Raw genomic sequence first — 57481 nt, 5'->3', positions numbered from 1 at the left:
ACTCGCCGGCGCCATGTTCAGCCGGCCCGATGCGGTCAAGGAAAAGAAGGACGGCAACGCCACGACCGACGTCGTGACGTTCACATCCAGTGACTCGGCCTTTCAGACCGGCATGTTCCGCTCCGGTCCGGCTCACGAGGAAGTAAAGGGTCCGGACGGATTCCCCTATACCGAGTTCCTGTACTTCATCTCGGGCGGCATGACGCTGACTTCCGCGGATGGCTCCGTCATGGTGGTCCACGCCGGTGAAGCGGTGACGCTTCCCAAGGGATGGACAGGAACCGTCGATACGAAGGGTTATACGAAGCTGTACGCGACGTATACTCCGGCCGATATCAAAAAGTAGCCGTGCCGCGTGTCCGATGCATCCGTGCGCGACACGGCCTTCCCAGCGGAGACACACCCATATGGCTGAATTGCCGGCAACGCATGTAGTCCACGGCTCCACGGGCACGGCCCGACCCGCAACGTTCGTGCTGATTCACGGCGCCTGGCACGGCGGCTGGTGCTGGCGGTTCGTCGCCGAGCGCTTGCGCGCGCACGGACATTCCGTGTTCGCGCCGACGCTCACGGGCCTCGGAGAGCGTCGTCACCTGATCGGCGCGGTGACGTCGCTCGACGTATCGATCGCCGATATCGAAAATTTGCTCGAAGCCGAAGAACTCGAGGACGTCGTGCTCGTAGGACACAGCTTCGGCGGCCTCGTCGCGTCCGGCGTGGCGGATCGCAAGCCGGGGGCGCTGCGCGCGCTCGTGTTTCTCGACAGCCTGCTGGTCGAGAGCGGCGAATCGGCCATGGATGTCCTGCCGCGCAACGTCGTGGAAGAACGCCTTGCGGCCGTGGCAGGGAGCGGTCAGAACGTCGCGATGCCGATACCCGCCAACCTGGCCGGCACCGGCATTCCGGAAGACCATCCGCTCGCCGGCTGGGTACGGCGGCGCCAGACGCCGCATCCGTTGTCCACCTACCTGTCGCCGCTGACGCTGCGCCATCCCCTCGGCAACGGCGTGCCCAGCACCTACGTTCACTGCGCGAATCCGTCGTACGAAACGCTGGCGCTGGTGCGCGAGCGAGTGCGCGCGCGGCCCGGCTGGCAGTTCGAAACCCTCGATACCGGACACGACGCGATGGTGCTCGATCCGGATCGGCTCGTGTCCCTGCTCGAACGGATCGCGGCAGAAACGGCCAGTCCGTGACGCGGCACGTCATCGCCTTATCTGCGCGCATCGAGCGATGACGCGATCACGTCGAGCGCGTCCGCCAGCATGCGCACCGCGGGTTCGCGCTCGCCTCGCCGCAACGCGATCACGCCGATCTCGCGCACGAACGATGGCGCATCGAGCGGCAACGTCCTGACGTCGAAACGGCCACGGCGATGCGTATGCGTCTGCGGCACCAGTGCGACGCCAATGCCCGCCTCGACCGCGCCCATGATGCCGTCGAGTTCGTCGAGTTCGAGGCTTTCGTTCACGGTGATGCGATTGCGCCGCAGGAACTGGTCGACGAGCCGCCCGCCGAACGAAGTCCGGTCGTAGCGGATGAACGGCTGGTGGCGCAACGCGTCGCGCCAGTCGGACTCCCGGCTCGCCGGCGGCAACGCGATCACGAAGGGCTCGGACAAGAGCGGCTGCCACATCAGTTCCGGCGGCAGCGCGAACGGCGGCTTGATCATCACCGCGAGGTCGAGGTCGCCGCCGCTCAGTTCGCCGAGCAGACTCAACGACACCCCGGGCACCACACGCACCCGCGCGTTTGGCACGCGCTCGCGCAGCAGCGCGAGGGCACGCGTGAGCAGCACGGGCTGCACCGACGCGATCGCGCCGACCCGCAGCATCGGCGCGGCCGTCTGCGCCGCGGGCCGGCTGACGAGCGAATCGAAGAGCCCGACGATCTCCTGCGCGACGCCAAGCGCGTGATGACCGGTGTCGTTGAGCGCGGCGGTGCGGCGGGAGCGCTCGAACAGCGGCGTGCCGAGTTCCTCTTCGAGCTTGTGCATCTGTGCGCTGACGGCCGATTGCGTGAGTCCCAGCCGCTCGCCCGCCGCCGAAAAAGTACCGGCCTGCGCAATCGCGATCAGGGTTCTGAGCTCTCGAATCATGCGCCGATTATAGATCGAAATAATCGATACTCAGGCCAAATATAATTCGCTTTTGATCGAAAAAATAGATCGTAGAATGGCGTTGCAGGCGGCGTTCAACGCGCTGCCCGCCCCCAACTCAGTCTTCGAAAAAGGATTCCCATGAGCACTCAAGCCGCGTCGATGCCGCCGTTCCATCTGGCGTTTCCCGTCCATAGCCTCGAGGCCGCACGCGAGTTCTACGGCACGCTGCTCGGCTGCCCGGAAGGCCGCAGTTCGCCGGACTGGGTCGACTTCAATTTCTACGGGCACCAGATCGTGGCGCACCTGTCGCCCGAAGAAGCCGGCCACCGCAACACGAGCGCGGTCGACGGCGACAACGTGCCGGTCCGCCATTTCGGCGCCGTGCTTTCGATGGAGCAGTGGCAAACGGCCGCCGACAGGCTGCGCGGCGCGGGCATCAAGTTCATCATCGAGCCGCATATCCGCTTCAAGGGCGAAGTCGGCGAACAGGCGACGATGTTCTTCCTCGATCCGTCGGGCAACGCGCTCGAATTCAAGGCGTTCGCCAACATGGCGTCGCTCTTTGCGAAGTAGCATGCGGGGCGCGGGCCTGGGCGTGCGGCTGGCGCGCCAGCCCTAGCGCTTGCGCGGACGCGCCGTCGTGCCGCGCACGATCAGGTCGGTCGGCACGATGTTCTGCGAACTCACCGGCCGCCCTTCGATGCGCGCGAGCAGATACTCGGCGCTGCGCGCGCCGATTTCGTCGGCGGCGAGACGCATGGTGGTGAGCGGCGGCGTCGTGAAGCTGGAGAACTCGATATCGTTGATGCCCGCGATCGACAGTTCGCCCGGCACGTCGATGCCCGCCTCGCGCGCCTCCGCGAGCGCGCCGATCGCGAGCAGATCGGTGCCGCAGATGACCGCCGTCGGGCGCTCCGGCCCCTGCATCAGCGCCTTCATCGCCATCTGCCCTTCGATGATCTTGTGCGGCATCTCGATCAGATGCTCGTGGCGCAGTTGCAGCCCGCGAGACTGCAGCGCCGAGCGCACGCCCACGATGCGGTCGGCCGCACGGTCGCTGTGCTGCGTCATCTGCGTGATCATGCCGAAGCGCACGTGCCCGAGGTCGAGCAGATACTCGGCGATGCGCCGGCCCACCGCCACGTTGTCGAAGCCGACATACGGATGATCGTGGTCGACGGTCCAGCCGTTGACGAGCGGAATCTTTTCCTTTTCGATCAGCTCATAGAGCGCCGGCGAATGGCTGCGCCCGACGAGCATCAACCCGGCGATGCCGTCCGCGATCAGCGCGCGCACCTGCTTCAGTTCGTCCTGCTGGTCGTAGTACGAACACGCGAGCAGCAACGTATAGCCCGCCTCACCGATGCGCTTTTGCAGCGCGAACACGCCAAGCGCGAAGTTCTGGTTTTCGAGCGACGGGATCACCGCGCCGATCGTCTTCGACCGCTGCGACGCGAGCGCACGCGCGGCGGCGTGCGGCGTGTAGCCGAGTTCCTGCGCGATGCCGCGCACGCGGTTCTGCAGGTCGACTGCCACCGTCGCGTTGCCATTCAACACGCGCGAAACGGTTGCGGTCGATACGCCCGCCGCGCGCGCGACGTCCATCACGGATACCGCATTCGACTTGCGACGCGGCGCTCTTTTCTTTGCCTCTGTGGTCAACGTGCACCCTGCCTGGTAGCGGGCGCTCGATCGCGCCCCTCATATGCCCGTACTATAGCGCGGCACTAAAACGCGGCATACAAGCAGTGGTGGCTGGCATCACCGGGCAGCTTCGTCCTAGTCGATCCGTTGCGGATCGCCGTCGAATTCCACGAGGCAGCCGAAGCCGCCGTGAAAGAGCGCTTCGCGCGCGTCTTCGGTCTGCCCCGTGGCCGCGATCTGCGCGGCATGCAGTTCGGCGTCGTCTTGCGGCGCATAGCCGAGCCGCCGCACGTTCGCGTTGTCCCAGCGATTGCGTGCGTTGCCCGACACGCCATACACGATCACGAAATGGTAGTCGGGCGTGTCGATGCAGCGCTTCGCCAGTTGCACCATGTCGCGGTGGCTGATCCACGTGAAGAGGTGCCGCGGCGCCGTCGGCGCATCGTCGGGACGGAACGAGCCGATCCGCATGCACGCAACCGACATGCCGTGCTTGTCCGCGTACATCCGGCCGAGCGCTTCGCCGAACACCTTGGATACGCCGTAGCGGCTGTCCGGCCTCGGCGCCACTGCATCGTCGATCATCCGGTCCCGCCGGTGAAATCCCACAGCGTGATTCGAGCTCGCGAACACGACGCGCTTCACCCCGGCCCGGCGCGCGGCTTCGAACACGTTGTAGCAGCCTTCGATGTTCATGTCGCGGATCTTCTCCCAGCTGTCTTCGTCCGGAATGCCCGCGAGATGCACCACGACGTCCACGCCCTCCATCGCGGGCACGAGGTCCGCGAGCCGCGTGATGTCCGCGCTCACGACCTCCTCGCCCTCGCCCGCGGGTGCCTGCGGCGCGATATCCGCAAGCCGCAGCTGATACTGGCCGCGCAGTCCGGCACGCAGCACCTTGCCGATATGGCCGGCCGCGCCGGTGATCAATACCCGTGTCATTCGATGTCTCCGTTCGGATTGGCCGGGGCGTGCGCCGCGGCCGCAAGAGAGCGCCGGTGATACGCGTCGAGATACGCGTCGCGTGACGGCACCAGATGTTCGCGGCATAGCGCGATCAGGCGGTCGCGATCACCGCGCCGCAGCGCGTCGATCATCTGATGATGCTCGGCGCGCGCCTTTTCGAGGTACTGCGGGAAAACGATCGACACGGAGCGGATCGCGTGCGTGCGCCGCTCGTACTCGTGAATCGCGTCGACGAGCACCTGATTACCCGACAGCGCAAAGAAAGCGCGGTGAAACGTCATGTTGACGCGGAACACGCGGCGCAGATCGCCCGCGTGCGCCGCTTCGTCGTGCAGGGTCTGAATCGCCGCGAGTTCGTCAAGCTTCGCGGCATCGACGGGAAACACGATGCGGCTCGCCGCGTCGGTTTCCAGCAGCTCGCGCAACGCGTACAACTCCGTCACCTCGCGCGCGGTGAACGACTTCACCAGCGCGCCCACATGCCGGCGCCGCTCGACGAGACCGCGGCGCTCCACCTCGGCCAGCACCTGGCGTGCGACGTGGCGCTTGAGGCTGAAGCGCTCGCAGAGGTCGTCTTCGACGAGCCGCTCGCGCGGATGCAGCATGCCGAGCACGATCTGTTCTTCGAGCTGGTCGGCGACGCGTCGCATCGTCTCGTCGGTGTTGCGGTCGCGGACCGCGGGTGCGCCCGCCTTCGCGAGCTTCGTCGCGTGCTGGGTCGCGTGCTTCGTCGCGTGCTTGGTCGTGACAGCGCCGCTCATAGGGGAAGCGCCCGCGAAGGAATGCAAACGGCGGTGTGTCGCGCACGGCGCGCGCCGCGCTGTGGCCGCCTCGTCAAGACTTGCCTCCCGGCACGGTGGCGACCATTTTCGCTGCTTTCAGGAAGTCGAAGTCGCAGCCTTCGTCGGCCTGAGTGATCGTCGTCAGAAAGAGCTTTCTGTAGCCACGCGCTTCGGGATCGGTTTCGCGCGGCGGCAGCGCGGCAAGGCGCGCGGCGATTTCCTCGTTGCTCAGCAGCAGTTCGATCGAACGCGCGGCGACGCTCAGGCGAATCCGGTCGCCCGTGCGGACGATCGCGAGCGGTCCGCCGATCGCCGCTTCCGGCGTGACGTGCAGCACGACGGTGCCCGCCGCCGTGCCGCTCATGCGGCCGTCGGAGATGCGCACCATGTCCTTCACGCCCTGCCGCCCGAGCTTGCGCGGAATCGGGATATAGCCCGCTTCGGGCATGCCCGGCGCGCCGACCGGCCCGATCTGCTTGAGCACGAGCACGTCGTGCGCCTCGACGTCGAGTTCCGGATCGTCGATGCGAAGCGCGAGGTCTTCCGCGTTCTCGAACACCACGGCGCGGCCCTCATGCTCCATCAACTGGGGATTGGCGGCCGACTGCTTGATGATGGCGCCGCCGGGCGCCAGGTTGCCGTGCAGCACGGCGATGCCGCCCTGCGGGAAGATCGGCTGGCTGAACGGCCGCACGACCTCCTGCGCGAAGCTCGACGGCGCCGCGTCGAGCTCTTCGCCGAGGGTTCGGCCAGTGACCGTCAGCGCATCGAGATGCAGCAGATCCTTCATCTCGCGCATCACGGTGGTGAGCCCGCCCGCGCGATGCAGATCCTCCATGTAGTGCTGCCCCGACGGCTTCAGATCGACCAGCACCGGCGTCTCGCGGGCGATCCGGTCGAGCGCGTCGAGATCGATCCTGATGCCCAGCCGGCCCGCGATCGCGGTCAGGTGAATGATGCCGTTCGTCGAACCGCCGATCGCGAGCAGCACGCGCAGCGCGTTTTCGATCGCCTTCGGCGTGAGGATTCTCGCGGGCGTCAGGTCCGCGCCGATCATCGCCACCGCCTGCGCACCGGTGCGCTCGGCAATGCGGATGCGGTCGGCGCTCACGGCTGGCGGCGACGCGCCGCCCGGCAGCATGATGCCCATCGCCTCGGCGATGCAGGCCATCGTGCTCGCGGTGCCCATCACCGAGCAGGTGCCGACGGTCGCCACCAGCTGGTTGTTCACCGCATCGATCTCGGCGGCGTCGATCTGGTCGCCGCGAAAGCTCGCCCAGAAACGGCGGCAGTCCGTGCATGCGCCCACGCGCTCGCCGCGATGCGAGCCTGTCAGCATGGCGCCCGTCACGAGCTGGATTGCCGGAACGTTGGCCGCGGCGGCGCCCATCAGTTGCGCCGGCACCGTCTTGTCGCAGCCGCCGATCAGCACCACGGCGTCCATCGGCTGCGCGCGGATCATCTCCTCCGTGTCCATCGACATGAGGTTGCGCAGATACATGCTGGTCGGATGAGAAAAGCTTTCCGCGATCGAGATGGTCGGGAACTCGACCGGCAGGCCGCCCGCGAGCATCACGCCGCGCTTGATCGCCTCGACCAGTTGCGGCGCGTTGCCGTGGCACGGGTTGTAGGCACTGCCCGTGTTCGCAATGGCGACGATCGGGCGCGACAGTGCGTCGTCCGTATAGCCTGCGCCCTTGATGAACGCCTTGCGCAAAAACAGCGAGAAGCCCTCGTCGCCGTAATTGGTCAGCCCTTTGCGCAACCCTTTGGACTTGCTGTCACCTGCCATCGTGTCATCCCAAGATTATCAATAATATTGACGATGATTCTATCGGGACTTATAGTGGCACGCAAGTAAGCGCTTTCTCAAAGCTTCATGACGTGCGCTGACAGCCGCCTTTCCGCTCCTTGTTCGAGGGATGTCCCGATGAAGAAACATGTCGTTGCCTATCGCAAGCTGCCCCCCGGCGTGATGCGAATGCTCGAAGCACGGTGTGACGTCACGTTGGCGGACGCCGACGCCGACCGCGCCGCCTTTCTGCACGCGCTCTCGCATGCGCACGGCGCGATCGGCAACAAGCTGAAGCTCTGCACCGAACTGCTCGACGGCGCGCCCAGGCTCGAAGCGGTCGCGACCGTGTCGGCGGGCTACGACGATTTCGACGTTGCCGGACTCACTCGCCGCGGCATCGTGCTGTGCAACACGCCCGACGAAGTCACGGAAACAACCGCGGATCTCGTGTTCGCGCTGATGCTCGCCGCCGCGCGCCGGATCGCGGAACTGGACGCATCGGCACGGCGCGGCGAATGGCGCGCATCGTCGGGGCCGGCGCAGTTCGGCGTCGATGTGCATCACAAGACGCTCGGCATCGTCGGGCTGGGCCGAATCGGCGCTGCCGTAGCGCGCCGCGCGGCGCACGGCTTCGGCATGAACGTGCTGTATTCGAACCGCTCGCGCAATGCGGCGGCCGAGGAGGCCTTCGGCGCACAGTGGCGGCCGCTGCCGGACCTGCTGTCCGAGGCCGACTTCGTGTGCCTGCTCGTGCCGCTCTCCGCCGCGACCACCCGGCTGATCGGCGCCGCCGAACTGCGGTTGATGAAGCCCGGCGCGATTCTCGTCAACTGCGCGCGCGGCCAGGTGCTCGACGAAGCCGCGCTGATCGACGCGTTGCGCGAACGCCGCATCCTCGGTGCCGGCCTCGACGTGTTCGAACGCGAGCCGCTGCCCGCGGACTCGCCGCTATTCGCGCTTCCGAACGTGGTGATCGCACCGCACATCGGCTCGGCTACCGCGCAGACGCGCGAAGCGATGGCGCACCGCGCCGCACTGAATCTGCTCGACGCACTCGACGGCCGTCTCACGGCGACGTGCGTGAATCCCGAGGCGCTCGCCGCCCGTCCGCAGTCCCAACAGCGCGCGGTCTGACGCCGCGCGCCCTGCCCAGGAGGATCAACCGATGAACCCCGCCAGCCGGCCACGCGGCGTCTACTCGCCCGTTGTCACGCCCTTCAGCAGCAACCTGCATCCCGATCACGACCGCTTTCTGCGCCACTGCCGATGGCTCACCGACCAGGACGTCGGATTGGCCGTGTTCGGCACGAACTCCGAGGCGAATTCATTGGCCGTCGACGAGAAAAAGCGTCTGCTCGATACGCTCGTATCGGCGGGCCTTCCAGTCGAAAGGCTCATGCCCGGCACCGGCTGCGCGGCGTTGACCGATTCGATCGAGCTGACGAAGCACGCGGTGGCGTCCGGATGCCATCACGTGCTGATGCTTCCGCCCTTCTACTACAAGGGCGTCAGCGACGACGGCATCTTTCGCAGCTTCGCCGAAATCATCGAGCGGGTCGGCTCGGACGCTTTGCGCATCTACGTCTATCACATTCCGCAGGTGTCGCAGGTGCCGCTCGGTCTCGCGCTGATCGAGCGTCTGCTGAAGGCGTACCCGCGCGTCATCGCGGGCGTGAAGGACAGTTCGGGCGACTGGACCCACACGCAGGCCATGCTCGAACGCTTCCAGCCGCACGGTTTCGACGTCTTCGCGGGCAGCGAGACGTTCCTGCTCGCGACATTGCGCGGCGGCGGCGCCGGCTGCATCACCGCGACGGGCAACGTGAATCCTGCCGCGATCGTTGAGCTCTACCGCAACTGGCAGGCCGCCGATGCCGACGCACGCCAGCAGGCGCTCGACGATATCCGCGCCGTGTTCGCGAAGTTCCCGATGATCCCTGCGCTGAAAGCGGCAATCGGCATCTATTCGCACGATGAAGACTGGGGCACGGTCAGGCCGCCGCTCGTCGCGCTCGATGCCGGACAGCGCGCCGCGCTGAAGGACGCGCTTGCAAAAGCGCAGTTCGCGATGCCGGGGATCGAAGCGGCGCTCGCCTGAGGCAGCGTGTTCAGGTGAAGAAGAAAATCGGGCGCCGAGGCGCCCGATTTTCATTTGCGCTGCGTTGCCGCGGCGGGCATCACGCCCATGCATCGACCGCATAGCGCTCCAGCGCGGCATGGTCGAAGCCGAAGCCCAGGCCCGCGCCGGTCGGCACCTTCAGCATGCCGTCCGCGAACTCGAGCTGCGTGTCGACAAGACGCCGGAAGTTCAGCACCTGATCGTCCGGGAAATATTCGACATAGCGTGCATTCGTCGTCGATGCGACCAGATGCACGTGCAGATCGTGGAACCAGTGCGGGCACATCGTCACGCCGACCGCGGCGGCCGCGGCCGCAATGCGCCGCCATTCGCTGATGCCGCCGCACACCGCCGCATCGGATTGCAGGATCATCGCGGCGCGCTTGTCGAGCAGTTCCTGATGCCGCCAGCGGCCCGCCTCGATCTCGCCCGTCGCCACCGTCACCGGCGTGCGCTTCGCGAGCTGCGCGTGACTTTCGATATCGTCGGGACTGAACGGCTCCTCGATCCAGTAGGGATCGTACCGCTCGTAGCGGCGCAGATGCTCGAGCGCCGTGGGCACGTCCGACCATGCGTTGTTGGCGTCGAGCATCAGCAGCACGTCGTCGCCGATCGCGGCGCGCGCTGCCTTCACGCGCGCCTCTTCAGCGCGCGGATCGAGCCGCCCCACCTTCATCTTCACCGCGCGAAAACCCAGCGCGACATAGCTCGCCATTTCCTCACCGAGATGCCCGGGCGTCTTGCCATCGACGTAATAGCCGCCGCTCGCATACGCGGGCACGCGATCCGCCGACGTCGCGCCGATATACCGGCTGAGCGGCAAACCCGCCGCGCGCGCATTGCGGTCCCACAACGCGATATCGATGATCGACAGCGCCCGCATCACGCATCCGGCGCGCCCCTGCAGCAGCGACTCCTGGTACATCTCGCGCCACAGCCCTTCGACGTCGAGCGAGGAGCGGTCGCGCAGGAGCGGCGCGAACAGCTCGCGCACCGCGCAGGTCACGAGCATGCCGGCCCGGCTGCCGCTGTAGCAGAAGCCGATACCCTCATGGCCGTCGGCGGTTTTCACGCGCACGACCGTGTAGTCGCGCGCGACGACGACGCGGCTGGAGAATGCCGTATGACGGTCGAGCGGCACGCGTACCGTGCGCGCATCGACCGATACGATCCGCGACGCGGATTGATACGAAGCCTGCAGATGTTCAGCAATAGCTTGATTCATGATGGTTTCAGAACGAATGAAGTAACGCGCATTTGCGTCGAACCGGGTTCAGTTGGGCGAATGGGCGGCCACCTGCGCGGTCACGGCCGGCCGGTTGTGAATGAACAGCAGCATGGCGAGCACGCCTGCGAAGTCGATCATCGCGCCGAACAGGAACGCGCTGTGATAGCCGCCGAAGTACTGAATCAGAAAGCCCGTCAGCGCCGGCCCGATGATCCCGGACAGGTTGCTCAGGAAATGGATGAAGCCGCCCACGCCGCCCTGGCGGTGCAGCGGCAGGATCTCGTGCTGGATCGCCCAGATCGACTGGCAGGAACCCGTCAGGAACAGGAGCGCGGCCGCGATCAGCGCGACGGCCGCCGTGAGCGATCCGGCCGACGTGATGCTCAGCACCGCGACCCCGGACAGCGCGAGCGGGATCGTCGCCACCAGCTTGCGCGCCTTGACCGGATCGTCCATGCGCTTGTAGATGAAATCGCCGAGCAGGCCGCCGCCGAAATAGCCGATGGCGCCGCAGATCCACGGAATCGACGTGATGATGCTCATCGACTTCAGGTCGAGATGCATCACGTTGGTGAGATAGCTCGGCAGCCATGAGATGAACACGTACTGCGTGTAGTTCACCGCGAAGAGCCCCGCACCGAGCGCGAGCGTGCTGGGCCGGCGCAGATACGCGCCGAGCGTCATGCCGTCGTCTTCGACGTTGCGCGCCTCGGCTATCGCGCGGCTTTCGTTGATCAGCTTCGTTTCGCCCACGCCGACGCGGCGGTTCTCGTCGGGCTTGTCGGTCACGAAGAGGCGCCAGCACGCGAGCCACAGAAAGCCCAGTATCGCGATCACGACAAACGACGTGCGCCAGCCGAAGCCCACGGCGATCAGCCCCACCACCGGTCCCGCGATCGCGTTGCCGAGCGTCTGGCCGGAGAACGTGAAGCCGATCATGGTGGCTGTTTCATGGCGCGGGAACCAGTTCGAGATCGTGCGGTTCGTGTTCGAACTCATCGGCCCTTCACCGATGCCGAAAAACACGCGGCACAGCAGCAGCGAAACGAAGCCGGTCGCCGCCGCGGTCAGGCCGCAAAACACCGACCAGAATCCCATTGCCCATGTGAAGACGCGCAGCGTGCCCCACTTGTCGGCGAAATAGCCGCCGAGGAACGAAAAGATCGAGTAGCCGATAAAGAAGCTGCTGAAGATGATGCCGAGTTGCGACGGCGACAACTCCAGCGTCTTGCCGACGATCGGCGCGACGATGCCGAGCGCCGCGCGGTCCATGTAGTTGATTGCACCGGCTGTGAACAACAGCCCGGCGACGACGTAGCGATATTTTCCGGTGTTCATGTGTCTCCGACCATGAGGGTGTGTTGCTGCATTGGGAAGGGGCCGCGCCTCTTGCGGGCGCGTGCGTCGTCACTCAGGTTCTGCGGCGGCTGCCTTGCTGCGTGCTTCTCGAAGCGTAGTTGCGGCTATTTGTTCACCAGCCTGGCGGGCATCTGCGTGAGAATCAGCAGCGCCGAGACGATCAGCGATCCCGCAATCAGGAACAGGCTGGAGTCGAGCGAATGCGTGAGCGTCTTGAGCCAGCCGACCAGCGCCGGGCTCACGAAACCCGCGAGATTGCCCGTCGAATTGATGAGCGCTATGCCCGCGGCCGCGCCCGTGCCGCCGAGGAACGACGTCGGCAGCGCCCAGAACATCGGCAACGCGGTGATCACGCCCGATGCCGCAAGTGTCAGGCCGAGCAGCGAAAGCCATGTGTTGTGACCCGCGTACGCGCACAGCACGAAGCCGCTTGCGGCAACGATCTGCGGCACCACGACATGCCAGCGGCGCTCACGCGTGCGGTCGGCATGCCGGCCGACGACGATCATCGCGACAAGCGCACTCGCATAGGGGACCACCGTGAGAAGACCGATGGTGAGCGGATCGGTGACGCCGGAGCCCTTGATGATGGTCGGCTGCCAGAAGCCGACGGCATACGAACCCATGACGATGCCGAACAGGATCGCGCACAGCGTCCATACCTTCAACGACGTGAACGTCTGCCGCACCGAGCCGTGGCTTTTCGTGCGCGCCTCCGCGTCGATTTCCGACTGGATGAAATCCCGCTCGTGCTGCGGCAGCCACTTCGCGTCCTTCACCCGGTCATCGAGAAAGAAGTAGATCACTGCGCCGAGCACGAGCGCAGGCAGCGCCTCGAGCACGAACAGCCACTGCCAGCCGGCAAAGCCGCCGTGACCGGCAAGGCGCTGCATGATGAAGCCCGAAACCGGCCCGCCGACGATGCCCGACACCGGGTTGCCCGCCATCAGGAACGCGACCATCCTGCCGCGCCGCTGCGCCGGGAACCAGTACGTCAGGTACAGCACGAGGCCGGGGAAGAAACCTGCCTCGGCAATGCCGAGCACGAAGCGCAGCACGTAGAACATCGTCGGCGACGTGACCCATGCAGTCGCGGCGGAAATCACGGCCCAGGTGACCATGATCCGCGCGATCCAGCGGCGCGCGCCGAGCCGGTGAAGCAGCAGGTTGCTCGGAACCTCGAAAAAGAAGTAGCCGACAAAGAAGATGCCCGCACCGAAGCCGTACATGGTCTCGCTGAAATGCAGGTCGTTGAGCATCTGCAGCTTTGCAAAGCCGACGTTCACGCGATCCAGATACGCGACCACGTAGCAGATGAAGAGCAGCGGCATGAAACGCCACGTCACCCGTGCATAGATCGAATCGCTCGACGCCACGCCTTCGCGTGCCGCTACTGCCGTGCCATTGGTGCTCAAGGTCGTCTCCGGATGTGTGGACCTGGTCCTCGTTCGAGCGCCGGCGCCACTGATCGCGTGGCTGCGCCGTGCGCCCGGCTGGCGTTGCGGTTGCTTTGTCCTTGTGCGGTACTGCGCGGTGCGTTTGCGGTGGTCCGGCTTCCGGCCGGTGTGCCGGGGTGGCGCGCCTCAGCTCATGATGCCGATCTGCCACGGCACGAATTCGTGGTCGCCGAGACCGAGCAGTTCGCTTTTCGTGCGCGTCCCGGAGGCGACTTCGAGCAGCGCGTCGAAGATTTCCCTGCCCGTACTCTCGATCGACGCAACACCGTCGAGAATGCCGCCGCAATTCACATCCATGTCTTCGATCAGGCGCTGATACATCGGCGTATTCGTCGCGAGCTTCAGCGACGGGACCGGCTTCGCGCCGAACATCGAGCCGCGCCCGGTCGTGAACGCGATCAGGTTGGCGCCGCCCGCGATCTGGCCGGTCGCGGAGACGGGATCGAAGCCGGGCGTGTCCATGAACACGAGGCCTTTCGCGCTCACCGGCTCGGCGTATCGATAGACTTCCATCAGCGGGCCGGTGCCGCCCTTCATCGACGAGCCGATCGACTTCTCGAAGATGTTCGCGAGGCCGCCGACCTGGTTGCCGGGGCTCACCTTGCCGTTGATCTGGACGTCGCGGTTCACGGAGTACTCGTCCTTCCACCAGCGAATGCGCTCGATCAGCTTTTCGCCGACCGCGCGGCTCGCCGCGCGGCGCGTCAGCGTATGTTCGACGCCGTAGATCTCCGGCGTCTCGGACAGGATCGCCGTGCCCCCGTGGCGCACGAGCAGATCCATCGCCGCCCCGAGCGAAGGATTCGCGGTGATCGACGAGAAGCCATCGGACCCGCCGCATTGCAGCCCGATCTTCAGATGGCTTGCGTCGACCGTCGTGCGCGTCACGCGGTTGGCCTCCGGCAACAGCGCCTTGACGGCCTCGATGCCCGCTTCGATGGTCTTCCTCGTGCCGCCCGTTTCCTGCATCGTGAATGTATGAAGACGTGCGCCCGGCTCCATGCCCTCCTGGTCGAGCAGGCCCTGCAACTGGTTGCGCTCGCAACCCAGCCCGACGATCAGCGCCGCGGCGAGATTCGGATGCCGCGCGTAGCCCGCCATCGTGCGGCGCAGGAGCGCCATCGGCTCGCCGCTCATCTCCATGCCGCACCCGATCGAATGGCTGAAGGCCACGACGCCGTCGATGTTCGGATAGTCCGCAAGCCGCTCGGGCGTGAACCATTCCGCGATCCTGTGAACGACGGTGGCGGAACAGTTCACTGTCGACAGCACGCCGATGTAGTTGCGCGTCGCCACTTCGCCGTTGCTGCGCACGATGCCCTGAAAAGTCGCGCGTTCGGCCGGCGGCAGCATGTCCACCGCGCGGTAGTCGGCGCCGAACGCGTAGTCGCGATCGAATTCGCGGAACTCGACGTTGTGGCCGTGCACCATCGTGCCCGCGGCGATGTCATTGGACGCGAAGCCGATCACCACGTTGTATTTGCGGATCGCCTCGCCCTGCGCGATGCGGCGCGCGGCGATCTTGTAGCCCGCGGGCACCTGGCTGCGGCTGCAGAAGTCTTCCGCGGGAACCGGCGTGCCGATCGCGACGTCGACGCGCGCGATGACCACGTTATCGGCGGGATGGAGCCGGATCACCGGCCCGCTGACGGTCTTGCTGGACAACTCGATCATGTATTCAGGGCCTTGAAGGTCTCGGGGAATGGCAACCGGCGCGCACCATTCGAGTCATCAATCGGTAATCGCTTTCTTGCAGGGCACCGGAACGTGCATCCGGTCCCACTCGTAATGGAGGAATTTCCCGAACTGTAGGGGAAAATCGCCGTCACTTCAAGAGAAAGCGCTTACTCATTTCCGGTATACTGTGGATTCGCACCATCCCGCGCATCGCAAGAAACGGAGACAAACCCATGTGGCAGCAGGCAGAGCGCTATCCGGACCCACGCATCATTTCCCTCGATCCGTCGTTCGACAAATACCGTGTCGCCTTCTCGGCGGTCGAGCGGCTCGCGACGGGCTATCGCTGGACTGAGGGTCCGGTGTGGTTCGGCGACGGCCGCTATCTGCTCTGGAGCGACATTCCGAACAATCAGATGTTGAAGTGGGAAGAGGAAACCGGCGCCGTCAGCGTGTTCCGCAAACCGTCCAATTTCGCGAACGGCAACACGCGCGACCGTCAGGGGCGGCTCGTCACCTGCGAGCACGGCCGGCGCGTCACGCGCACCGAATACGACGGCAGCATCACCGTGCTGCTGGATTCGTTCGCGGGCAAACGCCTCAACTCGCCGAACGATGTCATCGTGAAGTCCGACGGCTCGATCTGGTTCACCGATCCGCCAATGGGGATCGCGGGGCATTACGAGGGCATCAAGGCAGAACAGGAACTGCCGCATTCCGTGTACCGGATCGACGGCGTGACGGGCGAGGCGTCGGTCGTCACGCGGGACCTGAAGGGGCCGAACGGCCTCTGCTTTTCGCCGGACGAGCGGCTGTTATACGTGATCGAGTCGCGCGGCGTGCCCAACCGGCTGATTCACGCCTATGAGATGCATCCGGATGGCCGTCGCATCGGCGAGGGCCGGGTGTTTTACGACGCGGGTGTCGGCACGATCGACGGGATGCGAGCCGATATCGACGGCAACCTCTGGTGCGGCTGGGGCATGGGCAGCGACGAACTGGACGGTGTCATGGTCATTTCGCCGGCGGGGAAGATGATCGGCCGCATCGCCTTGCCGGAGCGCTGCGCGAACCTCTGTTTCGGCGGGCGGGCGCGCAACCGGCTTTTCATGGCGTCGTCCCAATCGATCTATGCCGTGCATGTGAACACGCAGGGCGCTGTTGGCGGATAAGTGAGCGCGACGCCCGGCGCGCCGATCCCTCTTCGAGAGAACATGCCTGCCGGCATGACCCGCCGCCCGCGCCATCGGCACGGGCGGCGCGAGCGGGGCGGCAAGTCAGGTCGATACCGGCATCCGCGAAATGAGCTTGTCGAGCGTGACCGGATAGTCGCGCACGCGCACGCCCGTCGCGTTGTAGACGGCATTGGCGATCGCCGCGCCAACGCCGCACAGGCCCAGTTCGCCGACGCCTTTCGCCTTCATCGGTGACGAGAGCGGGTCGGTCTCGTCGAGGAAGATGACGTCCTGGCTCACGATGTCGGCATGGACCGGCACCTCGTAGCCGGCCAGATCATGGTTGACGAAATAGCCGAGGCGCCGGTCGACCGCAAGTTCTTCCATCAGCGCCGCGCCGACGCCCATCGTCATCGCGCCGATCATCTGGCTGCGCGCCGATTTCGGATTGAGGATGCGCCCCGCGGCGCATACCGCGAGCATGCGTCTCACGCGAATCTCGCACGTCGCGGCATCGACGCCCACTTCGACGAAATGCGCACCGAACGTGGATTGCTGGTACTTCTTGTTGAGATCGCCGAATTCGATGAAGTCTTCCGCGACGATGCCGCCTTCGCCCGCCACCGCGCCGATCGGCATGCTGCGCTCGCCCGAACGGATCTGCCCGCCCTCGAACACGGCAGAGGCCGGATCGATGCCCGCCTTTTGCGCGAGGGCCTCGCGCATCTTCACGCAGGCGGCGTACACGCCCGCGGTCGAACTGTTGGCGCCCCACTGCCCGCCCGAGCCTGCCGACACCGGGAAGTTCGAATCGCCCAGGCGCACGACCACGCGGTCGAGCGGCACGCCCATCATTTCCGCGGCGGTCTGCGCGATGATCGTGTAGCTGCCCGTGCCGATGTCGGTCATGTCGGTTTCGACCGTGACGGTACCCGCCCCGTCGACACGCACGCGCGCCCCCGACTTCATGACCTGATTGTTGCGGAACGCGGCGGCGACGCCCATGCCGACCAGCCACTCGCCGTCGCGGGTCGCGCCGGGCCGCGCGCTGCGCGCCTTCCAGCCGAAGCGATCCGCGCCGGTTCGCAGGCACTCGACGAGCCGGCGCTCCGAGAACGGCCGCTGCGGCTTCTCGGGGTCGACCTGCGTGTCGTTGAGAATGCGGAACTCGACCGGATCGAGGCCGAGCTTCTCCGCCATCTCGTCCATGGCGATCTCGAGCGCCATCAGGCCGGGCGCTTCGCCCGGCGCGCGCATCGCGTTGCCTTCGGGCAGGTCGAGCGCGGCGAGCCGCAAGGCCGTCAGGCGGTTGGGGCCGGCGTAGAGCAGGCGCGTCTGCTGCACGGCGTTCTCCGGCTTGCCGCCAGCCAGATCGCCCGACAGGCTTTCGTGGCCGATCGCGGTGATCTTGCCGTCACGGTTCGCGCCGATGCGGATGCGCTGGATCGTCGCGGGACGATGCGTGGTGTTGTTGAACATGAGCGGGCGCGTGAGGGCGACCTTGACCGGCCGCCGTGCCGCGCGCGCGCCGAGCGCGGCGAGCACGGCATCGGATCGCACGAACAGCTTGCCGCCGAAACCGCCGCCAATGTACGGAGAAATGAGGCGCACGTTCTCCTTGGGGATACCGAGCGTCAGCGCGACGTCGCCGCGGCTCCAGTCCACCATCTGGTTCGACGTCCACAGCGTGAGCTTGTCGCCGCTCCACACCGCCATCGACGCATGCGGCTCCATCATCGCGTGCGAGTGATCGGGGGTCGTGTACGTTGCGTCGAGCTGCACGGGCGCCGCGGCGAAGGCGCCGGCGAAATCGCCGGTCGCGGTCTCGGGCACGCCCGTCTTCGGCACGCTCGCCGACGCTCTCGCGCCCGCGAGATCGAATGCGCCTTCTTCGCGGACATAGCGCACGTGGACGAGTTGCGCGGCGGCGCGCGCCTGCTCGAACGTCTCCGCGACGACGAGCGCGACGGCCTGATGGTAGTGCTGGATCTCGGGGCCGCCGAGCAGCCGGGCGGTGTTCCACTTGCCCTTGCCGAGCTTGCCGGCCGTATCGGCGGTAACGATAGTGATGACGCCCGGCGCCCGCCGCGCTTCGGCGAGGCTGATCGAAAAGATGCGGCCCTTGGCGATGGCCGCGCCCACGACATAGCCGTAAGCCTGATTCGGGACCGCGTTATGCCATTCATAGGCATAGGGCGCGGTGCCGGTGGTCTTTCGCGGGCCTTCGATGCGCTCGACGGGCTGGCCGACGATCCTGAGCTGGTCGATCGGATTGGTGGTGGCAGGGGTATCGAATTTCATGGCTTCACCCCTTTGCCTGTGCCAGTACCGCGCCGAGCGTGCGTTCGGCCAGCGCCAGCTTGAACGCGTTTTCGTCGGTCGGCGTGGCGCCCGCCAGCAGTTGATCGGTAACGGCCCTGGCGCCGCGCGGCATGGCGGCTTCGGCGGCTTCGACGCGCCACGGCTTGTGGGCCACGCCGCCCAATGCTACGCGCCCGGTTCCGTCCCGCTGCACGATGGCAGCCACGGACACGAGCGCGAATGCGTAGGACGCGCGGTCCCGCACCTTGCGATACGACTGCACGCCGCCAAGCGGCTTGGGCAGCGTGACCGCGGTGATCAGTTCGCCGCGCTCGAGCACGGTCTCGATATGCGGCGTATCGCCGGGCAGCCGATGGAAGTCGGCGATCGTTATGGTGCGCACCGACCCGTCGGGGCGCACGGTTGCCACGGTTGCGTCGAGCACGCGCATCGCGACGGCCATGTCGCTCGGATGCGTCGCAATGCAAGCGGTGCTGACGCCCACCACGGCGTGCTGCCGGCTGAACCCGCCGATCGCCGCGCACCCGCTGCCGGGCGCGCGCTTGTTGCACGGCTGGTTGGTGTCGTAGAAATAGGGGCAACGGGTGCGCTGCAGCAGGTTGCCGGCGGTCGTCGCCATGTTGCGCAGCTGGCCGGAGGCGCCCGCCAGCAGCGCGCGCGACAGCACGCCATAGTCGCGCCGCACGCGCGGATCGGCGGCGAGATCGGTGTTGCGCACGAGTGCGCCGATCCGCAGGCCGCCTTCGGGCGTGGCTTCGATCTTGTCGAGCCCGAGGCCGTTCACGTCGATCAGGTGCGTCGGCGTCTCGATGCCGAGCTTCATCAGGTCCAGCAGATTGGTGCCGCCCGCAATGAACTTGGCGCCCGCAATGCGCTCTGCGGCGGCGGCCGCCTCGGCAGGCGTGTGCGCGCGATCGTAGCTGAAGGCGATCATGCCTGGCCTCCGGCCACTTCGGCGATGGCGACCGCAATGTTGGAGTAGGCCCCGCAGCGGCAGATGTTGCCGCTCATGCGCTCGCGCACCTCCGCAGCCGTCGCCTGCGGCCGTGCATTGAGGTCGGCGCTCACGTGGCTCGGGATGCCGCGGCGGATTTCATCGAGCACCGCGACGGCCGAACAGATCTGGCCCGGCGTGCAGTAGCCGCACTGGTAGCCGTCGTGCTTCACGAAGGCCGCCTGCATCGGGTGAAGATCGGAACGGGTGCCGAGCCCTTCGATGGTCGTCACGCTTGCGCCCTGCTGCATGACGGCGAGCGTCAGGCACGAGTTGATCCGCCGCCCGCCGACGATCACCGTGCAGGCGCCGCACTGCCCATGATCGCAGCCCTTCTTCGTGCCGGTGAGGTGCAGGTGCTCGCGCAACGCGTCCAGAAGCGTGGTGCGCGTATCGAGTTCAAGATGCTGGAGCTTGCCGTTCACGCTGAAAGACAGCTTCGACGTGACGGGCGGCCGGGCCGCTGGCGCCGACGCACCGGCGGCGGCATCCTGCGTCGCGGAGACGGCGGGAACGGCAACCGCGGTCGCGGATGCCGCGCCCATTTTCAACAGGCTGCGCCGTGAAATCTTGATGTCGCTGAGCTTTTCCATGTAGTCGAATCCTTTCGTGCTGACACATTCATCGGGCGAAGATGCTGCGCACGCAGCCATACCCATATGGCCGATGCGGCGATACGTTTCATCGAGGTATTAATGGCGGTCCGCTGACTGTGGCGACGCCTGGCGAAGCACGCTCCACCCGGGCCGCGTGTGCGCGCGTCAAGGCAAAATGCGCGCCGCTGTCGAGGTTACTGTGCACGGCCGTGCGCGACTAGGTGCCTGAAGCTGCAAGAGGTTGTGAAGCGCATTCATCAATGCCGCGCCTGTGCGCTGCGCGTCTTACGGCTCGGGGCTCGGGGCTCGGGGCTCGTGGGCGCAAGCGTTCGGAAAGGCCGCGCAGCGGGCCGGGTCGCCGCGTGCTGGCAGCGTGCCGGCGGCGTGCGATTACGGATGCTTGGCCCAATCCCGCACCGCCTGCGCGAATAGCCTGAGCGCGGTGGGAGGATGACGATTGGCCGGGTAATACAGGCACAGGCCCGGAAATGACGGGCTCCACTCGGGAAGCAGTTGCACGAGCCGGCCCGCCGTCAGATGCTCGGTCACGAGATAGTCCGGAACCCACGCGACGCCGATGCCGGCAAGCGCCGCCTCGACCATCAGGTTCAGATTGCCGAGCGTCATCGGGCCGTCGACGTCCACGCTCGCGCTCTTGCCCTGGCTTTCCAGATCCCATCGATACAGCGCGCCGCTCGCGAAGCGAAAGCGGATGCATCGGTGCCGGGCGAGGTCGTTCGGTGTCTCGGGCAGATCGTGACGCGCCAGGTATCCGGGCGACGCCACCGCGGCGAACCGCATGTCTGGGCCGAAGCGGACGGCGACCATATCGCGCGGCACGTCCTGCAGGACACGGATGCCCGCATCGAATCCGTCGGCCACGATGTCGACGAGACGCGTATCGACGACGAATTCCACGTGGATGTCCGGATACGCCACGAGGAACTCGGGCAGCACATGCCGGACAAGCGGCTTCGCGGCGTTTTCGGAGGCGCTGATCCGGATCGAGCCGGAAGGACGATCGCGTGCGGAAGCGACCTCGTTCACGGCGTCTTCGAGGTCGGCCATGGCCGGCACCACGCGGCGCAGAAGCTGCTGACCCGCTTCGGTGAGCGCGACCGAGCGGGTCGTGCGGTTGAACAGGCGCACGTCGAGTTTCGCTTCGAGACCGCGCATCGCGTGGCTCAGCGCGGATGCCGACACCCCCAGCGTGCGCGCAGCCGCGCTGAAGCTTCGCTGGTGCGCAATCGCAACGAAAACGGTAAGTTCAGACAGACCGGCACGCAGCATAGTTGAATATTCTTCAAAGCCCCGCGAAATTGTAGCCGTATTGTTGAGCCACGCACAGCAGCGTAGGCTCGACCCCAGTCGGCGGCCGAACAATGTTCTTTTGCGCCGTCCATGACGCGCGCAACGTTGCGCGCGCCGCCTGTCTGCCCACACTGGCGTGTCGCCGGTCGCCATCGAGAACCCCGAACCATGCCGTTGAACAATCAGCCTTCTGCTCAACCGGGCACGTTTGCACGCGAAGCCGCAGAAAGCGCGACGTCCTCCCTCGCCAGCGCCGAGGGCCGCCAGAGCGCGAACCGGCACGGGCTGCGCATCCTCGCGATCCTGAGCTTGCTGATGGCTTTCGCGTCGATTTCGACGGACCTCTATCTGCCCGCCCTGCCGGCAATGGCGCAAGCCCTGCATGCGGGTCACGGTGCCGTCGAGCTGACGATCTCGGGCTACCTGATCGGCTTCAGCCTCGGCCAGTTTCTGTGGGGACCCATAGGCGACCGGTACGGGCGGCGCCTGCCGATCGCCATTGGCCTCGTGCTGCTCATCCTCGGTTCGGCGGGCTGCGCGCTCTCGACCGACGCGCCGATGCTCATCGGCTGGCGCGCGGTGCAGGCCGTGGGTGCGTGCGCCAGCGTCGTGCTTGCGCGCGCGATGGTGCGTGACCTGTACGCCGGCCACCGGGCCGCCCAGATGATGTCGACGCTGATGACGGTCATGGCGATCGCGCCGCTGCTCGGCCCGAGCGCGGGCGGGCTCATCCTTCAGGTGGCGTCGTGGCGCGCGATCTTCTGGACGCTCGCGGGCGTCGGACTGGCGACCCTGGCCGCCCTCCGAGCGCTGCCGGAAACACTGCCGCCGCCGCGCCGCAACCACGCGCCGCTCGGGCGCGCGTTCGCCACGTACGCGCAACTGCTCCGGAATCGCCGGGTGCTGGGCTACGCGGGTGCGGGATGATTCTTCTATGGCGGCATGTATGCGTATATCGCGGGCACGCCGTTCGCGTACATCACGTATCACCACGTCTCGCCGCAGCTCTACGGCGTGCTTTTCGCGGCGGGCATCGTGGGCATCATGCTCACGAACCAGATCAACGCGAGGCTCGTGCGAAAAATGGGCGGCGACCGGCTGATGCGGATCGGCACGCTTGGCGCGGCAATCGCGGGCGGGCTGCTCGCGATCGACTCATGGACGGGCTGGGGCGGACTTCCCGGCCTCGTGATTCCGCTCTTTCTGTTCGTCTCGGCGACAGGGTTCATTGTCGCCAATTCGATTGCCGGCGCGCTCGGCAGCTTTCCGGAACGCGCGGGCTCCGTGTCGGCGCTGGTCGGGGCGATCCAGTACGGCACGGGCATTCTCGGGTCGGCGCTGGTCGGCGTCCTCGCGGAAGGCACGCCCTGGCCGATGGGCGCCGTCATCGCGGCGATGAGCCTGGGCAGCGTGCTGTGCGCAATGCTGCTCGTGCCGTCTTGCGTTGCGCCCGCCACCGGAGCCCGCGCCGCAGAATGAGCGAGCGGCTCGGCCCCGGGCCCTCGCCGGTGCGGGGCGCGACGCTCGTGCTTTCACCGACTCTCCGGCGGGCGAGTAACATGTGCGTCGCGGGTTGAACATTCGGGCAGGCCGGGCGCCGGCCTTCGGGCTTTGGAGAAGTTCGAAAAGAACGGCGGGCAAGCGTGCTAGTCTTGTGTGGCCAGAGCACCCGCAGGCGCGAGCGACGCAGGCGCAATCCATCTCGAAGTGGAAACGCGGCATGAACGACGACAGCCTCCCCATCCTCGATTGCCACCAGCACTTCTACGACACCCGGCGTTTGCACTACCCTGTGTTTGCGCAGCGGAGTGCCGGCTTCGAGGATCTCGTCGGCGATTACAGCGCGTTGCCGACCGTGTATTTGCCCGACGATTATGCGCGCGACACCCAGGGCCTGAACGTTTCCGGAACCGTTTGGGCGGAGTTCATCTCCGACGATCCGCTCGCTGAAGTGCAATGGGCGGATGATGTGTTGCAGGCGAGCGAGCGCCCCGCCGGCATGATTGCCTCAGTCGATTTTCTCAGCCCCGATTTGAAACGCACGCTGGATGCCTATGCTGGCGCGCGACGCGTCAGAAGCGTGCGCCAGCACATGGGCTGGCATCCGGCGAACCCGCGGCTGCGTTACGCGCGGCATGCCGGTCTTCTGTCCGAAGCAGCGTGGCAGCGGGGCATTGCTTCGCTTCGCGGCCGCGGCCTCGTCTGCGAGATCGAGATATTCGCACCCCAGCTGCGCGAGTTCGCCGCCGTGGCCGCGGCCTATCCGGATATCCAGTTCGTGCTGCCCGTGATGGGCTGGCCCCTCGACCTGACGAGAGCGGGCGAGGCAACGTGGCAGCGCGAACTCGCCGCCGTTGGCACGTGTCCGAACGTCGCGATCAAGATCTTCGGACTGGAATGCATCTTCGGCATCCACTGGACGGTCGAGCAGGTGCGGCCGTGGATCCTTCAGGCCATCGATATTTTCGGCCCCGCACGCAGCATGTTCGCGAGTCACCTGCCGGTCTGCAAGCTCGCCTGCAGTTTCCAGCATCTCTATGGCGCGTATCTCGACGTGATAGCGGACTTCAGCCCGCCGGAGAAGCGCCAGCTGCTGCACGACACGGCTGCCGGCATCTACAGGATCGGGTAAGCATCCCGTCGATGATGTCGAGCGCCGGGCTAAACCGCTCAACCAGGGCTCGCCATTCACCGCACGCACATCACTGCGGCAACAGGCCTCGCTTGCGCAACATCGGCTCGACTCGCGGATCACGGCCTCGAAATGCGCGAAACGCGGCGCGTTGCTCGCGGCTGTCGCCGGCGCTATAGATGCAGCGCTTCAGCTTGTCGGCCAGCACGGGATCGAATGCGTTACCGGCTTCTTCGAATGCGTCGAACGCCTCGGCCTCCAGCACTTCCGCCCACATGTAGACGTAATAGCCCGCCGCATAGTAGGCGCCGCTGAAGACATGGCCGAAGTGCGGCAGCCGGTGCCGCATGCCCACCTCAGGCGGCACGCCGAGATGCGCGCGCTCCTCCGTTTCGAAGCGGGCGATGTCGACGCCCGCCGGGTCGCTTTGCAGATGCAGCGCCATGTCGATCAGGGCCGACGCGGTATAGGCCACGGTCTCGAAGCCCTGATTGAAAGTCTGCGACGCCCTGATGCGCTCGACGAGCGCCGCCGGAATCGGCTCTCCGGTCGTCACGTGACGCGCATGCCTTGTCAGCACTTCCGGCACGGTGGCCCAATTCTCCATCAGTTGCGAAGGGAGTTCCACGTAGTCTCGCGGGACATTGGTGCCCGACAGGCGACCATAGTTCACGTCGGACAGCAGGCCATGCAGGCCGTGGCCGAACTCGTGAAAGAGCGTGCGGACGTCGTCGAAACTTAGCAGCGTCGGGCCGTCGTCCACGCGCGAGAAGTTGTTGTTGTTCACCACGATCGGCTCGACCCTGCCGCCGTTGCGCGTCTGCCTGCGATAAACGTGCATCCACGCACCACCCTGCTTGTTGGGGCGCGCGAAGTTGTCACCGAGGAACAGGCCCACCCGCTCATTGCCGCGACGCACTTCCCACAGGCGCACGTCAGGATGATAGAGCGGCGCACCGGTTTGCTCGACGAACTGCACGCCGAACAGGCGTTGCGCGCAATCGAACATTGCGTTGAGCATCGCATCGAGGCTGAAATACGGTTTCACTTGCGCATCGTCGAGCGCGAACCGGCTGGCGCGCACTTTCTCGGCCAGGTAGTACCAGTCCCACGGCTCGACATCTGTCGGCTCACCGAGCGCGGCGGCCTGCGAAACCAGCGCCTGCCGCTCCCGTTCGACACTGGCTTTCGCCGGCTCCCATACGCGGCCAAGCAATTCATGGACAGCGGAAGCGCTGCCCGCCATGCGGTCGGAGAGCGCGTAATCGGCGAAGGTTTCGTAGCCGAGCAGGCGCGCCTGCTCCTGCCGCAGCGCCAGTATTTCGCGAGCCAGCGGCCGGTTGTCGCGTCCGGGTGTTTCGCCACGCGCGGTCCACGCGCGCCACGCGGCTTCGCGCAGGTCACGACGCGTCGACCACGTGAGAAACGGCTGCACGAGTGAACGCGAGAGCGTGATCACGTAGCCCTCCACGCCGCGCTCCTGTGCAGCGCCGCGTGCGGCCTGACGCAGGAAATCGGGCAGACCGGCCAGATCGGCATCGGATGCCAACGGCAACTGGAAGCTCGATTCGTCCGCGAGGATGTTCTGCGAGAAGCGCGTATGCAGATCGGCGAGCTGCGTGGCGATCGCGGCGAAGCACTCACGTGCAGCCCCTTGCAGCGTCGCGCCCGTGCGCACGAAATCGGTATGCAGGCGTTGCAGCAGACGGCGCTGCTCTTCGTTCAGCTCCAGCGCATCGGCTTGCCGGTGGACGGCATCGAGCCTGGCAAAGAAGCCTGCGTGCATCGTCACCTTGCTGTCGTGCGCCGCGAGGAGCGGCGCCATCTCGCGCTCCACCGCCTGCAGGGCCGGTGGCGACTCGGACGAGCACAGATTCTCGAACGTCAGCCGCACGCGATCCAGCGCGGCACCGGCGGCATCGAACGCGGCCACGGTGTTCCCGAACGTGGGCACGGACGGGTTTTCAGCCAGTGCATCAATCTCCGCCAGATGCTGCTCGAACAGCACAGCGAAGGCAGGTGCGAAGTGTTCGACCCGGATCTGCTCGAAGGGAGGCAATCCGTAGTGCTCTTGCCAGTCGCGTAACAGCGGGTTGCCGTGATCTGTCATGTCGATCTGCCTTTTGCGCGCTTTCGCCGGGAAGCGAACATGATATGACAATGCGTGTGAGCGCGCGGGCGGGCGCTGTCCCGGGCCGCTGCGTGCCAACAACCGGTTCGGCCATGCGCGCCGCCCCTCGAATCAGATACGGCCACTCGTGTGGAGTACGCTCGAAGCTGGCTCGTACGACGATCCACCGGAGGAAATCATGTCTGCGCCAGAACCCTGGACATGTCCGACGTGCAGGCTCCGGATCAGCACGCCATTCTGCCCGCAGTGCGGCGAAAGCCCGCTGAGGCCGCCGGACCTGACACTGCGCGGCATCGCGGCCAAGGTGCTGCACGCCGCGACCAGCATCGACGGGCGCCTGCTTCGAACGGTGTGGTCCCTGCTCCGTCATCCTGGCGAACTGACGCTCGCGCATCTGAACGGGCAGCGCATGCCCTATGTTCCGCCCTTTCAGCTTTTTCTCCTTGCAAACGCGTTCTTCTTCGCGATGCAGTCGCTGACCGACACGCAAATCTTCGGCTCCACGCTCGACTCCCATCTTCATCATCAGGACTGGAGTGCGCTCGCGCAGTCACTGGTGGCCGAGCATGTCGCGGCGCTGCGCACGAACCTGACGCAGTACACCCCCGTCTTCGACCGGGCCGCCGTGCTCAACGCCAAGTCGCTGATCATTCTCATGGTGGTACCCTTCGCGTCGCTGCTGTGGCTGTCGTTTGTTCTCGCGCGCAGACCGTTCGTCACGTATGTGTATTTCTCCCTCCACCTCTACACGTTCCTGCTGTTGCTGTTTTCTTTCGCGCTGGCAGTCGCCGCGATCCATGTCCGTCTGGGCGGCCTCGGACTGGGTTCGCCCGTGGTGGACAAGGTCCTGTCGATCGTCAATCTCGGCGTCTGCGGCAGCTATGCCTATCTCGCTGCGGGACCGGTGTTCGGCTCCCGCGGTGTCACGCGCCTTCTGAGAGCAATGGGCATGGCGCTATTGGCGGGGGTCATCGTCCTCGGCTATCGATTTGCGATCTTCCTGATCACGCTGTACATGACGTAGCGAAGGCCGGGATCGTCCGCGCAACGCGCGACTCGATGACAGGAAAGGGCGCGTGCCTGTATCCGTAGTGACGTCCCGAAGCGCCACCATGATGCGGCTCGCGTTTCGCGCCTCATGCATTCAAATCGAGCCGTGCGTCAGCCGCGATCGACCAACACACGCGAGCCGCCTGACCGCCCGTCAGTAGCGGTCCCGGCACGAGGCTCGGCCGGTCAAGCCTTCGTGCCCCGTTTCGCGGGCGCGGGCTTGCGATCCCTGCGCCGACGCTTGCTGGCCCCTTCGCCATTGCTGACCGTGCGGATGACCGACGCGAAGGCACGCGCCGCGGGCGAACGCGCTTCGTCGCTGCGCCAGAGAAGCCCGGGCGATCGCACGGGCGTCGGGCTTTCAAGCGGGATCACGCGCACGTCGTCGCGTCGCAGGGCATGCTCCGACACGATGGCCGCAATGTCCGTCACGCTCACGAGTTCCATCATCGGCGCGATCGCGTTCATCTCGGCGACCACGACCGGCGTCGCGTTCGCCATCCTGAAGCATTCGTCGAGCAGCGTGCGCGTGGCATAGGTGGGCGGCAGCAGCACGACTCGCTGCAAGTGAAGCTCGGCCGTGCGCACGAAGCGGCGCTGAGCAAACGGATGACTCTCCCCGACCGCAAGCAGCAGTTCCTCGCTGTACAACGGCTCGAAGCGCAACTGCGAAGCGTCTCGCGGCTTGTAGGTCACGCCGATGTCCAGCTCGCCGCGCAGCAGGGCCGCCGCGATATCGTCGCCCGACATCTCCATCACGTTGACGCGAACGGACGGATGGCTCGACAGAAACAGCGACACGCAGCGCGGAATGATCCGCATGTTGAACGTGTGCGTCGTGCCGATGCGTACGACCCCGCTCATTTCGTCGGCCGCAAGGCGCGCGGCCCAGATGCCTTCGTCGACTTCACGCAGCGCATTCTGCACGCGTTCGAGAAACGCCTCGCCGGTTTGCGTCATCGTCACGCGCTTGTTCTCGCGGTCGAACAGGCGGCAGCCGAGTTCGTCTTCGAGCTGCCGGATCTGGTGGGACAACGTCGATTGCGTGACATGCACCTTTCCGGCCGCCGCGGTGAAGTTCAACTGCTCGGCGAGCGCAACGAAGTAGCGAAGGTGACGCAGTTCCATGAAAGCTCCAGCCGGTTTGCCGATCAACCGCCCGGGCCGGAGGCGGGGCGCCTGCCACCTGCATCCAGGCGTGGACCATCGATGACATCGATGGATTATCAGTTAAAAACATCATTTCTGTCGATGATGGCGTCGCCGTAGACTCATCTGCACCAGACAGGCATCACGGTGCCTGCCTCGATCCAGCGGGAAACACTACGGACGCACTCATGAAGATCGGCAAGGAAACGATACCTCGCACCGCCATTTCGACGTCGAACGAACAAACGATCGTCGTGCGCGGGCGCGATCTGGCGGGTGAACTGATCGGCAAGATCTCGTTCACCGATTACTTTTATCTGCTCGTGACCGGCCAGATGCCGACACCGGCCGTCACGGCGGTGCTCGACGCCACCCTCGTCGCGATCGCCGAGCACGGCCTCGTGCCGAGCGTGCAGGCGAGCCGCATGACGCTCGCCGCGGCACCCGACGCCCTGCAGGGCGCCGTGGCCGCGGGCATCCTGGGCTGCGGGTCGGTCATCCTCGGCGCCGCGGAAACCTGCGGCCGGCTGCTGGAGGAAGTGCGCGAGCGCGCGCAGCCGGACGGCGACTTCGCCCGCGCGGCGAGCGCCGTGGTCGCCGAGTACCGTGAGGCGCGGCGCGCCATCCCCGGCTATGGCCATCCGCTGCACAAGTCGCGCGACCCGCGCGTCGGCGCGCTGTTCAGCGTGGCCGAGCGCAATGGCGCCGACATGACTTTCGTGCGGATCGCCGAAGCGATCGAAGCGGTGCTTCCCGGCATCTATGGGAAGTCGCTGATGCTCAACGTGTCGGCGGCGATTCCGGCGGTGCTGCTGGGCGTCGGCTTCCCGGCGGGCGCGCTCAAGGGCGTGCCGATCCTCGCGCGGACAGCGGGCCTCATCGGTCATTTGACTGAAGAAATGTCGCGTTCGATCGGCTTTGCCCTGTCGTATCAGGCGACCCGCGAACTCGTATTCGACGGCGACGCACCCGAAGGCTTCGTTCCCGGCGCCTGATTCTTTCGATATCCGTGCGCTGCCGCAGACGCAACCGGGCAGCGCATCACTGGAGCGGTGGCATGACAAAAGTTCTCGAAGGTGTGCGCGTGCTGGAGCAAGGCACCTTCATCACGGGGCCCGCAGCCGGCATGCTGCTGGGCGACCTCGGCGCCGACGTGGTCAAGATCGAGCAACCCGAAACCGGCGATCCGTTTCGCGCTTTCAAGGGCGGACTCTATAGCCCGCACTATCAGACGTACAACCGCAACAAGCGCAGCGTCACCCTGAACACCAAGGACGCGACCGACCTCGCGCTCTTCGATGATCTCATTCGCGACGCCGACGTCTACATCCAGAATTTCCGCCCCGGCGCGGCCGACCGGCTCAACGCCGGCTACGAACGCCTGCGCGAGATCAATCCGCGGCTCATCTACTGCGCGATCAGCGGCTTCGGCCAGACGGGCCCCGCGGCCGGACGGCCCGCCTATGACTCGGTTGCGCAGGCAGCGAGCGGCTTTCTCGGGCTGCTCGTCAACCCCGAGAATCCTCGCGTGGTGGGCCCGGCGATCGCGGATTCGCTGACCGGCTTCTACGCCGCCTACGGCATTCTCGGCGCGCTTCACGAGCGCAACCGGACCGGCGTCGGACGCAAGGTGGAAGTCTCGATGCTCGAAGCCATGAGCCATTTCAACCTGGATGCGTTCACGCATTTCTATTCGGTGGGCGAGCTGATGGGGCCGTACAGCCGTCCAAGCGTATCTCAGTCGTATGTGATGAAATGCGCGGACGGCAAATGGCTCGCGCTGCACATGTCGTCGCCGGAGAAGTTCTGGACGGGCCTCGCGAACGCGCTGGAACGCCCGGCGCTGCTCGACGACCCGCGCTTTGCCGAACGGTCGGGCCGCATCGCCAATCAGGAGGCGCTGATCGGGATTCTGGGCGACATCTTCATCCTTCGCGACCGCGCGGAGTGGTGCGACCGGCTCGAGCAGCACGACGTCCCGCACGCGCCGATGTACGACGCAAGCGAAGCGCTCGAGGACCCCCAGGCGAAGCATCTGGAATTGCTCGTGCAGTCCGAGCATCCGACGATGGGCAGCTTTCGCACGGTCCGCCCGCCCGTGACCTTCGACGGCAAGCGAACGACCGACGTCGTCGCGCCGCCGACGCTCGGCGAGCACAACGATGAAGTGCTGGGACCGTTGCGGGCACGGCTCGCGGCTGAATCCGCTTCGCCGCAGCAGGCGGAGCAGGATCACTGAATTGCCGGCGGTCCCCCGATACGACCCCCGCGCCCCCCGCGACACCCGCTACACCGACCCAGACCAGACGGCGAACCCGGACCACAGGTTCGATTTCGCCCTGACTACATTAAATGGAGACCCAGGTATGGAAACCACGAATTCCCTGCTTGCGGAAGACGGCACCACGGGCTCGACTCTGTCGGCCAATCGCGGCGTCATGCTCGAGGCCGACGCGGACCGGATATTCGGCCGCATCGCGCGCCGGCTGATACCGTTCCTCTTTCTTTGCTACGTCCTCAACTATATCGACCGCGTCAACATCAGCTTCGCCCATCTGCAGTTCAGGGCGGATATCGGGCTGACGGAAGCGTCGTACGGACTTGGCGTCGGCGTGTTCTATATCGGCTACGTGCTCTTTGAAGTACCGAGCAACCTGCTGCTGCGGCGCATCGGTGCGCGCCGGACAATCGCACGGATCATGGTCCTGTGGGGACTCGTCTCGCTGTCGATGATGTTCGTGCAGAACACCACGCAGTTCTACATCGCGCGAATCGCGCTCGGCATCGCCGAAGCGGGATTTTTCCCCGGCATCGTGTATTACCTCACGTCGTGGTTCCCTGACCGCCATCGCGCAAAGGTGATGTCCGCCTTCGTGCTGGGCATTGCGGTGGCGGGCATCACGGGCGGCCCGATCTCCGGATGGATTCTCGGCAACGCCGAAGGCTGGCATGCGCTGCACGCCTGGCAATGGCTGTTTCTGCTGGAAGGCATTCCGCCGGTGCTGGTCGGCATCTTCGCCCTATGGTATCTGCCGGATTCGGCGGCAACCGCGCGCTGGCTCTCGCCCGCGGAAAAGGAACTCGTCGCTCGGGAAATCGCGGGCAACGGGTCGGCGGCATCCAGTCACACCGAGCATTTTGGAGCGGCCCTGCGCAACTGGCGCGTGTATGTGTGCGCGTTCGGCTACTTCACCATCACGTGGGCGGGCAGCGTGCTGAACTTCTGGGCGCCTTCCGTGATCCGCAACGCCGGCGTGTCCAATCCGTGGCATATCGGGCTGGTGTCGGCGGTGCCGTATCTGATCGGCGCAATCGGCATGGTGGCGCTGAGCCGCCACTCCGACGCTCGCAACGAACGCTCGATGCACTTCGCCTGCTGCGCGTTGCTGGCATCGGCGGGCGCGGTGCTGCTCGGCACGGCGCACGCGTCGTTCGTACCGGCGATCGCCGGGCTCGCGCTCGTCGCCATCGGCTATCTCTCGTGCACCGCGATCTTCTGGACGATTCCGGCGAGCTTCCTTTCCGGAACCGCGTCCGCCGGCGCCATTGCACTGATTTCGAGCATCGGCCAGCTCGGCAGTCTGATGGCACCCACGGCAATCGGCAAGTTGACCGCCATCACGCACGAAATCAGCGCAGGCTCGTATCTCGCTGCGTTCGTGCTGGCCTGCGGCGCGGTCGTCATCGGAGTATGGATGAACAACCGTTCGAAATAGCAGGTCACCGTGCCGGCTCGCCGGAAACGGCGGCCGGCACGCTACATTCCCGATCCTCACTCCGGTTCGACCCCGCGCAACGCGGGAATCAGAAACAGCGTCGCCTGCACGTCGGTCGGATGAATGCTCGTCAGCAGCGCGATGGCCGTGCCGAACGAATGATTGCCGGTCCGCTCTGTCTCGATACCGGGAAATCGTTAGGCACCCTCCTTTTCGAGAGCCGGACCTTCGAAGACGACAAGCCCTGTCGCGGCTCCCTCGTCGTCAGGAGGCGCAGGCACTTCATGCACGCGCCTTTGCAGAACGTGCTCGCGCCGTCTGGATGTACGTGAAGACGCGTCTGCTTGCGCCACGACGCGCTATTCGCAGGACCTGCCGCCTTTCGTCATACCAATTCGCATCACGAAAGACACGGAATAAATCGCCACGACAGGGTGTTTCGTCAGGATGCGGCACAGAGTGAGCCTTGCGCCGCCGCCCCATCCTATCGACCTTCCGCGTTCGTCACCAGGCTCTGCCTGCTGTTCCCGCAACGAGCCGCAGGAAGCACGCATGGCAACCCGCGGGACATGATGACAGGACCCGATGACCTATATCTCGCGCAGGAAGACGGAGGCATGCCCACGACACTGGCCGGCGGCAGCGCGCCGGGCGAAAGCGGCGTTTCCGTCCTCAGCGTGCGCTTTCACGGCGGAGCGCACCTCAGCGCCACGCTACGGCAGCACCTTGTCTGCTTTCAGATGTCGCAGCAATTGGCCTTTGAATGCCGCATGGCCGGACGAGTCCTTCATCATGCGCCGCCGGCGGGTTCGCTCGCTGTGTGTCCCGCGGGAATAGACTGCGCCGCCGACGCCAGTGGAAGCCTCGACGCCATTCTCGTCGTGATCGATCCGGGCAGGCTCGCGCTCGCAGCCGCAGAAGATTCGACACCCGAAGCACGGTTGATCGAAAAACTGGCGGGCTACGACAAGGCCCTTCTCGATCTGGCCTGGAACCTGGCACTGGAAAGCGCGAACGGCTATCCGAACGGGCCGCTCTTCTGGAACGAGGTGGCCAGCCGCTTCATCGACGCGCTGGTCGTCCGCCACACGACAGCGTACGAAAGCCGTGCACGGGGCATGCTGGGCAAAGACATGCTCGACCGGCTCAGAGACTATGTCCACGCTCACCTCGACGAGCCGATCGGGGTCGAGGCCCTCGCGCAACTGGCAGGACGCAGCCCGTTTCACTTCACCCGCGTCTTCACGCGCTCGATTGGTGTGACGCCGCACCGCTACGTCGTGCACCTCAGGTTGCAACGCGCGATCGAACTCGTTCGGGACGGACGTTTTGGCTTCGCCGAAATCGCAGCCCGTACCGGCTTCGCCGACCAGAGCCACCTGTCGCGCTGGGTGCGGCGCGTTCACGGTGTCTCCCTCGGGCAACTGGCCCCCTGAGCGGGATCAAACAGCAGAAATCTTCAAGATCAGCTGCTCCGTTCTCCCTAGATTGGAGTCCACGACGCGCTCGGCAATCGAGTTCGCGCCGCCAATCTACAGGAGTGGAACATGACTGATCCAATCGACAAGACGTTGCGCCACTGGCTAGGCGCGCAGTCGCCCGTGCGCTGGTCGGTGCCGGGCGACAATGCATACGACAACGCAACGGCCATCTGGTCAAAGCCGATCGGCCGCCTGCCGCGCGCGGTGGTCCACTGCCGGAACACGGACGACGTCCGCTCAGCCATTCAAGCCGCACGCGATTGCCAACTGCCGCTCTCGGTCCTTGGCGGCGGCCATGACTGGGCCGGACGTGCGCTCGCCGGCGGTATCGTGATCGATCTGCGCGCCATGGACGACGTCCTCGTCAGTCCGGACCGCCTTTCCGCGCGCGTCTCCGGAGGCGTGCGCGCTTCGGGCATTCTCGCGGCGGCGGAACCGTATGACCTTGCGGCCGTGACGGGCTCGGTGGGAGCCGTCGGCATGGCAGGGCTCACACTGGGCGGCGGTTATGGGCCTCTGATCGGCCGCTTCGGGCTCGCGCTGGATAACCTGCTCGCCGCGCAGGTTGTTCTCGCGGACGGACGCGTCGTGCTGGCAGATCCGGACCACGAGCCCGAACTCTTCTGGGCGTTGCGTGGCGGCGGCGGCAACTTCGGCGTGGTGACCGCCATGCGCCACCGGCTGCACAGCGTGCCCAGCGTCCGCTCGGGCATGCTCGTCTACCCGTTCTCCGAGGCCCGGGCCGTCCTGCAAGGCTGCACCGACATTGCGAACTCGGCGCCCGAGGATCTGACCGTCCAGGTCGGATGCATAGGCGGCCCGGACGGCGCGCCCGTCGCGTTCGTCGTGCCGACATGGTGCGGCCTGCCCGCCGAGGGAGACGCGCAGGTCGCACCCTTTCTCAAGCTGGGAACGCTGCTTGCGAACACCGTGGATACGACATCCTATGCCGCATCGCTCACCGCGTTCGACGCGTATGTCGTCAACGGGCAACGCACCTTCATGGAGACGTGCTGGCTTCCCGCGTTCGACGGCGACGCCATCGACGTTGTCATCCATGCGATGCAGATGGCCGTGTCGCCGGGATGCGCCATCTTCACTCACGAATTCAAGGGGGCGGCCTCACGCGTGCCCGCGGACGCGACAGCCTTCGGCCTTCGCCGCGACCACGTGCTGATCGAGATTCTCGCTGCGTTCGTTGACCGGTCGGACAACGCGGAGGCAGGGCGGCATCATCAGTGGGCGCGAGCCACCCGTCAGGCCTTCGATGCAACCGCCCTGCCCGGCGGCTATCCGAACTTCCTTGTTGGCGGCGACGCGGTCCGCATCGCGAAGAGCTATGGCGCCAATGCGCAACGGCTGATCAAGGCCAAGCAGCACTACGATCCCGATAACGTCTTCAGCGCCGCCATTCCGCTGCCGGACGGCGGCTCGATTGCACGCGCATCCCGCCCAGCCTCGCAATGAGTGCAGGCCGCTGGCCGTGCACTCCAACCCTCTGCAAACATAACGCGATATCAATGGATGCCCGACGCCGTTGTCCCTCACCAAAGGGAGCATCGGCATTGCGAGGCATCTCCGGGCGACGCGGTTGCGCATGCTCGTTCCATGCACATTGCAGACCGCGTAGCCCGGCAGGAGAATACAGGAGAAGACCATGGACTCCCACCGGCAGGAAGATGCCTGTAACGGACGCACAGGAAAATGCGATTCGATGGCGGCGACACGCACGCGATCGCCTTTGGATCAAGAAAATCCGGACGCCGCATCCGGAACACCTTCGAAGAACAGTCCCGACTCGCGCAGCGTGCTTCTGGACATGCTGCCCCGATTGTGGGCCTTCGCGTTACGCATTTCACGCGATCGACATGACGCGGAAGAGCTGGTGCAGCGAGCCATTGCGCGCGCGGCCGAACGCGCCGAGCCATTGCGACCGGACCGCGCCGCACTGAAGTGGCTGCTCTCGACCCTCTACCACATGTGGATCAACGGGATTCGTGCGCGTGACATGGAAAGCGACGAGGCATCGTTCGAGGCCTTCGCGGATCACGCCACCTGCACGCAGGAACATGACCGCATGAGTCGTCAGATTGTCAGCGCAGTGGATCGGCTCCCGGAAGCGCAACGCATCGTCATGCTGCTGGTCGAAGTCGAGGGTCTCACTCATGGCGAGGCGGCCGAAGTCCTGGGCGTGGCGAGCGAGACGATCGAAAGCCGGCTGTGGCGCGCGCATCAGGCCATGCGAATACTGGTCGGAAGAGTACCCGCTGCATACCGTGCAGATCGTGGCGAACAGAACCGGCCGGCTCCATGCGTGTGGCAAGCCATGTAGCGGGCATTCTCAGCCGGGGCCCGACACTACGGACGAGCGAATTCGGGAATCCGGAAGCGCTTGCGATAGTCGCCCGGCGTCAGTCTCGTCGTGCGCTTGAAGAGGCGCCGGAAGAAAGCCGGGTCTTCGTAGCCGACCCGCCAGCTGATTTCGTCGATGGATGCCTCCGTCCGCTCGAGCCTGCGCTTCGCATCCTCGATGCGAAGCCGCTGGACATACACGAGCGGCGTGAGACCGGTGGCCTGCGTAAAGCGCCGCTTGAAGGTGCGTTCGGCAAGCCGTGAGCGCCTGATCATCTCCTCTACCGGGTGCGCGACCGAGAAATGATTGTCGAGCCACTCCTGCGCACGCTGGATGTCGGCATCGCCGTGATCGCGCTTGCCTTCGAAGACGATAAACGGAGTGAGTCCGTCCTGATGCCATTGCAGGGCGAACATGCGGGCGACCTCCTGCGCGGCGGTCGCGCCGGCGTAGCGCGCGATGAGGTAGAGCACGAGGTCGTGCCAGCTCATCGACGCCCCCGAGCTCACCAGTTCTTCACGCGCGCCCGCGATCACGAGCACGCGTTCCGGCTGAATCGGCACGGCCGGATAGGCGCTCGCGAACGCACGGGCGTAGCCGAAGTGCACCGTCGCGTCCTTGCCGTCGAAGAGGCCTGTTTCCGCCAGTAGAAACATCCCCGAGCAGGCCGAGCAAAGTATCGCGCCGCGCTGGTGCATCGCGCGGAGCCAGTCGACCATGCCGGGATAGCGCCCCTTCTCCCAGCCTTCGGGGCGCAGCAGCACCGAGGGAACGATCACGATGTCGCTCGACTCGATCCCGGCGATCGCACGCTGCACGTTGATCGGGACGCCGCTCGCCAGTTCGAGGGGACCCACCGCCTCGCCCACGATCTCGACGTGAAACGGCACGTGTGCGCCCGCTCCCGTGCCGGGCGTGCCGATGAGTGCGAACGCGTTCATGACGTCGAAGATGCCGGTCAGCGTGGATACCACCGCGTCGGGCAGCGCGACGAGGCTCACGTGGCACGGATTCGATCCGAGGCGGACTGACTTTCGGGTCATCGCGTGTGGCTGCCCGGAAGTCCCGCTCGGGAAGGCGCTCCAGCCTGCAGGCGGCCGGGCGCGACCTAATCGCGAAACGGGCTCTGCGCCGCAGGCTCCGGGTCGGTCGCGCGTATTGGCCGTGGCACAAACGAACCGGTTTTGGGCGATTCCGGCTCTGACGCCGCGTCGGGCTCCGTGCGAATCTGTGCACGTCGGCTGGAACCCTTGAAATGACACGCGGAGGCGAAATCCATGGACACACCCGTAATCGACCAGACGAAGCTCGAATCCTTCCTCATGCGCGCCGTCGGAGATCTTTCTGCCGGCTATGGCGGCGTGATGGTCAGCCTTGGCGGCAAGCTCGGCCTCTATAAGGCCATGGCGGGCGCCGGTCCGCTCAGTCCCAGGGAACTGGCAGCACGTGCGGGCTGCGTGGAGCGATATGTGAGCGAGTGGCTGAATGCGCAGGCCGCGGGCGGCTACGTCGAGTATCACGCGGCAAGTGAAACATACGAACTATCCCCGGAGCAGGCCGTCGTTCTGGCCGACGAAGACAGCCCAGTATACATTCCCAATGCGTGGAACGTGCCCGCTTCGATGTGGTTCGACGAGGACAAGGCCATCGACGCATTCCGCACCGGCAACGGCGTCGCGTGGGGGGATCACCATGGCAGGCTCTACTGCGGAGTCGCATCCTTCTACCGCAACGCATACCGGGGCAGCCTGCTGCCGGAGTGGCTGCCCGCGCTCGATGGCGTCGTGGCGCAACTCGCTGCCGGCATCGCCGTGGCCGACGTCGGCTGCGGATACGGGCACTCGACCCTTCTGATGGCTCAGGCATTCCCGAAGTCGCGCTTTCACGGCTTCGATACGCATGCCGGGTCCATCGACGAAGCAAAACGGCTCGCCGCCGATGCAGGCGTGGCGGCGCGGGTCACTTTCGACACGGCGCGCGCGGTGGATTACCCCGACAGGGGCTACGGGCTCATCTGCTTCTTCGACTGCCTGCACGATCTGGGCGATCCGGTCGCCGCGGCCCGCCACGCGGCCGAGGTGCTCGCTCCCGGCGGCACGGTCATGCTGGTCGAGCCGTTTGCCAACGATCGCGTGGAAGACAACATCTCGCCGGTGGCGCGGCTTTACTACTCGGCCTCGACCACGCTGTGCTGCGCGCATGCGGTCTCGGAGGGCGGGCACCTCGTCCTCGGCGCGCAAGCCGGAGAGGCCCGGCTTGCCGAGGTGTTTCGCAAAGCCGGGTTCACGCACTTCCGGCGCGCGGCGCAAACCCCCTTTAACCTGATCCTCGAAGTGCGGCGCTGATGCGTTCACCAGGCGAAGGCGATCGGGTGGATCGCCGTCAGTCGCCTTCGGAAAACAGCGATGCTTGCGACATTGCCGCCGCCCGACCACCGGGCCTGCCGGAGACGGCAAAGTCGTCGCGATTCTTCCCGACGATCCAGCGCGGCGCCCGTCCCCTTCCGCTCCAGGTGGCCCCCGTTGCGGGATCGCGATACTTGACCGCGCCTTCCGGCTCAGCCGGCTCGGCCACCGCTTTCTTGCCGATCAGTTCATGCAGCGTGATGCCGTATTCACGCATTTTCTGGACTATTTCGATCAGCGCGAGCCGCGTTTCTCTTTCTCGCGCCTTATCCAGTTGTTCTTCGAGTGCTTGTCGTTGCGCGAGCAATTCGGCAACTTGCGGACTTGTAAATGCCATCTGATATCGAAAGTAAGTTTGCTATGAATGACGGAGCAGGATACGCGCTCGCCTGAGATGGCGCTCGTCGCGCACGCACTGCGCTCTGAAGCTCCGGGGCCGCATAGGTCTCGTCGGCATGCCGCCTGCGGGAAACGATGTCCAACGCGCGGGGACATCACCGGGCGTGCATTCCGCAAGGCGGGCGATCAGCTAAAACGGCCCATAAATCCCGATTTTACGCGAGAGTCGGCCGCGCTCATTCGAACCCTCTCCGGACCGGGGTCGACGCCTCGCGCGGGTCTGCGGGCGGCTCCTTGTTCGACGATATCGCGCTAATCGGAGGCTCCTCCTGTTGACTTGTCCGCAGCATGGACGCACCGCCGGGCATTATCCGACACCCGGCGCTGAACTGCATCCTCTTCGCTACTCCTTTCGCAAAGCGTTTCCGCACGGCACCGCTCGAGTCACGGAATAGAAATTCGCCCCCGGGTGTTCATTCCCTGCGCGAATCACATTCGCTGGACCAATCGTAGAATTCGTCTGCTGCCGGTTTCAACGGTGGTATTGGAATGCTCGCCGCAACGGCATGCTGACTGCGTTCGATCCGCATCGATGACGTTCGCGTGTCCGGTCCGACCCATCCACCCCTTTGCTTGTTCAAGGAGACTTCATCCGATGTTTCGACACTCGATCGTCTGCTTCGCCGTCGGCTTGCTCGCAGCGAGTCAGAATGCCCTTGCGGCCGGCGCCGATTGCAGCAATGCAACCGATCAGGCAAGCATGACTGCTTGCGCCGACAAGGCGCTCAAGGCGTCTGACGCGCAACTCAACAAGACGTATCGCGCGCTTCTGGCGAAGTCGAGTGCCGCCGGCAAGCAGAAACTGCAGGCAGCGGAGCGTGCATGGATCGCATACCGCGACGCGCAATGCACATTCAACACGCTCGGCAGCGCGGGCGGGAGCGTGCACGCCCTGGCTTACGCAAGTTGCGCGACCGGGCTGACCGACGCACAGAACGAGGTGCTGAACGCCCAGTTGCATTGCGAGGAAGGCGATACGGCTTGCGGCTCGCAGTAGCGCAAGCGGAAGGGCGTGGACGGCGCTGGCCGCTAGCGCTTCGCCCAGAACGCCCGTTGCACGCGCAGCACTTCCTCTTCCACTTTCGCCACCGGGCCGATCAGTTCGACGGCCTTCTGGCCGTGGTCGAAGACATAGCGCGACGACACGCTCATGGTCGGATTCTCGGCGTGATTGCCGGTCGCCTCCAGCAGGCGCGCCTCGGTCATGCCGTACACGACGCGGCCGATATTCGCCCAATAGGCCGTTCCCGCGCAGATGCAGCATGGCTCGACCGTGGTGTAGAGCGTGCAGCTCCACAAATACTGCGACGTGAAGTTGAGCGCCGCAACGCGGGCAAGGACGGCTTCGGCGTGATTCACCGTATCGACATTGCCCTGCTCCATGAGCACGCTTTCCTGATCGGGTCCGACGAGGATCGCGCCAAAGGGATGATGGCCAAGCAGGGTCGCGCGTTCGGCAACGGCGCTTGCATGCCGCAGATGCCGCACGATCTGCTCGTGCGTTGGAGTCAACCCTTGCGGCGGATGGGTGGCGTTGCCGGCGGACGGCGTGGCAATGCTCATGGACGCTCCTTCGTGGTAGTTGGAGCACACAGCATAGCGTCTCCAACCGGCATTGTCAGAAGGATGCAAGCTGCCATCCCTGTGCTGCCCGCGGCGGAAATCGGGCCTTCGATCCCGCTCATCCGTGCAATGCGCACTTGAGCGAAACGGCTCTTTACCGTCTCGACCGAAGCGCCGACCACTTGCGCTCCTCTCCATGCGCCAGTCCCTCCACGGCAATGAGCAGAAGAACGACGCGCAGCGGCTCGCGCGATACTGCGCTTAGCATCTTCACGCGCCGCATTGATGAGTCATTTCATAAGGTCTTTGCGATCACATATTTAACAAGACTAAGCGCCTAGAAAGCTATTAATAATAGGCTTTAGCATGGCCTAAAAAACTTCTTGCATTCCTACTTAAAGCATTCAAAACTACTTCGGTCAATGACTCGATTCACTCCATTCCACATGGCTCTTGCGCGCGCCAGGACTGGCCACGCGCAAAGCATCATGCTTTGGAAGGCGAATAGACAAATACCCAGACGCAAACGGAAATTCTTCAGCGGATGAACAAGGGGTTAATAATGAATCCGGTCACCAGGTCCGTTGTGCTTGGCTTCTTGTTCTTTGTCGTCAATACCGGTGCGCTCGCCCAGCAGACGAGAACGCAGGCGACTACCACTCAGCTCCTGATTCCCAGTCCCGCGACTCAAGGCAACGCAGGCGTCGATTTTGGCAATGCGCAAGCCTTGCCCATGCCGACACCGGTGCTGTCTCCGCCGACATCCGACGACGCGGTGCTGCAGGCACGCAACGCAAGAATCGGAGCGCGGCGAACGCCGGGACATGCACCGGGAGGCGTCGGAAATGGCAGGCGCACACCCGTGCGCCTCGTGTCACCCGCGATCGCGAATCAGCAGGCGCAGGTCGCGCCGCAAGAGTTCGCCCTCTCCTCGCAACCGTTCACGACGAACCGCGTCAACGCCGAGGGCGATGATACCCAATCCTATTTCGCCTTCAGGCCAACGGGTAAGCTCTTCTTCAACAAGACGGGCCTCACTTACGTCTGCTCGGCCTCGCTGATCAAGCCCGGACTGGTCGTCACTGCGGCGCATTGCGTGGCGGACTTCGGCCACCGGCAGTTCTATTCGAACTGGGTGTTCGTTCCGGCGTACGACAACGGCACGGCGCCGTTTGGTTCATGGACGGCCGTGTCGGCCACCGTATTGACCTCCTATCTGGACGGAACCGATGCGTGCGCTGTCAGCGGCATAGTCTGCGAAGACGATGTGGCGGTACTGACGCTTCAAAGCCAGAACGGCGAATATGCGGGAAGCCGCACGGGATGGTACGGCTATGCGTGGGATGGCTACGGGTTCAATGCATCGGGACAGGCGCTGATCACGCAACTCGGCTATCCGGTCGCGCTGGATGGCGGCGGGCTCATGCAGCGCAACGATTCGCAGGGTTACACGGCTTCGGGCTTCTCGAACAATACGATCATCGGTTCGCTGATGACGGGAGGCTCCAGTGGCGGCCCGTGGCACGTCAATCTCGGCATACAGCCAGCGCTGTCCGGCATCGCTTCAGGGCAGTCCGCGACGCGCAATACAGTAATCGGTGTCACAAGCTGGGGGTATACGGACACGTCGCTCAAGCAGCAAGGCGCGTCTGCATTCACCAGCACCAACATCGCCGTGCTCGTGAACATTGCCTGCACCGCCACGCCCGAAGCCTGTTAGCGACACCCGTGGTGGCAGCCGTCCGATTTCTCGCAGCAAGCGGTTGACCTCGATCTAAACGGGTGAAAAGAAAGAGCGTCGCAAGATACGAACGCTGACATCCGTCCACCAGAAATCGTCACGCGGCCTTCCGCGCCTATGCCGGGGCCAAACGCCGGGGCCGCACTCCTTATTGGAGGCTGTCATGCGAGTTCATAGTCGCTTCATCCGTTTCCCGGCCGCTGCCACGGCGGTGCTATCGATGCTCCTGCCCGACGCAGTCCAGGCCAATGACGAATTCGTGGTGAACACGAACCTGACCGACCTGAGACTTCCCGCCCCAGACCTGCTGACCTTGAAGCCGGTGGTCAATCCGCTTTTTGCACCCGACACCTCGACGCTCACACCCAGCAGCGGAAGCGGTCCCTTCGCCGCGGGCGTGATGACGGCGAAGGGCCGCGTCACGGGCTTCGATTCGCGCGCGTACGGCACGTTCGGCATTCCCTATACGACGACGCGCGTTCAGGACGGCGAGCAGAGCGCGGCAGGCACCACGACCGCCAATTACCTCAGCACGACCTATCCGTACCGTGCGATCGGCAAGCTGACGTTCTCCGCGGGCTATTGCACGGCGAGCCTGATCAGAAGGAGCGTGCTCGTCACCGCAGCGCATTGCATTCAAACCTTTGGAAGCGGGAGCAATCTGTTCACCAACTTCCAGTACTATCCGGGGCATTACGGTGCGTCTGGCGCGACCAACGCGCAAATCGCCCCCTATGGAATATGGACCTGGGCCGGCCTCGTGCGTCCCTCTTCCTGGGCGAACGGCACCGATACCGGTTCAGGTTCCGCGCGCAACAACGATCTCGCGGTCATCGCCGTGGCGAAGAACTCGGCGAATCAGTTCATCGGCGACATTACCGGATATCTGAACTACAGCTGGAACAACTACTCGTTCGTGAGTTCGGCGAAGACGGGGAATCTGAACACCGCGGCGGTCACGACGCTTGGTTACCCGCAGCTTTCCGACGGCGGGGCGATCCTGCAGCGCAGCGACGGTCCCACGTATACGACCGTTGTCAGCGGCGCGTCGCAGCTTTGGCAAGGAAGCGATTTCACCGGCGGCGCGAGCGGGGGACCGTGGGTCGTCAACTTCAGGTCCCGCGAGGCGGCTCTGACGGGCGGCGCCGTGGTAGGCACGGCGCCGGTCATCTCTGTCGTCGGCGTGACGTCCTGGGGATCAGCCGATCCCAATGCGCCCAAGGACAACTATGCGTCGCAGTTCGGCCAGAACACGCAGTATCCGAATGCAAGCTACGGCACCTACGGATCGGGCAACATCGCCTCGCTGCTGAATACGCTTTGCACTTCGGCGGCGCCCGGCGGAGGAACCTATGCATCGCAGGGATACTGCAACTGAGGTCCGCGGCTCCGCGCTCCGAATGCGCGCGCGTCTCGCGCCGGCGCCGCATAGCGCGGTGCCCATTCGGGGCATCGCGGGAAAAGCGGCCTAAACAGGCCTTACATTACCGTAATGAAACGGGCGCACCCGGGTATCGTAATACTCGGGTGCGCCTTGTTCATTGACGCGTATTCGCCATGCCTCACGCGGTGGATCAAGCCCGGAACGCGGCGTACGACACGCAGATGTCCTGCTGCCTTGCAGTCCAACCAACGGATTACATTGCCATGCAAATATCAAACCTGATCGGCAAGCTCGGCTCCGTGCTGACCGGAGACAGCTCCGGCACGGCAGCAGCCGCATCCGCCGGCGCTCCGTCCTTTTCATCGCTCATGAAGGAATTGACCGGGTACGCCAGCGGAACCGCGAGCGAGCGCATGGAAAAAATGATGCTCGCCAAGCTGGGGGTGACGGAGGAGGAACTCAAGAAAATGTCCCCGGAAGAGCGCGAAAAAGTGATGGCGAAGGTGCGCGAGCTCATCAAGCAGGAGATGACGGCTCAGCAGCAGCAGCAAAAGAACTCGACCGGCAACGGCATCAATCTCTCCGTGTGACGTCAGGCAGGCGGGTTGCCAGCATCGGGCGCGGTGCACGCCGCTACTGGCGTGCTTCTTCGTCGATAACCGAACGATGGCGCGTCTCGGGCATCAGAAGATAGGTGACGAGCGACACCGCCGCGCACGCGCTCACGTAGTAGAAGAACCATGACTCGTGACCCGCGTGCTTGAAACGCAGCGCGAGGTACTCGGTCGTGCCGCCCATCACCGACGACACGATCGCAAACGGCAAGCCGACGCCCAGCGCGCGGACCCTCGCGGGAAATAGCTCCGACTTGACGAGCCAATGGATCGACGAGAAGCCGCTGAGTATGCCGAGCGCCGCGAGGTTGAGCGCGAACGCGGTCAGCGCGCTATGCGTCGTGCCGAGCGCGTGCATCAGCGGCACGGTCAGGAATGTGCCGCCCACCCCGAATATCATCAGCACTGGCCGTCGCCCGACGACATCCGACAGCAACCCGAACAACGGCTGGCAGCACATGTAGATCACGAGCGCGACGGTGGTAATGAGTGTCGCCGTATCGCGGCTGAAACCCGCCGTGTTCACCATGAACTTCTGCAGGTAGATGGTGAACGTGTAGAACGCAACCGTGCCGCCGATGCTGATGCCAATCGTCCAGAGCGTCTGACGCCGGTGAAGAACCAGAAGCGCCAGCAGACTGCCCCGTTGCGCCTGACGCGCATGCGTGCCCGCGGATTTCGCGTCGCTTCGCTCGAACGCATCGGTCTCCGCAATGCCGCGCCTCAGATAGAGCGCGAAGACCGCGAGCGCCCCGCCAATGGCGAATGGAATGCGCCAGCCCCATTGCTCGAGTTGCCCGGGGCTCAGCACGAGGCGTTGCAGCACGAGCATCAGCGCCAGCGCCACGAGCTGTCCCATCACAACTGTCACCTGCACGAATCCGACGAAAAAGCCGCGCCTTCCCGTCGGCGCCATTTCGCTCAGGTACGTCGCGCTCGTGCCAGCTTCCCCGCCCATGCTGAACCCTTGCAGAAGACGTGCGCAAATCAGCACGGCAGGCGCGGCGACGCCGATCGACGCATACGTCGGCGTAAGCGCAATGATCAGGGAGCCCACGCTCATCATCGCAACCGACACGCTCAACGCAACTCGACGCCCACGCCTGTCCGCGAGCGCACCGATCACCCAGCTTCCGAGCGGCCGCACGACATACCCGATCGCCGCCACGGCAGCCGCGTTGAGCAACTGCGCGGTCTGATTGCCTCCCGGAAAGAATGCCTTGCTGAAATAGATCGAGAAGATCGAATACGCAAGAAAGTCGTACCACTCGATGACATTGCCCGCGCTGCCGCCGATGATCGAACGCATCCGTTCGCGCCGCGCGGCGGGCGAAGCGGACAGGCCAAGTTCGTGCGGAGTGGCGGCCACGATGTCTCCTTACGCTGCGGTTGCCAACAGCCGCGCGAGCTCGCCCGCGTCCGGCTGGCTTTCGGCATGCATCACCCAGTCGACGATGCGCGATATCCGCGCGGCGTCGACCCGGTGCGCGGCGAGCTTCCTCATCTTCGCGACGATCTCGGCTTCGCTCGCAAACGCGTGTTCGCTGCCGCGCTGCGCCTCGACGGTTTCTTCCAGCCGCGTGCCATCGCGCAGCAACACTTCCACGCGCACCATGTGCCGAAGCATCGGGCCGCGCGCCGTGATGGCCGGATCTTCGAGCACCTGCACCCGGTCGGCCAGCGCCATGCGCTGCGGGTCCGCGACCTTGTCCTCGCTGAACTGGCCGACGAATACGTCGCCTTCGAGCAGCAGCGTGGCGACGCAATACGGCAGGTTCAGTTGCGCCGAGGTGAGGCCCTGCGGCACATACTTCCAGCCAACGTGATCCACGGTCACGCGAGAGCCGTGCACGACGACGCGCTCCACGTCGCCCGCCCCGAACGGACGGCGCGCCTGCATGGCGCGGATCGCGTCGAGTGTCGTGTGGTTGCTGCCGACGCATGAGTAGAACTTCAACGCGATGCGCATGGTCTCGAAGCGCACGCCCAGGCCATCGACGAGTTGCGCCAGATCGAAGCGGTCGGTCGAGCGCGAGAACGTGCTGCAGAAGCCGCCGTACGGGTTCTCGAACACATCGACGATGCCCGTAAAGCCGTTCTGCGCGAGCAATGCGCCATAGAGTCCGCTTTGCGCCGCACGGCCTGCGTGCATCCGCTTGACCATCGCGCCAAACTGCGCGGCCATCAGGCCCGCCGACTGCGTGCCGCCGATGCCGAGCGCATGGACGGTCTTTTCCGCATCGAGCCGCAGCGCGGCAGCGGCTCCCGCCGCGGCCGCAAACACGCCGACCGTCGCGCCCGAATGCCAGCCTTGCGCAATGTGCTCCGGTCCCATGCACATGCCGACGCGCGGCCCGACTTCATAGCCCGCCACGCACGCGCGAAGAAAATCGCGGCCTGTCATCCGCAAGTTCGCAGGCAGCATCTCTGCGACGGCGAGTACCGCCGGCAACGTCACCGCCCCGACGTGCAATACGCCGACGCGATGCACGTCGTCGAGTTCGAAGCTTTGTATCAGCGTGCCGTTGACGAGCGCGGCGTGGGGCGCGGACAAACGCAGCGGCATGCCCCACACGCCGCAACCTTGCGTCGTGTCCACGCGTTGCAAGGTATCCGCAAGGATGCGGCTCCACGGCAGCCCCGCACCGAAAAGCGCACAGCCGAGCGAATCCAGAATCAGCAGCTTGATGCGCGCGCGCACCTCGTCGGGTATTGCCTCGTAGCGCAGGCCCGCCACGAACGCGGACATGCCGCCGGTATAAGGGTTTGCGCCTACATCGTTGTGCTGGTTCATCGGCCGGATACCTGAGTCGAGCGGACATGTCATGCGCTCAGTATCCGCAGCCGGCGCGCGTTTGTGAATTGCACGCGACGTGATTATTATTGCGTCACATGCAAGAGTCACCGAGGCGCAGATGAACCGTTTTCCGGGCGTCGATCTCGACGCGTTGCGGGCTTTCGTCGCGGTCGCATCGCACGCGTCGTTCAACGATGCGGCGATCGAACTGAACCTGTCCGGCTCCGCCCTGACGCGGCGTATCAAGCGGCTTGAAGAAGCGCTCGACGTCATGCTGTTCGAGCGCACGACGCGCAACGTCGCGCTAACCGCTTCGGGCGAACTGCTGCTGCCCCGCGCTCAAGGGGTCTTGCGCGAACTGGACGCCTCGCTGGAACTCGTGACCGAAGCGACGCGCATGCGCGCGGGTCAACTGACCATCGCGTGCATTCCGACTGCCGCGAAGCTCATGCTGCCGGGGATCGTCAGCAGCTTCCACAGACGGCGCCCGGAAGTGCGCCTGCGGCTCATCGAGGCCAATCTGGCGACGGTGATGCAGCGGGTCGCGAACGGCGACGCCGAATTCGGCATCGCGTTTCTCGTGAACGAGTCACCCGATCTGGACATCGACGAACTGCTCGTCGATCCGTACGTGCTGGCATGCCCCGCGGATCATCCGCTCGCTGCGGGCGAGCACGTCGCCTGGCGCGAACTGCGCCCGTGGCCCCTGATCGTGTCAGGCTCGTCGAGCGGCAACCGGCGCATGCTCGACGCCGCACTGAGAGACATAGACTGGAGGCCGGAACGGCTGATCGAGATCGAGCATCTGACGACTTCTCTCGGGCTCGTCGAAGCCGGCCTCGGCATATCCATCATCCCGCGTTGCGCGGTGCCGCGCGAGGCGGGAGCACGGATCGCGATCCGGCCGCTGGTGGACCCGACTGTCGCGCGAACCATCGGATTGATTCGCCGGCGCGATGCGGTGCTATCGCCGATCGCACGCGACTTCCGTTTGACCTTGCGCAGGATGGCGCCGGTCGATCCGTCGATGATGCGTGAACGATCCTGAGCGCACCGGGGCCGCGCATGCGATGCCGTATCCGGAGTTGCCGGGTGAGGCGGCCCGCGAGGGCGAGTCGCCGTGCGCGTTGCTTCGTGAGCGGTGACTGGCCAGTCGAGACGTGCGCGAGCGGCCAAAGCCATAAAACGCCGGCCGCTCGCAGCGGTGAAGCGAAAATCAGCGCGACGTGCCGGCCGTCGTCATCGAAATACCGCCGGGATGAGGATTCGCATCGTTCATGTCTTCGGGCAGCAGGTTGCCATCCGCGAGACTTTCGTCAGCCTGCGCTGTCGCAGGAAAGCGCTCCGGGTACAGATGACGTTGCGCAACCTCCGCGTCGAACGTGCGGGACCATTTGGCGATCACCACCGTCGCCACGCTGTTGCCGATCGTGTTGCACGTGGCAATCGCCATCGACATGAAGCGGTACACGCCGAAGATCACCGCGAGCCCTTCGACGGGCAGGATGCCCGTCGACGTCACCGTGGCGGCGAACACCACGAACGATCCGCCCGACACCGTCGCGGCACCCTTGGACGTCAGCAGCATCAGCAGCAGGATGCCGATCTGATGCTCCAGCGTGATCGGCACGCCGTAGGCATGCGCGATGAACATCACGCCCATCGACATGAAGAGCGACGTACCGTCGAGGTTGAACGCGTAGCCCGTCGGCAGCACGAGGCCAACGGTCTGCTTCGCGCAGCCGAGGCGTTCGAGCTTGATGAGAAGCCGCGGCAACGCGCTTTCCGACGAAGCGGTGCCGAGCACGATGAAGATCTCGTCCTTGATGTAGCGGAGAAAGCGCCAGAGGCTGAAGCCCGCGAGCTTCGCGATGATCCCCATCGCCACGGCGATGAACAGCGCCACGACCGCATAGAAGCTGAGCACGAGCTGGGCGAGCGCGATCAGCACGGCAGTGCCATTGCTGCCCACCGAATACGCGACCGCACCGAAGGTCCCGAGCGGCGCCAGCTTCATCACGAGATTGATGAACGAGAACAGCACTTCGGAGACGAGGTCCAGCCCTTCGTTGATCCTTACGCGCCGACGCTCGGGAATGGCAAGGATGCCGATTCCGACCATCACCGCAAGCACGACCACCTGCAGCAGCTCGCCCTTCGCAAAGGCGCCGATGAAATTGTCGGGCACGATGTGCATGATGAATTCGCTGAAGCCTTGCGGAGCGGCTTTCGTGGCGGCCGCGGGCACCGAGCCCACCGCCACCGACGTCATGCCCTTGCCCGTCTGCAGCAGGTTGCCCGCCAGCAGGCCGACCATCAGCGCGATCGTCGAGACCACTTCGAAGTAGACGATCGAGCGCCAGCCGACACGTCCCGCGCTCTTCACGTCTCCCGCCGATGCAATGCCGTGCACGATGGTGAGGAAGACGAGCGGCGCGACGCCCGCCTTGATGAGCGACAGGAAGATATCGCCCAGCACCTTGAGCTGGGCGCCGAACTTCGGAAAGATCAGGCCGACCGCAATACCGAGTATCAGTGACACCAGGACCTGCATGCCGAGCTTGCGATACCACGGCAACTTCTTCGGCGGTGCAACGATCGAGTCGTCACGTGATGCGCTATCGTTGTTCATCGTATGCTCCTCCACGCTCTTCGCTCAGATACCGCTGGAAAGTTCGATCGCCCGGTCCACCATGCGCGGCGCGAGGCCGAGATAGTTGGCGGGATCGGTCATCCGCTCGATCGCGTCGCGGTCAAAATGCTTCGTCACGCCGGGCAGCGCCGCCAGCGCTTCCGCCAGCGTGCCGCCCTTTTCGTTCACGGTGCGGCACGCGTCGTAGACGATGTCGTGCGCCTGCTGGCGCCCGGTGAACGGTGCCATCGACATCATGACCGCTTCCGCGACGATCAGCCCCCTCGTGATGCCGAGGTTGTGCTTCATGCGCTCTTCATCGACGATCAATCCGCCCAGTGCGAACTTTGCCTGATGCAGGGCGCCTGCCGAGAGAATGAAGCTTTCCGGAATCGCGATCCATTCCGCGTGCCACGGACCTGTCGCGCGCTCGAAGTCCTGAATCATCGCGTCGACCATCAGGCCCGCATGCTGGCGCACCGCCTTCGCGGCGGCAAGCATCAGTTCGCTGGAGATCGGATTGCGCTTCTGCGGCATCGTGCTGCTGGCGCCGCGGCCCTTGACGAACGGTTCATACACCTCGGCGAATTCCGTCGACGCCATGATCATGATGTCGAGCGCGATCTTGCCAAGCGAGCCCGTCACGAGCGCAAGCAGGTTGACCGCTTCGGCGAAGCCGTCGCGCGCCACGTGCCATGTCGTTGCGGGCACGCCGAGCTTCAGTTCGTCTGCGAGCGCCTTCTGCACCTCGAAACCCTTGTCGCCCAGCGACGCGAGCGTGCCTGCCGCACCGGCGAATTCGACGACGGCCACGCGCGGCCGCAATTCCGCGAGCCGCTGCTGATGCCGGTCGAACATCGCGAGCCAGATCGCCACCTTGTAGCCGAACGTCACGGGCAGCGCTTGTTGCAGGTGCGTGCGTCCGGCCATCGGCGTGTCGCGGTGCTTCGTGGCGAGGCCGGCAAGAATCGCGCGCAGTTCGCGGATGTCGCCGTCGATCGAGTCGAGCGCATCGCGCACCTGGAGCGCGACGGCCGTGTCCATGATGTCCTGAGTCGTCGCACCCCAGTGGACGTAACGTCCTGCGTCGCCGCACATCTCGACCAGCTGATGCACGAGCGGCAGGATCGGATAGCCGACGATATCGGTTTCCTCGCGCATGTGATCGAAATCGATCCGCTCGATCGTCGATTCACGCGCGATCATCTCCGCCGCTTCGCCCGGAATCACGCCGACTCGCGCTTCGGCCTTCGCCAGTGCCACCTCGACGTCGATATAGCGCTGCACCAGTGCATGATCCGAAAAAAGCGCGCGCATCTTCGCGGTGCCGAAGGCGTCGCGAAACAGAATGGAATCGACCACGGTACTGGCCATGGGGGTTGTGCGAATCGTCATGACGACCTCTCGGGTTGGCGGAATCGTTGGGGACAGGACAAGCTCTATATGTCCGGACATATGCAAATTAATATGTTCGAACATATAGAGCAAGTTATGATTTACCCTACCGTGCAGGAACGACCGCTTCGCCACTGGAAAAATGAACAGACCCCATTTCGCCGACATCGCCCGCGACCTGACCGAGGGCATCGCGTCCGGCCGCTATCCGGTCGGCAGCTACCTCCCGACCGAACTGGAACTGCGCGATCTGTACCAGACGAGCCGCCACACCATTCGCGCCGCCCTGCACGAGATTCAGCAACTGGGGCTTGTCTCGCGACGCAAGAATGCGGGAACGCGAGTCGAGTCGGCGCAGCCGAGGAACGACTTCCGGCCGTCGCTCGCATCGGTGGACGATCTCGTGCAGTTCGGCTCCGAGCACCTGCGGCTCGTGCAGTCGACGCAAGAGGTCGTCGCAAGCGGCATGCTCGCGAAGACGCTCGGCTGCCCTCAGGGCACGCACTGGCTGCGCATTTCGAGCCTGCGCATCGATGCGGACAAGGAAAGCCGCCCGGTCGGCTGGACCGACGTGTATATCGATCCGGCCTACACGGAGGTGGCCGAGGCCGCGCGCGAGCAACCGGACACGTTGATCAGCTCGCTCATCGAAGCGCGCTACGGACGGTGCATTGCGGAGATTCAGCAGGACGTGAGGGGGGTCATCGTCTCGGACGAAATGGCGAAGCGGCTGGACGTGAAAGCGGGGACGGCCGGCCTCGAAATCGTTCGCCGATATCTGGACGTCGCGAGCGCGACCTTCGAGGTGTCGATCACCATTCATCCCGCCGAACGTTTCTCGGTGTCGATGCGCCTGAAGCGCTCACAGACGTGACGTTGTTCGTATCGCCACGGCTTCCAGCGTCGATATCGTTATCTGCATTTGATATTTAATACATGCATGCCTCGATGCTAGCCTGATGGCAATCGGCAGGGCGCAGCGCAACGCAGCCCTGCTCATTCCAACAGCACGCCGCCCGGACAAGGAGCCAACGTGAGCGTCGAATTCATCGGCATGATCCAGCCGCAGAAAGTCTCGGAGACCCATCTGGCGAAGGGGCCCGCCATCGACATCGAGTATCTGCGCGCGTTCGCGCAGGCGCACGAGAACGCGGGCTTCGACCGCATCCTCGTGCCCTATCAGTCGACGAGCCCCGACGCGCTCCTCACGGTCGCCTACGCCGCCGGCGTAACGAAGCGCGTGAACTTCATGCTGGCTCATCGTCCCGGCTTCGTCGCACCCACGCTTGCCGCGCGCCAGATCGCGACACTCGATCAACTGAGCGGCGGCCGGCTCGCCGTGCATTTCATCTCGGGCGGCAGCGATGCCGAGCAGCGCCGCGACGGCGACTACCTCTCGCACGACGACCGCTACGCACGCACCGACGAATACCTGCACATACTCCGGCGCGTATGGACCGAAGCTGCGCCGTTCGATCATCACGGGCGCTTCTATCGATTCGAGCAGGCCTACTCCGACGTCAGGACGAAGCAGGCCCCGCACGTTCCGATCTATTTCGGCGGCGCGTCCGCACCGGCGATCGAAGTTGCAGGCAAGCACGCGGATGTCTACGCGCTGTGGGGCGAGTCGAAGGAGCAGGTCCGCGAACAGGTGACGCGCGTGCGCGCCGAGGCCGCGAAGCATGGCAGAAGCGTGCGCTTCTCGGTATCGTTCCGCCCGATTCTCGCCGACACCGAAGCCGCCGCGTGGGAGCGCGCCGAGCACATCCTTGCCGAGACGCGGCGGCTGCGCGCTGAACAAGGGCTCGGCGAGGGTGCCCCGCTTCAGAGCGAAGGCGCGCGGCGGCTCCTCGCCGCCGCCGGCGACGGCGTGCGCGCCGACGAGCGCCTGTGGACCGGTGTCGCGAAGGAGATCGGCGGGCGCTCGAATTCGACGGCTCTCGTCGGAACGCCTGCGCAAGTGGCAGAAACGCTCGCGCAGTATCACGAACTCGGCGTGACGACGTTCCTGATCCGCGGCTTCGATCCGCTCGAAGATGCGATCGACTATGGCCGCGAACTGATTCCTGCAACGCGCGAACTGACCTCGCGCGTTGCTCACGCCGCCTGAACCGCGAGAGGATTTCCGAGCGATGAGTCTCACCATCACCCAACCCATCACCGGCGCGCCGGCAATCGCGCGGCACGCCGAGCCGTTGCGCAAATTCTGGTTCGACGAAACACCCGCGCCTGCCAGTGTCGCGGCCGAGCGCCGCCATCGGCAGGAACGCCTTGCAGCGGCGTTTCGCATCTTCGCGCGCTATGGCTTCGATCAGGGGCTCGCGGGGCACATCACCGCGCGCGATCCGGAGTGGCCCGATCATTTCTGGGTCAACCCGCTAGGCAGGCACTTCGCACGCATGCGCGTGTCGGACCTGCTGCTCGTGAACGGCGCGGGAGAAATCGTCGTGGGCAAGGGGCCGGTCAATCAGGCCGCGTTCGCGATCCATGCGGCGATCCATGAAGCGCGCCCCGACATCGTCGCGGCCGCGCACACGCATTCGCTGTATGGGAAGGCGTGGTCCACGCTCGGCCGCAAGCTCGATCCGCTCACGCAGGACTCGTGCTCGTTCTATGAAGACCACGCGCTCTTCGACGATTTCCAGGGCGTCGTGCTCGACACGAGCGAAGGCGCGCGCATTGCCCATGCACTGGGATCACGCAAGGCCGTGATACTCAGGAACCACGGCATTCTCACGGCGGGTCCCACGGTGGAAGCGGCCGCGTGGTGGTACATCGCGCTGGAAAACGCCTGCCATACGCAATTGCTGGCCGAAGCCGCCGGCACGCCGCAGCGCATTCCACACGACGTGGCCTCGCTCACGCACGATCAGGTCGGGCGTCCGGGGGGCGCGCTTTTCTCTTTCGAGAGCCTGTACGATGGGCTCGTCGAAGCAGAGCCGGAACTGCTCGACTGATGGCCATGGCAAAGTTGCGGCGCTTCGTCGGCGAGATCGCCGAGCTGGTGGATGCAGCGCCCGCCGAGCATGAGCTGATCACGCGCGGTTCGGAATCCTTGCGCCGCCTCGTCGCCGCCGACGACTGGCTGCCCGCCGCCTACGCGACGCCCTCGCCCGAGCGCTATCAGCAGTTCCTGCTCTACGCCGATGCGCGCCAGCGCTTCTCGGTAGTGAGCTTCGTCTGGGGTCCGGGGCAAAGCACGCCGGTCCACGACCACACCGTGTGGGGCCTGATCGGCGTGCTGCGCGGAGCCGAGCGGGCGCGCGCCTACGGCCGGGCCGCCGACGGCACGTTGATCGAAAGCGATGAGGACAGGCTGCTCGAACGCGGTGCCGTCGAAGCGGTGTCACCTGCAATCGGCGACATTCACCGCGTGAGCAACGCTTATGATGATCGCGTGTCGATCAGCATTCACGTCTATGGGGCGAACATCGGAGCGGTATCGCGTTTCGTGTATCCGCCCGATGGCCCGCCGAAGCCCTTCATCTCGGGATACTCGAACGACACGCTTCCCAACCTCTGGAATTCTGGCAAGGAACGAACGACTCCATGAGCACCTTCCCGCAGCGCACCTTCGAGGATGTGCGCGAAGCCCTGCTTTCGAAGCGCGAGATCGCGCTCGTCGACGTGCGCGAAGAAGACCCGCACGCGCAGAGCCATCCTCTTTTCGCCGCCAACCTGCCGTTCTCGAAGCTCGAACTCGAAGCCTATGCGCGGCTGCCGCGGCGTTCGGTGCCGATCGTCGTGCTCGACGCGGGCGAAGGTCTCGCCGAGCGCGCGGCACAGCGCCTCGCTCAGCTCGGCTATGCGAATGTCGCGCTCCTCGACGGCGGACTGGAAGGCTGGACACGCGCAGGCGGCGAAGTGTTCCGCGATGTCAATGTGCCGAGCAAGGCGTTCGGCGAGTTCGTCGAAGCGAAACTGCATACGCCGGCGCTGTCGGCGGAAACCGTCGAGGCGCTGCTCGAGAGCGGCGAAGACGTGGTCGTACTCGACGCACGCCGCTTCGACGAATACCGCACCATGAACATCCCCGGCAGCATCAGCGTGCCGGGGGCCGAACTCGCACTGCGCGCCCGCGCGCTCGCGCCAAACCCGGCCACGCGCGTCATCGTGAACTGCGCCGGCCGCACGCGCAGCATCATCGGAACGCAGTCGCTCGTGAACGCGGGATTGCCGAATCCGGTTGCGGCCCTGCGCAATGGCACGATCGGCTGGACACTCGCCGGGCAGGCGCTCGAGCACGGCAGCGCGCGCACGTTCGAGCCAGCGGCGGGACGCAGCGCCGAGGATCTGCGGCAATCGCGCGCGGCGGCCCGTGCGCTCGCGGATCGCGCCGGCGTCACACGCACGACGCTTGCGCACGCCGCGCGCTGGGCCGAAGACGAGTCACGCACGACCTATCGCTTCGATGTGCGCACGCCCGCCGAGTACGAGCGCGCGCACGCACCCGGATTCCGCAGCGCGCCCGGAGGCCAGCTCGTGCAGGAGACGGAGATGTTCGCCCCGGTGCGCGGCGCTCGCGTCGTGCTCTTCGATGACGACGGCGTACGCGCGAACATGACGGCGTCGTGGCTCGCGAAAATGAACATCGACACGGTCGTGATCGACGGCGCAACGGGCGCCGACGCGAGCGAAAGCGGCGCCTGGCGCGGCCCGGCGCCGGTGCCCGCCGATTCGCCGACGGTCACGCCGGCCGAACTCGCCGCGCTGCTCGATGACGACAAAAGCGAAACGCTGGTGCTCGACGTCACTGCGAGCGCCAACTACGTGAAGGCGCACGTGCCCGGGGCGTGGTGGATCATCCGCTCGCGCCTCGCGAACGACTTGCGCGCGCTGCCCGAAGCGAAGCGCTACGTGATCACCTGCGCATCGAGCGCGCTCGCGCGCTTCGCAGCACCGGACGTCGCGGCACTGACCGGCAAACCCGTGCATGTTCTCGAAGGGGGCACCTCCGCGTGGATTGCCGCGGGACTGCCGGCGGAAGACGGCGATACACGCCTCGCGTCACCGCGTATCGACCGCTATCGACGGCCGTATGAAGGAACGGACAACGCACGTGAAGCGATGAACGCGTATCTGGAATGGGAGTATGGCCTCGTCGCCCAACTCGAACGAGACGGGACGCATGGCTTCTTCGTGATTTGAACGGTCGAGGAGACGCGCCGCCCGTCAGGGCGGTGCGTCGTGATGCGGTGACTGCCACGCGAGATTTCGCTCAGGCTTTCGCGAGGTAGTCGCTCACCGCGATCTTCTGCGGCAGCACATTGCGCGCGGCGAGCCAGTCGGCCGCCTTCTGCAACTCCTGCACGAAGGGCTCGTCGCCGACGCCGTGCATCGTGTACCGACGCTTCATCGAAGTCAGCGTGTCGCGCACTTCATCGCTGTAGTTGCCCTGCTTCTGCGCGATCGCCTCTGCCTCGGCGGGATGCTCCGATGCCCACTTCGCCTCCTGCGCATACGCCGCATTGACGGCTTTCACGAGACTCGCGTTGTCTGCCGCGAACTTTCGGGTCGTGACATACGAATTGAAATCGATCTGAAAATCGAGGTCACGCCCTTCGAGAAAGATCGTATGGCCCTTGTAGTTCGCTCGCGCGATATCGACGCCCGGACTCCACATCGACCACGCATCGACCTTGCCTTGCGAGAACGCCGGCGCTGCGTCGGGCGGATTGAGATAGACGAACTTCACGGCATTGCGGTCCACCTTGTGCTTCTCCAGCGCGGCCACGACGAGGAATTCGCCGAGCCCCGAACGGTTGACCGCAACCGACTTCCCGGCGAGATCCTCCACGCGGTCGATGCCCGATCCGTCGCGCGCGATGATCGCCGTGCTGCGCGGATCGACCACGCAGAAGTTGGTGAAGACGAGCGGCGACCCTGCGATCATCGCGGCGAGCGCGGGCGTCGTGCTGCCGCCGAAACTGAAATCGGCGCTTCCGCCCGTCACCGCCTGCAGCGACGGCGCATGGTTCGGGAACGGGCCGATCCATTCGACCTTGATGTCGTCCTTCGCAAGCGTCTTCTCGAACTGGCCGCGCTCTTTGGCGAGCAGCGGCAGGCCGCCGAGCCCCCAGCCAAGGCGCACGGTGTCCGTCTTGCGGCTGCCGCACGCGGCGAGGCCCGTTGCGAGCGCCGAAGCGGCGAGGGTCGTTTGCAGAAAGCGCCGGCGCGACCACGCCGGATAGAGCGAGCTGAATTCGTTGGACATGGAGAAAATGGACAGATTGAACGCGGTGCAGCGCACCGCGCGAAGGAACTACGATTCGACGCCGACACCCAGTTCGGCCAGGAGCGTGTCGCGCAGCGCATCGTGTGCGTAGCTCGACACGACGTATTCGCCCGCGATCGCGCCGTCGCGCATGACGAGCGCGCGATCCGCGAGCGCGATGGCCTCGTCCACGTCGTGCGTGACGAGCAGCACCCCGGGCCGATGGTGCTCCACCAGACGCTTCACCAGGCGCTGCATCCTGATGCGCGTGAGCGCGTCGAGCGCGGCGAACGGCTCGT

Annotated in this window: 48 protein-coding genes and 2 pseudogenes (1 of these 50 cut by a window edge); 26 read left to right on the top strand and 24 right to left on the bottom strand. The window is 65.3% G+C overall.

The annotated features are described in order from the left end of the window. Together BG61_RS14235 and BG61_RS14230 are read left to right on the top strand one after the other, a co-directional pair. Positions 1-346, top strand: partial view of a cupin domain-containing protein gene (locus tag BG61_RS14235; protein WP_232256299.1) — the 3' portion only. The gene continues 86 nt to the left of window position 1, outside the view; the window shows 346 of its 432 coding nt (coding positions 87-432); the start codon falls outside the window, past its left edge; it ends in the stop codon at positions 344-346. A 61-nt stretch (positions 347-407) separates the two neighbouring features. Beyond that, entirely contained in the window at positions 408-1196 is a 789-nt protein-coding gene (locus BG61_RS14230) for an alpha/beta fold hydrolase (RefSeq protein ID WP_051672512.1), read from the top strand. A gap of 17 nt (positions 1197-1213) precedes the next feature. On the opposite strand, the gene BG61_RS14225 is transcribed toward BG61_RS14230, so the two are convergent. Continuing rightward, on the bottom strand, positions 1214-2098 hold the full coding sequence (locus BG61_RS14225; RefSeq protein WP_035934557.1) for a LysR family transcriptional regulator: 885 nt from the start codon (positions 2096-2098) through the stop codon (positions 1214-1216). A 141-nt stretch (positions 2099-2239) separates the two neighbouring features. On the opposite strand from BG61_RS14225, the gene BG61_RS14220 reads away from it, so the two are divergent. Continuing rightward, positions 2240-2674 carry a VOC family protein gene (locus tag BG61_RS14220; RefSeq protein ID WP_035934555.1) on the top strand — a complete coding sequence of 145 codons (435 nt, stop codon included), beginning with the start codon at positions 2240-2242 and terminating at the stop codon, positions 2672-2674. A 42-nt stretch (positions 2675-2716) separates the two neighbouring features. Here the strand turns inward: BG61_RS14220 and BG61_RS14215 are convergent, their stop codons facing one another. The 4 genes from BG61_RS14215 to BG61_RS14200 form a co-directional block, all read right to left on the bottom strand. Continuing rightward, entirely contained in the window at positions 2717-3763 is a 1047-nt protein-coding gene (locus BG61_RS14215; RefSeq protein WP_035934554.1) for a LacI family DNA-binding transcriptional regulator, read from the bottom strand. A 117-nt stretch (positions 3764-3880) separates the two neighbouring features. Next, positions 3881-4687 carry an NAD-dependent epimerase/dehydratase family protein gene (locus BG61_RS14210; RefSeq protein WP_035934553.1) on the bottom strand — a complete coding sequence of 269 codons (807 nt, stop codon included), beginning with the start codon at positions 4685-4687 and terminating at the stop codon, positions 3881-3883. Beyond that, a complete protein-coding gene (locus BG61_RS14205) occupies positions 4684-5361 on the bottom strand; it encodes a GntR family transcriptional regulator (RefSeq protein ID WP_051672519.1) in 678 nt (225 codons plus the stop codon). The genes BG61_RS14210 and BG61_RS14205 overlap by 4 nt, the downstream gene beginning before the upstream one ends. A gap of 184 nt (positions 5362-5545) precedes the next feature. Further along, on the bottom strand, positions 5546-7285 hold the full coding sequence (locus BG61_RS14200) for an IlvD/Edd family dehydratase (protein WP_035934552.1): 1740 nt from the start codon (positions 7283-7285) through the stop codon (positions 5546-5548). A gap of 138 nt (positions 7286-7423) precedes the next feature. Here BG61_RS14200 and BG61_RS14195 point away from each other — a divergent pair, with 138 nt between their 5' ends. Further along, positions 7424-8422: a 2-hydroxyacid dehydrogenase gene (locus BG61_RS14195; protein ID WP_035934551.1), complete on the top strand. Its 999-nt coding sequence runs from the start codon at positions 7424-7426 to the stop codon at positions 8420-8422. 31 nt (positions 8423-8453) lie between these two features. Next, a complete protein-coding gene (locus BG61_RS14190) occupies positions 8454-9386 on the top strand; it encodes a dihydrodipicolinate synthase family protein (protein ID WP_035934550.1) in 933 nt (310 codons plus the stop codon). A gap of 79 nt (positions 9387-9465) precedes the next feature. Here BG61_RS14190 and BG61_RS14185 read toward each other — a convergent pair whose 3' ends face one another. The 4 genes from BG61_RS14185 to BG61_RS14170 form a co-directional block, all read right to left on the bottom strand. Continuing rightward, positions 9466-10632, bottom strand: a complete 1167-nt coding sequence (locus tag BG61_RS14185) for a mandelate racemase/muconate lactonizing enzyme family protein (protein ID WP_051672510.1) — start codon at positions 10630-10632, stop codon at positions 9466-9468. Between the two features lie 48 nt (positions 10633-10680). Next, positions 10681-11973 carry an MFS transporter gene (locus BG61_RS14180; RefSeq protein WP_035934548.1) on the bottom strand — a complete coding sequence of 431 codons (1293 nt, stop codon included), beginning with the start codon at positions 11971-11973 and terminating at the stop codon, positions 10681-10683. 125 nt (positions 11974-12098) lie between these two features. After that, entirely contained in the window at positions 12099-13409 is a 1311-nt protein-coding gene (locus BG61_RS14175; protein WP_035934547.1) for an MFS transporter, read from the bottom strand. 168 nt (positions 13410-13577) lie between these two features. Further along, positions 13578-15125, bottom strand: coding sequence for a UxaA family hydrolase (locus BG61_RS14170; RefSeq protein ID WP_035934546.1), 1548 nt, complete (start codon positions 15123-15125; stop codon positions 13578-13580). A 236-nt stretch (positions 15126-15361) separates the two neighbouring features. Here BG61_RS14170 and BG61_RS14165 point away from each other — a divergent pair, with 236 nt between their 5' ends. Next, positions 15362-16300 (top strand): SMP-30/gluconolactonase/LRE family protein, encoded by a 939-nt coding sequence (locus tag BG61_RS14165; RefSeq protein WP_035934544.1) that lies wholly within the window; start codon positions 15362-15364, stop codon positions 16298-16300. Positions 16301-16405: 105 nt separating this feature from the next. Here the strand turns inward: BG61_RS14165 and paoC are convergent, their stop codons facing one another. The 4 genes from paoC to BG61_RS14145 form a co-directional block, all read right to left on the bottom strand. Then, on the bottom strand, positions 16406-18604 hold the full coding sequence (gene paoC, locus BG61_RS14160; protein ID WP_035934543.1) for an aldehyde oxidoreductase molybdenum-binding subunit PaoC: 2199 nt from the start codon (positions 18602-18604) through the stop codon (positions 16406-16408). Positions 18605-18608: 4 nt separating this feature from the next. Continuing rightward, positions 18609-19559 carry an FAD binding domain-containing protein gene (locus tag BG61_RS14155; RefSeq protein WP_035934541.1) on the bottom strand — a complete coding sequence of 317 codons (951 nt, stop codon included), beginning with the start codon at positions 19557-19559 and terminating at the stop codon, positions 18609-18611. Next, positions 19556-20212: an aldehyde dehydrogenase iron-sulfur subunit PaoA gene (paoA, locus tag BG61_RS14150; RefSeq protein ID WP_035934539.1), complete on the bottom strand. Its 657-nt coding sequence runs from the start codon at positions 20210-20212 to the stop codon at positions 19556-19558. Before paoA ends, BG61_RS14155 begins: the two co-directional genes overlap by 4 nt. A gap of 393 nt (positions 20213-20605) precedes the next feature. Next, the gene (locus BG61_RS14145) at positions 20606-21505 is read right to left on the bottom strand and encodes a LysR family transcriptional regulator (RefSeq protein ID WP_035934538.1); all 900 of its coding nucleotides are present in this window, start codon (positions 21503-21505) and stop codon (positions 20606-20608) included. Positions 21506-21841: 336 nt separating this feature from the next. Here BG61_RS14145 and BG61_RS44820 point away from each other — a divergent pair. Further along, positions 21842-23005: pseudogene (locus BG61_RS44820) on the top strand (multidrug effflux MFS transporter). 241 nt (positions 23006-23246) lie between these two features. Continuing rightward, positions 23247-24158: an amidohydrolase family protein gene (locus tag BG61_RS14135; protein WP_035934536.1), complete on the top strand. Its 912-nt coding sequence runs from the start codon at positions 23247-23249 to the stop codon at positions 24156-24158. A 70-nt stretch (positions 24159-24228) separates the two neighbouring features. Here the strand turns inward: BG61_RS14135 and BG61_RS14130 are convergent, their stop codons facing one another. Further along, complete coding sequence (locus tag BG61_RS14130) at positions 24229-26268, bottom strand: M3 family metallopeptidase (protein ID WP_035934534.1); 2040 nt, start codon at positions 26266-26268, stop codon at positions 24229-24231. Positions 26269-26467: 199 nt separating this feature from the next. Between BG61_RS14130 and BG61_RS14125 the strand changes: the two genes are divergently transcribed. Beyond that, the gene (locus BG61_RS14125) at positions 26468-27313 is read left to right on the top strand and encodes a DUF3667 domain-containing protein (protein WP_035934647.1); all 846 of its coding nucleotides are present in this window, start codon (positions 26468-26470) and stop codon (positions 27311-27313) included. 212 nt (positions 27314-27525) lie between these two features. Here the strand turns inward: BG61_RS14125 and BG61_RS14120 are convergent, their stop codons facing one another. Further along, complete coding sequence (locus BG61_RS14120) at positions 27526-28467, bottom strand: LysR substrate-binding domain-containing protein (protein ID WP_035934532.1); 942 nt, start codon at positions 28465-28467, stop codon at positions 27526-27528. Positions 28468-28676: 209 nt separating this feature from the next. Here BG61_RS14120 and BG61_RS14115 point away from each other — a divergent pair, with 209 nt between their 5' ends. The 6 genes from BG61_RS14115 (at position 28677) to BG61_RS14090 (ending at position 36017) form a co-directional block, all read left to right on the top strand. Then, positions 28677-29483 carry a citryl-CoA lyase gene (locus tag BG61_RS14115; protein WP_035934530.1) on the top strand — a complete coding sequence of 269 codons (807 nt, stop codon included), beginning with the start codon at positions 28677-28679 and terminating at the stop codon, positions 29481-29483. 62 nt (positions 29484-29545) lie between these two features. Next, positions 29546-30727 carry a CaiB/BaiF CoA transferase family protein gene (locus BG61_RS14110; protein ID WP_035934529.1) on the top strand — a complete coding sequence of 394 codons (1182 nt, stop codon included), beginning with the start codon at positions 29546-29548 and terminating at the stop codon, positions 30725-30727. 127 nt (positions 30728-30854) lie between these two features. Then, positions 30855-32204 (top strand): MFS transporter, encoded by a 1350-nt coding sequence (locus BG61_RS14105; RefSeq protein ID WP_051672509.1) that lies wholly within the window; start codon positions 30855-30857, stop codon positions 32202-32204. Positions 32205-32821: 617 nt separating this feature from the next. Then, positions 32822-33640 carry a helix-turn-helix domain-containing protein gene (locus tag BG61_RS14100; protein WP_158447211.1) on the top strand — a complete coding sequence of 273 codons (819 nt, stop codon included), beginning with the start codon at positions 32822-32824 and terminating at the stop codon, positions 33638-33640. Between the two features lie 111 nt (positions 33641-33751). Next, positions 33752-35152 carry an FAD-binding oxidoreductase gene (locus BG61_RS14095; RefSeq protein WP_051672508.1) on the top strand — a complete coding sequence of 467 codons (1401 nt, stop codon included), beginning with the start codon at positions 33752-33754 and terminating at the stop codon, positions 35150-35152. 190 nt (positions 35153-35342) lie between these two features. Continuing rightward, on the top strand, positions 35343-36017 hold the full coding sequence (locus BG61_RS14090; protein WP_232256296.1) for an RNA polymerase sigma factor: 675 nt from the start codon (positions 35343-35345) through the stop codon (positions 36015-36017). A 26-nt stretch (positions 36018-36043) separates the two neighbouring features. Here the strand turns inward: BG61_RS14090 and BG61_RS14085 are convergent, their stop codons facing one another. Next, entirely contained in the window at positions 36044-37081 is a 1038-nt protein-coding gene (locus tag BG61_RS14085; protein WP_035934525.1) for a GlxA family transcriptional regulator, read from the bottom strand. A gap of 234 nt (positions 37082-37315) precedes the next feature. Here BG61_RS14085 and BG61_RS14080 point away from each other — a divergent pair, with 234 nt between their 5' ends. Next, entirely contained in the window at positions 37316-38383 is a 1068-nt protein-coding gene (locus BG61_RS14080; RefSeq protein WP_035934524.1) for a class I SAM-dependent methyltransferase, read from the top strand. A gap of 37 nt (positions 38384-38420) precedes the next feature. Here BG61_RS14080 and BG61_RS14075 read toward each other — a convergent pair whose 3' ends face one another. Then, positions 38421-38750: an H-NS histone family protein gene (locus BG61_RS14075; RefSeq protein WP_306434198.1), complete on the bottom strand. Its 330-nt coding sequence runs from the start codon at positions 38748-38750 to the stop codon at positions 38421-38423. A 687-nt stretch (positions 38751-39437) separates the two neighbouring features. Here BG61_RS14075 and BG61_RS14070 point away from each other — a divergent pair. Further along, positions 39438-39839: a lysozyme inhibitor LprI family protein gene (locus tag BG61_RS14070; RefSeq protein ID WP_035934521.1), complete on the top strand. Its 402-nt coding sequence runs from the start codon at positions 39438-39440 to the stop codon at positions 39837-39839. Between the two features lie 32 nt (positions 39840-39871). Here BG61_RS14070 and BG61_RS14065 read toward each other — a convergent pair whose 3' ends face one another. Beyond that, positions 39872-40405, bottom strand: a complete 534-nt coding sequence (locus BG61_RS14065) for a nucleoside deaminase (protein WP_035934520.1) — start codon at positions 40403-40405, stop codon at positions 39872-39874. Between the two features lie 562 nt (positions 40406-40967). On the opposite strand from BG61_RS14065, the gene BG61_RS41890 reads away from it, so the two are divergent. The 3 genes from BG61_RS41890 (at position 40968) to BG61_RS14050 (ending at position 44120) form a co-directional block, all read left to right on the top strand. After that, positions 40968-42125 carry a trypsin-like serine protease gene (locus BG61_RS41890; protein WP_035934519.1) on the top strand — a complete coding sequence of 386 codons (1158 nt, stop codon included), beginning with the start codon at positions 40968-40970 and terminating at the stop codon, positions 42123-42125. A gap of 184 nt (positions 42126-42309) precedes the next feature. After that, the gene (locus tag BG61_RS14055; protein WP_169743303.1) at positions 42310-43524 is read left to right on the top strand and encodes a trypsin-like serine peptidase; all 1215 of its coding nucleotides are present in this window, start codon (positions 42310-42312) and stop codon (positions 43522-43524) included. 179 nt (positions 43525-43703) lie between these two features. Continuing rightward, positions 43704-44120: a hypothetical protein gene (locus BG61_RS14050; RefSeq protein WP_233469193.1), complete on the top strand. Its 417-nt coding sequence runs from the start codon at positions 43704-43706 to the stop codon at positions 44118-44120. A 43-nt stretch (positions 44121-44163) separates the two neighbouring features. Here the strand turns inward: BG61_RS14050 and BG61_RS14045 are convergent, their stop codons facing one another. After that, positions 44164-45453, bottom strand: a complete 1290-nt coding sequence (locus BG61_RS14045) for an MFS transporter (protein ID WP_174479724.1) — start codon at positions 45451-45453, stop codon at positions 44164-44166. 69 nt (positions 45454-45522) lie between these two features. Beyond that, on the bottom strand, positions 45523-46938 hold the full coding sequence (locus BG61_RS14040) for an MmgE/PrpD family protein (RefSeq protein WP_035934514.1): 1416 nt from the start codon (positions 46936-46938) through the stop codon (positions 45523-45525). Positions 46939-47059: 121 nt separating this feature from the next. On the opposite strand from BG61_RS14040, the gene BG61_RS14035 reads away from it, so the two are divergent. Then, a complete protein-coding gene (locus tag BG61_RS14035; protein WP_035934513.1) occupies positions 47060-47989 on the top strand; it encodes a LysR family transcriptional regulator in 930 nt (309 codons plus the stop codon). A 168-nt stretch (positions 47990-48157) separates the two neighbouring features. On the opposite strand, the gene BG61_RS14030 is transcribed toward BG61_RS14035, so the two are convergent. Continuing rightward, a complete protein-coding gene (locus tag BG61_RS14030; protein WP_035934511.1) occupies positions 48158-49573 on the bottom strand; it encodes a cation:dicarboxylate symporter family transporter in 1416 nt (471 codons plus the stop codon). A gap of 24 nt (positions 49574-49597) precedes the next feature. Further along, positions 49598-50968: a class-II fumarase/aspartase family protein gene (locus BG61_RS14025; protein ID WP_035934510.1), complete on the bottom strand. Its 1371-nt coding sequence runs from the start codon at positions 50966-50968 to the stop codon at positions 49598-49600. Positions 50969-51110: 142 nt separating this feature from the next. Between BG61_RS14025 and BG61_RS14020 the strand changes: the two genes are divergently transcribed. The 5 genes from BG61_RS14020 (at position 51111) to BG61_RS14000 (ending at position 56116) form a co-directional block, all read left to right on the top strand. Beyond that, on the top strand, positions 51111-51842 hold the full coding sequence (locus BG61_RS14020; protein WP_035934509.1) for a GntR family transcriptional regulator: 732 nt from the start codon (positions 51111-51113) through the stop codon (positions 51840-51842). A gap of 159 nt (positions 51843-52001) precedes the next feature. Next, the gene (locus BG61_RS14015) at positions 52002-53078 is read left to right on the top strand and encodes an LLM class flavin-dependent oxidoreductase (protein WP_035934508.1); all 1077 of its coding nucleotides are present in this window, start codon (positions 52002-52004) and stop codon (positions 53076-53078) included. A 22-nt stretch (positions 53079-53100) separates the two neighbouring features. After that, positions 53101-53925, top strand: coding sequence for a class II aldolase/adducin family protein (locus BG61_RS14010; RefSeq protein ID WP_051672507.1), 825 nt, complete (start codon positions 53101-53103; stop codon positions 53923-53925). Then, positions 53925-54521, top strand: coding sequence for a cysteine dioxygenase family protein (locus BG61_RS14005; protein ID WP_035934507.1), 597 nt, complete (start codon positions 53925-53927; stop codon positions 54519-54521). Before BG61_RS14010 ends, BG61_RS14005 begins: the two co-directional genes overlap by 1 nt. Further along, positions 54518-56116: a rhodanese-related sulfurtransferase gene (locus BG61_RS14000; protein WP_035934506.1), complete on the top strand. Its 1599-nt coding sequence runs from the start codon at positions 54518-54520 to the stop codon at positions 56114-56116. Before BG61_RS14005 ends, BG61_RS14000 begins: the two co-directional genes overlap by 4 nt. A 70-nt stretch (positions 56117-56186) precedes the next feature. Here the strand turns inward: BG61_RS14000 and BG61_RS13995 are convergent, their stop codons facing one another. Together BG61_RS13995 and BG61_RS13990 are read right to left on the bottom strand one after the other, a co-directional pair. Next, positions 56187-57182 carry an ABC transporter substrate-binding protein gene (locus tag BG61_RS13995; protein ID WP_035934641.1) on the bottom strand — a complete coding sequence of 332 codons (996 nt, stop codon included), beginning with the start codon at positions 57180-57182 and terminating at the stop codon, positions 56187-56189. A 48-nt stretch (positions 57183-57230) separates the two neighbouring features. Next, positions 57231-57481: pseudogene (locus BG61_RS13990) on the bottom strand (sulfonate ABC transporter ATP-binding protein); the annotation flags it as partial.

This window comes from Caballeronia glathei, assembly GCF_000698595.1.
GTDB classification, from domain to species: Bacteria; Pseudomonadota; Gammaproteobacteria; order Burkholderiales; family Burkholderiaceae; genus Caballeronia; species Caballeronia glathei.
The sequence above is the reverse complement of the archived record's forward strand: the minus strand, read 5'-3'. Positions and strand labels throughout refer to the sequence as shown.

What these genes read in the sequence shown, in the direction of transcription:
- BG61_RS14230 (WP_051672512.1), top strand. Translation starts at nt 408, where the DNA reads ATGGCTGAATTGCCGGCAACGCATGTAGTCCACGGCTCCACGGGCACG.
- BG61_RS14225 (WP_035934557.1), bottom strand. Translation starts at nt 2,098, where the DNA reads ATGATTCGAGAGCTCAGAACCCTGATCGCGATTGCGCAGGCCGGTACT.
- BG61_RS14220 (WP_035934555.1), top strand. Translation starts at nt 2,240, where the DNA reads ATGAGCACTCAAGCCGCGTCGATGCCGCCGTTCCATCTGGCGTTTCCC.
- BG61_RS14210 (WP_035934553.1), bottom strand. Translation starts at nt 4,687, where the DNA reads ATGACACGGGTATTGATCACCGGCGCGGCCGGCCATATCGGCAAGGTG.
- BG61_RS14205 (WP_051672519.1), bottom strand. Translation starts at nt 5,361, where the DNA reads ATGCGACGCGTCGCCGACCAGCTCGAAGAACAGATCGTGCTCGGCATG.
- BG61_RS14200 (WP_035934552.1), bottom strand. Translation starts at nt 7,285, where the DNA reads ATGGCAGGTGACAGCAAGTCCAAAGGGTTGCGCAAAGGGCTGACCAAT.
- BG61_RS14195 (WP_035934551.1), top strand. Translation starts at nt 7,424, where the DNA reads ATGAAGAAACATGTCGTTGCCTATCGCAAGCTGCCCCCCGGCGTGATG.
- BG61_RS14190 (WP_035934550.1), top strand. Translation starts at nt 8,454, where the DNA reads ATGAACCCCGCCAGCCGGCCACGCGGCGTCTACTCGCCCGTTGTCACG.
- BG61_RS14185 (WP_051672510.1), bottom strand. Translation starts at nt 10,632, where the DNA reads ATGAATCAAGCTATTGCTGAACATCTGCAGGCTTCGTATCAATCCGCG.
- BG61_RS14180 (WP_035934548.1), bottom strand. Translation starts at nt 11,973, where the DNA reads ATGAACACCGGAAAATATCGCTACGTCGTCGCCGGGCTGTTGTTCACA.
- BG61_RS14170 (WP_035934546.1), bottom strand. Translation starts at nt 15,125, where the DNA reads ATGATCGAGTTGTCCAGCAAGACCGTCAGCGGGCCGGTGATCCGGCTC.
- BG61_RS14165 (WP_035934544.1), top strand. Translation starts at nt 15,362, where the DNA reads ATGTGGCAGCAGGCAGAGCGCTATCCGGACCCACGCATCATTTCCCTC.
- paoC (WP_035934543.1), bottom strand. Translation starts at nt 18,604, where the DNA reads ATGAAATTCGATACCCCTGCCACCACCAATCCGATCGACCAGCTCAGG.
- BG61_RS14155 (WP_035934541.1), bottom strand. Translation starts at nt 19,559, where the DNA reads ATGATCGCCTTCAGCTACGATCGCGCGCACACGCCTGCCGAGGCGGCC.
- paoA (WP_035934539.1), bottom strand. Translation starts at nt 20,212, where the DNA reads ATGGAAAAGCTCAGCGACATCAAGATTTCACGGCGCAGCCTGTTGAAA.
- BG61_RS14145 (WP_035934538.1), bottom strand. Translation starts at nt 21,505, where the DNA reads ATGCTGCGTGCCGGTCTGTCTGAACTTACCGTTTTCGTTGCGATTGCG.
- BG61_RS14135 (WP_035934536.1), top strand. Translation starts at nt 23,247, where the DNA reads ATGAACGACGACAGCCTCCCCATCCTCGATTGCCACCAGCACTTCTAC.
- BG61_RS14130 (WP_035934534.1), bottom strand. Translation starts at nt 26,268, where the DNA reads ATGACAGATCACGGCAACCCGCTGTTACGCGACTGGCAAGAGCACTAC.
- BG61_RS14125 (WP_035934647.1), top strand. Translation starts at nt 26,468, where the DNA reads ATGTCTGCGCCAGAACCCTGGACATGTCCGACGTGCAGGCTCCGGATC.
- BG61_RS14120 (WP_035934532.1), bottom strand. Translation starts at nt 28,467, where the DNA reads ATGGAACTGCGTCACCTTCGCTACTTCGTTGCGCTCGCCGAGCAGTTG.
- BG61_RS14115 (WP_035934530.1), top strand. Translation starts at nt 28,677, where the DNA reads ATGAAGATCGGCAAGGAAACGATACCTCGCACCGCCATTTCGACGTCG.
- BG61_RS14110 (WP_035934529.1), top strand. Translation starts at nt 29,546, where the DNA reads ATGACAAAAGTTCTCGAAGGTGTGCGCGTGCTGGAGCAAGGCACCTTC.
- BG61_RS14105 (WP_051672509.1), top strand. Translation starts at nt 30,855, where the DNA reads ATGGAAACCACGAATTCCCTGCTTGCGGAAGACGGCACCACGGGCTCG.
- BG61_RS14100 (WP_158447211.1), top strand. Translation starts at nt 32,822, where the DNA reads ATGCCCACGACACTGGCCGGCGGCAGCGCGCCGGGCGAAAGCGGCGTT.
- BG61_RS14095 (WP_051672508.1), top strand. Translation starts at nt 33,752, where the DNA reads ATGACTGATCCAATCGACAAGACGTTGCGCCACTGGCTAGGCGCGCAG.
- BG61_RS14090 (WP_232256296.1), top strand. Translation starts at nt 35,343, where the DNA reads ATGGACTCCCACCGGCAGGAAGATGCCTGTAACGGACGCACAGGAAAA.
- BG61_RS14085 (WP_035934525.1), bottom strand. Translation starts at nt 37,081, where the DNA reads ATGACCCGAAAGTCAGTCCGCCTCGGATCGAATCCGTGCCACGTGAGC.
- BG61_RS14080 (WP_035934524.1), top strand. Translation starts at nt 37,316, where the DNA reads ATGGACACACCCGTAATCGACCAGACGAAGCTCGAATCCTTCCTCATG.
- BG61_RS14070 (WP_035934521.1), top strand. Translation starts at nt 39,438, where the DNA reads ATGTTTCGACACTCGATCGTCTGCTTCGCCGTCGGCTTGCTCGCAGCG.
- BG61_RS14065 (WP_035934520.1), bottom strand. Translation starts at nt 40,405, where the DNA reads ATGAGCATTGCCACGCCGTCCGCCGGCAACGCCACCCATCCGCCGCAA.
- BG61_RS41890 (WP_035934519.1), top strand. Translation starts at nt 40,968, where the DNA reads ATGAATCCGGTCACCAGGTCCGTTGTGCTTGGCTTCTTGTTCTTTGTC.
- BG61_RS14055 (WP_169743303.1), top strand. Translation starts at nt 42,310, where the DNA reads ATGCGAGTTCATAGTCGCTTCATCCGTTTCCCGGCCGCTGCCACGGCG.
- BG61_RS14050 (WP_233469193.1), top strand. Translation starts at nt 43,704, where the DNA reads ATGCCTCACGCGGTGGATCAAGCCCGGAACGCGGCGTACGACACGCAG.
- BG61_RS14045 (WP_174479724.1), bottom strand. Translation starts at nt 45,453, where the DNA reads ATGCGTTCGATCATCGGCGGCAGCGCGGGCAATGTCATCGAGTGGTAC.
- BG61_RS14040 (WP_035934514.1), bottom strand. Translation starts at nt 46,938, where the DNA reads ATGAACCAGCACAACGATGTAGGCGCAAACCCTTATACCGGCGGCATG.
- BG61_RS14035 (WP_035934513.1), top strand. Translation starts at nt 47,060, where the DNA reads ATGAACCGTTTTCCGGGCGTCGATCTCGACGCGTTGCGGGCTTTCGTC.
- BG61_RS14030 (WP_035934511.1), bottom strand. Translation starts at nt 49,573, where the DNA reads ATGAACAACGATAGCGCATCACGTGACGACTCGATCGTTGCACCGCCG.
- BG61_RS14025 (WP_035934510.1), bottom strand. Translation starts at nt 50,968, where the DNA reads ATGACGATTCGCACAACCCCCATGGCCAGTACCGTGGTCGATTCCATT.
- BG61_RS14020 (WP_035934509.1), top strand. Translation starts at nt 51,111, where the DNA reads ATGAACAGACCCCATTTCGCCGACATCGCCCGCGACCTGACCGAGGGC.
- BG61_RS14010 (WP_051672507.1), top strand. Translation starts at nt 53,101, where the DNA reads ATGAGTCTCACCATCACCCAACCCATCACCGGCGCGCCGGCAATCGCG.
- BG61_RS14005 (WP_035934507.1), top strand. Translation starts at nt 53,925, where the DNA reads ATGGCCATGGCAAAGTTGCGGCGCTTCGTCGGCGAGATCGCCGAGCTG.
- BG61_RS14000 (WP_035934506.1), top strand. Translation starts at nt 54,518, where the DNA reads ATGAGCACCTTCCCGCAGCGCACCTTCGAGGATGTGCGCGAAGCCCTG.
- BG61_RS13995 (WP_035934641.1), bottom strand. Translation starts at nt 57,182, where the DNA reads ATGTCCAACGAATTCAGCTCGCTCTATCCGGCGTGGTCGCGCCGGCGC.